Here is a 57,543-nt window from a genome sequence, read left to right on the forward strand (position 1 = left end):
AGCGGCACCGGTTCGGCGACCGCCACGGCCGCGGGCAGTGCGACGGCGACGCTGCCGCTGGGCACCCCGACGCACTGACGCGCCGGACAGGCAACGAGGAGGCCGCCCCACGTCACCGGACGCGGGGCGGCCTCCGTGCTGTCCGGGACGGCTACGCGCCGCTGTCGGGGGCGAAGCGGATCACGACCGCCTTGGAGGTCGGGGTGTTGCTGATGTCGGCGGTGGAGTCCAGCGGTACCAGCACGTTGGTCTCGGGGTAGTAGGCCGCCGCGCCGCCGCGGGCGACGGGGTAGTGGACGACCCGGAAGTGCGGGGCGCGGCGCTCCACGCCGTCGCTCCACTCGCCGACCAGGTCGACGTACCCGCCGTCGGTCAGCCCCAGCTCCTCGGCGTCCGCGGGGTTGACCAGGACCACCCGGCGGCCGCCCTTGATGCCGCGGTAGCGGTCGTCGAGGCCGTAGATCGTGGTGTTGTACTGGTCGTGCGAGCGCAGGGTCTGGAGCAGCAGCCGGCCCGGCGGGACCTCGGGGGCGGTCAGCGGGTTGACGGAGAAGTTGGCCTTCCCGGTCGCGGTCGGGAAGGTGCGGGTGTCCCGGGGGCCGTGCGGCAGGGTGAAGCCGCCGGGGCGGCGGACCTTCTCGTTGAAGTCCTCGAAGCCCGGGACGACGCGGGCGATCCGGTCCCGCAGGGTGTCGTAGTCGGTGGCGAAGTCCTCCCACGGCACGGTGTCCCGCGGCCCGAGCACGGTGCGGGCCAGCCGGCAGACGATCGCGGTCTCGGAGAGCAGGCCGGGGGCCGGCGGGCGCAGGCCGCCGCGCGAGGCGTGCACCTGGCCCATCGAGTCCTCGACGCTGACGAACTGGGCGCCGCGTGCGCTGACGTCCCGGTCGGTGCGGCCGAGGGTGGGCAGGATCAGGGCGCGGGCGCCGGTGACCACGTGCGAGCGGTTGAGCTTGGTGGAGACGTGGACGGTCAGCCGGCAGTTGCGCATCGCGGCCTCGGTGACCTCGGTGTCCGGGGTGGCCGCGACGAAGTTGCCGCCCATCGCGAAGAAGACCCCGATCCGGCCGTCGCGCATGGCGCGGATGGTGTCCACCGAGTCGAGGCCGTGCTCGCGCGGCGGCTCGAAGCCGAACTCCCGGCCCAGGGCGTCCAGGAAGGCGTCGCCGGGGCGCTCGAAGATGCCCATCGTCCGGTCGCCCTGGACGTTGCTGTGCCCGCGCACCGGGCAGACCCCGGCGCCGGGGCGGCCGACGTTGCCGCGCAGCAGCAGGAAGTTGACCACCTCGCGGATGGTCGGCACGGCGTGCTTGTGCTGGGTGAGGCCCATCGCCCAGCAGACGATGATCTTCTCGGACTTCAGCACCAGCCGGCCGAGCTCCTCGATCTGCTCCCAGGGCAGGCCGGTCGCGGCGAGCACCTCGGCGCGGTCGGTCCGCCGCGCCTGGGCCTCGAACTCCTCGAAGCCGTAGCAGTGTTCGGCGACGAAGTCGCGGTCGACGCCGTCCTGCTCCAGGACGATCCGGTTCAGCGCGCGGAACAGCGCGAGGTCCCCGCCGAGGCGGATCTGCAGGAAGAGGTCGGTCAGCTTGGTGCCGTGGCCGACCAGGCCGCGCGCGTGCTGCGGGTTCTTGAACCGCTCCAGGCCGGCCTCCGGCAGCGGGTTGACGCTGACGATCGTGGCGCCCGCCCGCTTGGCGCGCTCCAGCGCGGAGAGCATCCGGGGGTGGTTGGTGCCCGGGTTCTGGCCGGCCACGATGATCAGGTCGGCCTGGTAGAGGTCCTTCAGGCTGACGCTTCCCTTGCCGACGCCGAGCGTCTCGGTGAGCGCCGAGCCGGAGGACTCGTGGCACATGTTGGAGCAGTCCGGCAGGTTGTTGGTGCCGAGCCGGCGGGCGAACAGCTGGTACGCGAAGGCGGCCTCGTTGCTGGTCCGGCCGGAGGTGTAGAAGGCGGCGCCGTCCGGGGTGTCCAGGGCCTTCAGCTCCTCGGCGACGAGCGCGAAGGCGTCGTCCCAGGAGACCGGCGTGTAGTGGGTGGCGCCCTCGTCCAGCAGCATCGGCTGGGTGAGCCGGCCCTGCTGGCCCAGCCAGTAGCCGGAGCGCTCGGCCAGGTCGGCGACCGGGTGGGCGGCGAAGAACTCGGCGCGGACGCGGCGCTCGGTGGCCTCCTCGGCGACGGCCTTGGCGCCGTTCTCGCAGAACTCGGCGGTGTGCGGCTTGTCCGGCTCCGGCCAGGCGCAGCCGGGGCAGTCGAAGCCGTTCTGCTGGTTGACCTTGAGCAGGGTGGCCAGGGTGCGGCGGGCGCCCATCTGCTCGGCGGCCATCCGCAGGCTGTGGCCGACGGCGGGCAGCCCGGCGGCGGCGTGCTGGGGCGCGGACACCTCGGGGGCGTCCTGCGCCGGGTCGCTCTGCGGGGCCTGCTTGGCCATGGCCGCTCTCCTCGGGCTCTGCTGGTGCGTACCGCCGCCTTCGTGCGGGGGTTCGATTCCATCCTTCCACCTGGCCGGGGGCCGGGGGAGGGGGCGGGCGGGGAGGGGCGACGGCGGGGCGAAGGGCGGCGGCCGGCGTCGGTAGAGTCTGGGCGTCATGGCGGGAGGGGAGCGCGCGTGCGAGTCGGGGACGTCCTGGACGGCCGGTACGAGCTGGTGGAGAAGCTCGGGCAGGGCGGGTTCGGGGTGGTGTGGCGGGCCGAGGACACCCGGATGGGGCGGCCGGTGGCGGTCAAGGTCATCGGGCACCACGGCGGCGACCGGGCGAAGGCCGCGCTGCGGTTCGTCCGGGAGGCCGGCGCGGCCGGCAACCTCTCGCACCCGCACATCGTCACGGTGCACGACCTCGGGCAGTGCGAGCTCGGCGGCGAGGAGGTCACCTACCTGGTGATGGAGCTGCTCACCGGCCGCACCCTCACCGAGGTGCTGGAGGCGGGGGTGCCCGAGCCCGGGCTCAGCCTGCGCTGGGGGCGGCAGATCAGCGGCGCGCTGGCGGCCGCGCACGACGCGGGCATGGTGCACCGGGACATCAAGCCGGACAACGTGATGATCACCGACGCCGGGCACCTGAAGGTGCTGGACTTCGGCATCGCCCAGTTGGACACCGGCGCGGGCGGGCTGACCACCACCGGGACGATCGTCGGCAGCCCGGCGTACATGGCGCCCGAGCGGTGGACCGGCGGCCGGGTGGACGGGCGGGCCGACCTGTACGCGCTGGGCTGCGTCCTGGTCGAACTCTTCACCGGGGCACGGCCGTTCGGCGGGGACTCGACGCCGGTGCTGATGTATCAGCACCTGAACGAGGTGCCCGCGCCGCTGGACCCGGCGCAGTTCGGGCTGCCGCCGCAGGTGGCCGGGCTGGTCGCGGAGCTGCTGGCGAAGGACCCGGCGGACCGGCCGGCCGACGCCCGTACGGTCGAGCGGCGGCTCGCCGAGCTGGCCGGTTGGGCGGGCGGCCGGGCGGGTGCGCCGGCGCCGGTGCCGACGGTGGTGGAGCGGCCGGCGCCGGTGGTGCCGCCTCCGCCGAGCGCCCCGCCGGTCGTCCCCGCGCCCGCCGTTCCCCCGCCCACCGTGCCGCCCGCCGTTCCCGCGCCCGCTGTTCCCGCTCCCGCCGCGCCGCCCGCCGTCCCGTCGGTGCTGCCGCCGCTGACCACGCCGCCGGTGACGGCCGCGCCGCCCTCCGAGGCCGTACGGGCCGGGCTGCGCGAGCGCCGGTCGGCCGCCTACCGGGCGGCGACGGCCGGCGAGTCGGCGATGCTCCTGCAGACCGTCGCCCAGGAGTGCGTGACCGTGCTCGGCGCGAGCGACCGGGACACCCTGTGCACCTGGCGGGACTTCGCCTGGTACCTCAGCCGGACCGGGGACCTGAACGGCGCGATCCGGCTGCTGACCGCCCTGGTGGGCGACATGCGCTCGGCGCTCGGCCCGCTCGACCCGGACACCCTCGGCGCCCGCTACCACCTGGTCTGGTGCGTCGGCGAGAGCGGTGCGCCGATCACCACGATCCGGCTGATGCACGAGCTGCTGCCCGACCTGCACGCCGCCTGGGGCCCGTACGACCCCCGGGTCCTGAAGGCCCGGCACGACCTCGCGCTGCACCAGGCCAACCGGGGCGACCCGCAGGGCGCGGTGATCCAGCTGCACGGGCTGCTGCCGGACCTCGTCCGGGTGCTGGGCGAGCAGCACCCGAGCACCGTGCAGGCCTGGCAGGACCTGGCCGGCTACCAGCGGCAGCTGGCCGAGGCCGGCCGCAAGGGGCCGGGGCCGCGCCGCCGGACGCCGCGGATGAGCCCGATGGAGGCGCTGGTGCTGGTGCGGCGGCTGCGGGTGTGGGACTTCGCCACCGACGAGCAGGCCCGGGCCTGCATGGACGCGCTGGACCGGGGGATCGGCCTGAAGGGCGTCGCGGACGTGGTGTTCGACGCGCCGGACCACGTCTCGGACGAGGACCTGGTGGAGGAGATCTTCGGGGCCTGAGCGCCGCCGCCACGGCGCTCAGGCCACGCCGGTGCCGCGGTGCTCAGGCCGATACCGCCGTCACCGTGCGCACGCCGCCAGCGCCGGGGCGGCCGCCGGGAGCGCGGCCAGGGCCCGGAGCAGGGCGCGGGCGGCGGCGTCGTTCTGCCGGAAGCCGGGGGCGTCGGTGCGGGGGCGGGCGAAGGCGGCGGCCGCGCGCAGGCTGGTGTGCGGGCCGAGGGCGGTGCGGCGCGGGTGCGGGGCGCCGCCGAGGGCCGGGTCCAGCAGCCGGCTGTCGGCGGCGGCGATGGTGACCAGGCCGGAGCGGTGGGTGTAGTCCGGGTCGGTGACCACCTCCTCGACGATCCGTCCGGTGCGGTGCAGTTCGCCGAGCACCGGGTCCAGGGTGCGGGCCAGCGCGTGCTTGGGCAGGTACGCCTCGACCAGGGCCGTCGCGGTGACGTGGTGGCCGGGCACGGTGGCGCCGGAGGCCCGCCAGGTGCCGCTCGCCTCGTCCCGTTCGATCCGTACGTCCGCGCCGAGGAAGCGCACCACCCCGGCCTCGGAGAGGGCGAGCAGCTGGCGCAGCCGGAACCCGGGCGGGCCGGAGGCGAGGAAGCTGAAGTAGCCGAAGAACCACTCGTCCACCTCCTCGGCGAGGGAGCGGGCGGTGAGCCGGCCGCTGGCGACGACCCGGGGGAGCCGGCCGAACAGCGAGAGCAGGGCGAGGAAGGCGCCGAGGTCGGCGCTGTGCGCGGGGTCGGCGCGGCGGTCGGCGTCGGCGGTGACGTACCCGCGCAGGTGCGCCTGGAGCTCCTCGTCGGTGCCGAGTTCGAGCCCGGCCAGCGGGTGGTCGAGCCGTTCGAAGTCGATCCGGTCGGCCGGGTCGGGGACGGCCTCGGCGACCAGGGCGGCGAGTTCGGGGGAGTACCAGGCGTGCCGGTCGTAGCGGGCGAGGAACTCCGGCCAGGGCAGGGCGGTGCGCCCGGGGTGGGCGTGGAACAGCTCGTGGTAGTGCCCGAAGGCGATCTCCTTGGCCATCAACGGCCAGAAGTCGCGCCGCAGTTCGAGCTGTCCGCCGGTGGCGAGCACGGCGTCCACGGCGGCCTCGTCGAAGTACCGGGGGAGCGGGGCGGGCGGCCCCTGGAGCCGGTAGCCGGTCTTGGAGTGGTACGGGACGCCGCGCCGGGAGCCGAGGTGGAGCACCGGCTCGCGGCCGGAGGGGTGGTAGCGCAGCGCGGGCCCGTCCCCGGTGGGCTCGAAGCGGCCGCCGCGGCCCTCGGTGAGCAGGGCGACCAGGTCCACCGAGGCGAGGCCGAGGCCGCGCAGCACCACGTGTTCGCCGGGGGCGAGGGCGGCCAGGTCGTCGGCCGCGTCGGCGGAGTAGGCGGGCGGGAGGTGGAAGCGGCCGTGCCGGGCGGCGAACCGGGCGTCGGCGGCGTAGCGCGGGTGCGGGACGGAGTCGAGGTGGCCGAGGGTGAGCACGACGTGGTCGGCGGCGAGGGTCCGGTCGCCGAGGCGGACGGTCTGCGGGCCGTCGGCCGGGCCCTCGATCCGGTGGACGGTGTCGCGGTGGACGGTGACCGTGACGTGCGCCGGCAGCTCGGCGACGGCGCGGCGGAACACCCAGTCCAGGTAGGCGCTCTGGGCCCGGCGGGTGGGGAAGTCGGTGGGGGCGAGGGTGCGCAGCTCGGCCCGGACGGCCGGGTCGGCGACCTCCCGGTAGGGCGCGAACTCCTCCTGCCGGGGCGCCCATTCGGCGAGCGAGGGGCCGGGGCGGACCGGTCCTTCGAGGGTGGAGCGCTCGTCGGTGAACATGGTGACGTCCTCGGCCATCGAGTTCATCCGCAGCAGCGGGGACTGGTCGTGGCGCCAGATCCGGCCCGCGCCCGGCGGGTACGGGTCGACCAGGTGGATCGCCAACGGCCGCTCGGCGGGCAGGAGTTCGGCGGCGTTGGCGGCGATCCGCTCCAGCAGCCCGGTGCCGCGCGGGCCGGCGCCGACGATGACGAGCTCCGTCATGCCCGCACCACCTTGACGAGGGCCGCGCGGGCCCGCTGCAGCGGCGTGGGCGGCAGGCCGTCGCGGGTGGCGCCCCGGGCGAAGCGGCGCTCCACGTAGTACTGGCCGATGGACAGCAGGGTGGTGACCACCAGGTACCAGATGGTGGCGACCATCAGCATCGGGATGACCTGGTACGACTGGAGGTAGACCAGCTGCACCGAGTAGAGCAGGTCGGAGACGGCCAGCACGCTGACGATGCTGGTGCCCTTGAGCGCGCCGATCAGCATGTTCCCGGCGGTCGGCACGATCGCCCGCATCGCCTGCGGCACCACGATCCGGCGCAGCACCCGCCACCGGCCGAGCCCGAGCGCGGCCGCCGCCTCCAGCTGGCCGCGGTCGACGGAGAGGATGCCGCCGCGGATCACCTCGGCGGCGTACGCGGTCTCCAGCAGGGTGAGGCCGATGACGGCGGTGAGGGTGGGGCCCATCAGGTTGACGGTCTTGACCGTGACGAACTCGGGGCCGAACGGGATGCCCAGGCCGAGGGTCGGGTAGAGCGCGCCGATGTTGAAGAAGAACAGCAGCTGCACCAGTGGCGGGGTGGAGCGGAACACCCAGATGTAGCCCCAACTGAGCGTGCGCAGAACGGGGTTGTCGGACAGCCGCATGGTGGCGAGGAGGGTGCCGAGCACGAAGCCGAGGGCGAGGGTGGCGGCGGTCAGCCAGAGGGTCAGGGCGAGGCCGTCGAGCACGGAGCGGGCGGTGAACCAGTCGGCGACCACGCTCCACTGGAAGGCCTTGTTGCGGACCACCGAGTTGACCGCCATCGCGGCCAGCAGCAGGGCGACGGCGGCCGCGGCCCACTGGCCGGGCTTGCGGCGGGCGACGATCCGGGCCTCGGGGGCGGGCGGCGCGTCGGGGCGGTCGAGGAGGGCGGGGGCGGGCAGGACGTCCTGCGGGGTGGCCATGGCGGCGGCTCCTGGGCGGAGTGCGGGCGGGGAGAGGTACGGCGGTGGTCACGTACGGGGGCGGCGGCCCGTGTCCCTCAACACGGCCGGCGCGTGGCACTGCACTCCGCGTCGATCGTACGCACGCGCGATCGACGGCTGTCAAGGGTGGTCGGGGGTGCCGGAGGGCTTCGTCGAAGCGCGTCGAAAAACCGACAGGAGATCGCAACAGTGCGGCAATGATGGATGGTTGACGTACCGATCGGCCGACTGTTCAACTTGGGGCCATGTACGCCGAGCAGCCCCTGGTCACCCGCGACCACATCGACTTCGGTCGGGTGTGGTCCGCGGCGTGTCGCGGCTGACCCGGCAGCGGGCCGCCCGTCCGGCCTGATCCCCCGGCGGGGAGAGCCCTCCCTCGGACCGCCCCGTCGCGGCCGGATCCGTCGTCGACGACCGGCGACGCGTCAGGCCCCCGCTGCCGCCGATGACCCCGCACTGCGCTCCGGCCCTCCCGCGCTCCGGCCCTCCCGTCGTCCGGTACCTCCGCTCCCGCACCCCTCCCACCGTCACCCGCCCGACGGCCGCCCCGCCGCGGCCGCCTCCGGTGCCGCCCACCCGCGGTCCACCGGACCTCCACCCACCCCGAAAGGTTCCGCCATGCCCGTCGAATTCCTCGGCATCGCCGCCACCGGCGACGGTTCGGAGACCACCGCCCGCACCACCGCCGCCTTCGACCGCGACTACACCCTGCGGCTGGCCCGGGCGCACGAGGACCACGGCTGGGACCGGGTGCTCTTCGCGTACGGGGCCGGCGCCCCCGAGCCGGCGGCCGCGGCGGCCTTCCTCGCCTCGCACCTGGACCGCCTCCAGATCCTGCTGGCGCACCGGCCCAACGTCTCCTACCCGACCTTCGCGGCCAAGACCTTCGCGACGCTCGACCGGATCAGCGACGGCCGGCTGACCGTCCACTTCATCACCGGCGGCAACGACCACGAGCAGCAGCGCGAGGGCGACTTCCTGACCAAGGACCAGCGCTACGAGCGCACCCGCGAGTACATCGGCATCGTCAAGAAGGCCTGGACCAGCCGGGAGCCCTTCGACCACGAGGGACCGCACTACCGCTTCAACGACTTCGTCTCCGACGTCTTCCCCGTGCAGCAGCCGCGCCCCGGGGTCTCCTTCGGCGGTTCCTCGGACGCGGCCTACGCGGCCGGCGGCGCCGAGGCGGACGTCTACTGCCTGTGGGGCGAGCCGCTGGCCCGCACCGCCGAGCAGATCGAGCGGGTGCGGGAGGCGGCCCGGGCCGCCGGGCGCACCGACGTGCCGCGGATCCAGGTGGCGTTCCGGCCGATCATCGCGCCGACCGAGGCGCTGGCCTGGGAGAAGGCACACCGGACGGTGGCCGCGATCCGGGCCCGCCGGGGCGCCGACCGGCCGGGGACCACCCCCGAGGCCGTGACACCCGAGAACACCGGCTCCCGGCGGCTGATCGAGATCGCCGAGGCCGGCGAGCGCTACGACCGCGCGCTGTGGACCCCGACCGCCGCGGCCACCGGCGGGGCGGGCAACTCCAACGCGCTGGTCGGCACCCCGGAGACGGTCGCCCAGGCGCTGCTCGACTACTACGACCTCGGTGTGGACATCCTCTCCGCGCGCGGCTACCACCTGCTGGACGACGCGATCGACTTCGGCCGGTACGTCATCCCGATCGTCCGCGAGGAGGTCGCCAAGCGGGACGCCGCCAAGGCCGGGGCCGCCCGGGCCGAGCGCGCCGAGCGCGACCGCCACCAGCTGATCGCGGCGCAGGCGTGAGCGCGGCCGGCGGGTGGGAGTTCCGCAAGGCGTCCGTCGACGACCCCCTGGTCGAACCGCTGCTGCGCGAGCTCACCCACGAGTACGTCACCCGGTACGGCCCCGAGGCGCACCAGGAGATGACCCGCTACCCGGGCGAGGCCTTCGCCGAGCCGCACGGCGTGCTGCTGCTCCTGCTGGAGGACGGCGAACCGGTGGCCGGCGGCGCGTACAAGCGCTACGACGAGCGCACCGCCGAGGTGAAGCGGATGTGGACGCACTCCGCGCACCGCCGCCGGGGCCTGGCCCGCCGGGTGCTGGCCGAGCTGGAGCGGACGGCCGTCGCGGCCGGCTACAGCCGGTTCTACCTCACCACCGGGCCGCGCCAGCCCGAGGCCAGGAACCTCTACCTGGCGGCCGGCTACACCCCGCTGTTCGACGTCTCGGCCGATCCGCTGACCATCGGCCCGCTCCCCTTCGAGAAGCGGCTGCCGGTCCTCGGACCGCAGTCGCCCGTTCTGGCCCACACTCCCTGAAAGGCCCCCCGTGAGAACCAGCACCGTCCGCCGCCGCCTGCTCGCGACCGCCGCCCTGCTGCCGGTCCTGGCCCTGGCCGCCTGCGGCTCGGACCCGAAGATCGCGGGCGCGGCGGCGGGCGGTCCGTCCGCCGCCGCCACCGAGGACCTCGTCTCCGGCCTCAGGACCTCGCAGGCCGCCGCCGCGCTGCTGCCCGAGGACGTCCGCGCCGCCGGCACGATCAGGTTCGGCTCGTCCTTCGGCACGCCGCCCAGCGCCTTCTACACCGACCAGGCCGACCGGAGGCCCGCCGGGATCGACGTGGACTTCACCGACGCGGTGGCCAAGCTGCTCGGCCTGACCGTGCAGCGCGAGCAGGCCGCCTTCGAGACCATCCTGCCCGCCCTGGACAGCGGGAAGTACGACGTCGGCACCGGCAACTTCGGGGTCACCGCGGCCCGGCTGAAGACCATCGACTTCGTCACCTACATCGACGACGGCCAGGGCTTCGCGGTGAAGAAGGACAACACCGCGATCCAGCCGGTCACCGACCTGGTCCAGCTGTGCGGACTGACCATCGGCACCGGCGCCGGCACCACCTTCGAGACCACCCTCAACAGCCGGAAGAGCGTCTGCACCGACGCCGGGAAGAAGCCGTACGAGGTCAAGGCGTTCAGCGAGAGCGGCGCCCTGCTGACCAGCCTCCAGCAGGGCCGGGTGGACATCGAGATGTCCACCATCAACGGCCTGCGCCACCAGGTCGCGCAGGAGGCCTCCGGGACCCGCTTCCTCAACGAGTTCCACCGCCTCGACGTCGGCTTCGCCCTGAAGAAGGGCTCGAAGCTCGCCCCGGCCCTCCAGGCGGCGGTCAACCAGCTGATCAAGGACGGGACGTACGAGCGGATCCTGCGCAAGTGGGGGGTCGCCGAGTCGGCGATCAAGGAGTCGCAGATCAGCCCGCCCGAGCACGCCTGAGCGCCGGCCCGAGCGAAGGAGACCCCCGATGACCACCGCCACCACCGCCACCACCGGGACCAGCGCGGCCCCGCCCAGCCGGCCGGCCCCGGCCGCCGCCCTGGACCTCGACCGGCTGGCCGGCCTGCGCACCGTCCCCGCCCGGCACCCCTGGCGCTGGGCCGCCGGGATCGCCGCGCTGGTCGTGCTCGCCCAGTTCGCCCACGGCCTGGCCACCAACCCCGGCTGGGACTGGGCCACCTTCCGGCTCTACTTCACCGCCGACACCATCCTCCGGGCGATCGGACGGACCCTCGAACTCACCGCCTACGGCACGGTGCTGGGCTTCCTGCTGGGCACCGTGGTGGCCGCGATGCGGCTGTCCCGCAGCGCGATCCTGCGCTCCATCGCCTGGGCCTACGTGTGGGTGTTCCGCTCGATCCCGCTGATCGTCCAGCTGGTGTTCTGGTTCAACCTCTCCTACCTGTACAAGCGGTTCGGGATCGGCATCCCGTTCGGCCCGACCTTCGGCGAGGTCGAGACGGTCGGCGTGCTCAGCGCGCTCGGCGCGGCGGTGCTCGGCCTCGGGCTGCACCAGGCCGCGTTCGCCGCCGAGATCATCCGCGGCGGCATCATCGCGGTGGACGCCGGCCAGCGCGAGGCCGCCGCCGCGCTCGGCATCCCGCGCTGGCGGCAGGGCCGGCGGATCGTGCTGCCGCAGGCCATGCGCGGCATCCTGCCGGCCGCCGCCAACGAGGTGATCTCGCTGCTCAAGGGCACCTCGGTGGTCTACGTGATGGCCATCGGCGAGCTCTTCTACCAGGCCCAGGTGGTCTACGGCCGCACCGGCCGGGTGGTGCCGCTGCTGATGGTCGCCACCGTCTGGTACGTGCTGCTGACCACCGTGCTCTCGGTCGGCCAGTACTACGTCGAGCGCCACTTCGCCCGCGGCGCCCAGCGCACCCCGCCGCCCACCCCGTGGCAGCGCGTCCGGGCCCTCGCCCGGAGCCTGCCGGACCGCACCCGGCCCGCCGCCGCCCGTACCCCCGGAGGACAGTCGTGACCACCCTGACGAAGCCCGAGCCGAGCCCGGCTGCCCCGACCCCGGCCGCCCCGATGGTGCAGGTCCGCGGCCTGCACAAGACCTTCGGCCGGCTGGAGGTGCTGCGCGGGGTCGACCTGGACGTCCCGGCCGGCTCGGTGACCGTGGTGCTCGGCCCGTCCGGCTCCGGCAAGTCCACCCTGCTGCGCGCGATCAACCACCTGGAGAAGCTGGACCGCGGCCACGTCGCCATCGACGGCGAGCTGATCGGCTACCGCCGCTCCGGCGACCGGCTGTACGAGCTCAAGGAGCGCGAGGTGCTGCGCCAGCGCACCGGCATCGGCTTCGTGTTCCAGAACTTCAACCTGTTCCCGCACCTCACCGTGCTGGAGAACCTGGTCGAGGCGCCGGTCTCCGCGCTGCGCCGCCCCCGGGCCGAGGCCAGGGCGACGGCGCTGGCGCTGCTGGAGCGGGTCGGGCTGGCCGACAAGGCCGCCGCCTACCCCCGGCAGCTGTCCGGCGGCCAGCAGCAGCGGGTGGCGATCGCCCGGGCGCTGGCGCTGGAGCCGAAGGTGCTGCTGTTCGACGAGCCGACCTCGGCGCTCGACCCGGAGCTGGTCGGCGAGGTGCTGGACGTCATCAAGGACCTGGCCCGCAGCGGCACCACGATGATCGTGGTCACCCACGAGATCGGCTTCGCCCGCGAGGTCGCCGACACCGTGGTCTTCATGGACGGCGGCGTGGTGGTCGAGCAGGGCCCGCCCGCCGAGGTCCTGGACCGGCCGCGGCACGAGCGCACCCGGGCCTTTCTGGCCAAGGTCCTCTGACCCCCTCTTTCCCCAACCCCCCTTCACCGAGCAGGAGTTCCGCCATGTCCCTACCCCGTCGCGCCCTCGTGACCGCCGCCGCGCTCACCGCAGCCCTCGTCCTGGCCGGCTGCGGCAGCGGCGCCACGGGCGCGGCGGGCGAGCTCGCCCCGGCCAAGGGCAGCACCGCGCCGGACGGCACGGTGGTGAACCTGTCGCCGAACCAGGAACGGGTCACCACGCCCAAGGTCGACGCGATCGCCGCTCTGGTCCCGGAGGAGATCAGACGGAAGGGGACGCTGAGCGTCGTCGACTCCATCGGCTCCACCCCGCCGCTGGACTTCTACGCCAACGACGACAAGACGATCATCGGCGTCGAACCGGACCTCGCCCTCCTGATCGGCAACGTGCTCGGCCTCAAGGTCGAGTTCAACCCGGTCTCCTGGGAGAACATCTTCGTCGGCCTGGACAGCGGCAAGTACGACGTGGGCCTGTCCAACATCACCGTCACCGAGGCGCGCAAGGAGAAGTACGACTTCGCCACCTACCGGCTGGACGTCCTGGGCTTCGAGGCGAAGAAGGGCGGCGGCCTCAAGGTCACCGGCCCCAGGGACCTCGCGGGCAAGACGGTCGGCGTCGCCACCGGCACCAACCAGGAGAAGCTGCTGGTCTCCTGGAGCGAGGAGAACGTCAGGAACGGCCTCAAGCCGATCGACATCAAGTACTTCCAGGGCACCGAGTACTACCTGGCGCTCTCCTCCGGCCGGATCGAGGTCTACACCGGCCCCAACCCCAGCCTGGCCTTCCACGCCGTGCAGACCGGCGAGACCGAGGTCGTCGGCACCTACTCGGGCGGCGGCGCGGACGTCCTCGGCAAGATCGCGGCGACCACCCGGAAGGACAACGGCCTGGTCAAGGCGTTGAACGGGGCGATCGACGAGGTGATCAGGAACGGCACGTACGGGCAGGTGCTCAAGCGCTGGGGCCTGGACAACGAGGCCGTGAAGAGCTCCGAGATCAACCCGCCCGGACTGCCCAAGCCGTAGCCATGGGAGTTGGGCCCGGCTCGTTCACCCGTTCGTCCCCGCCCGCCGCTATGGTGACCCCTCCGACCCCTCCGGCGGCGAACGCCGAGCGGGCGCGGTCGGGTTGGGGGAGGGAATGGAGAAGGGCGAGGTGCTCGGCGGCCGCTTCCGGCTGGAGCAGGAGCTGGGCCGGGGCGGCTTCGGCGTGGTCTGGCGGGCGACCGACACGACCATCGACCGGCCGGTCGCGGTCAAGGTGCTGCTCGCCGAGCACGCCACCGACCGGGAGGCGGTCAGCCGGTTCGTCCGCGAGGCCCGGACGGCCGGCGGCCTCAACAACCCGCACATCGTCACCGTGTACGACTACGGATGGACGGAGTCCGGCTCCGGGAAGATCCCGTACCTGGTGATGGAGCTGGTCCGCGGCCGGGCGCTGTCCGAGGTGCTCAAGGACGGCCGGCCGGACCACAAGCAGGGGCTGCGCTGGATGCGGCACGTGTGCAAGGCGCTGGACGCCGCGCACCGCTCGGGGATCGTCCACCGGGACATCAAGCCCGAGAACGTGATGATCGTGGAGGACGGGGAGCGGGCCAAGGTCCTGGACTTCGGCATCGCCCGACTGGTCACCCAGACCGTCCGGCTCACCTCCACCGGCAACGTGGTCGGCACCGTCCCGTACCTGGCGCCCGAGTGCTGGTCCGGCGGCCCGGTGGACGGCCGGGCCGACCTCTACGCGCTCGGCATCATGCTGTACGAGGTCTGCACCGGCACCCGCCCTTTCCGCGCCGCCTCGGCCGCCGAGTACATGTACAAGCACCTGGAGGAGGTCCCGCCCCGGGTGCGCGGCAAGGACCCGGCCCTGGCCGGGCTGGTCGCCGAACTGCTCGCCAAACGGCCCGGACAGCGGCCGGCCGGCGCCGCCGAGGTGCTGGAGCGGCTGCGCGCCATCCGGCCCGGGATGCTGCGCCCGGACGACCCCAGCCCGGAGCAGCTGCGCCGGCGGGCCGACCGGGCCTGGCGGCACGGTGAGGCCGGCGAGGCCGCGGAGGCGGTGGAGATCCTCACCGCGCTCGTCCCCGACTTCGCCCGGATCTGCGGCCCGGAGGACCCGCGCACCCTGCGCACCTGCCACGACCTGGCCCTCTGGGTGGCCCGGGACGGCAGCCCGGGCGCGGCCGCCGCCCTGCTGGACGAACTGGCCCAGGTGCCCGGCGCCACCCCGGAGGCCCGGGCGGACGCCCGGCGCGACCTCGCGTACTGGCAGCGGGAGGCCGCCCGGCTCGGCCCGGGCCGGCCGCGGGCCGTCGCCCTGGCGGCGCTGCTCGGCGGCGGCGCGCAGGACGGCTGAGCCGCCGCCGCGCGGCCGGCCCGGCGGGTGTCAACCGTGCGGGCCGCCGAGCCGGGGCGGCGGCCGGAGCGCCAACCGGGAGGATTTCGCCCATCGGGACGGTCTGGCCCGCCGCCCCGGCGCGTTGGTATACCTCGTTGCCGGACTCGGGAGCGGCCTCCGGGCCGCCCCGGTGAGCTGCGACGAAAGGCTGGTGACGGATCGATGAAGCTCCTGCGCGTCGGACCCGCGGGCGCCGAGCGCCCGGTCGTCCTGGGTGAGGACGGCACCGCGTACGACCTCTCGGGGCGGACCCGCGACCTCGACGGGGCCTTCCTGGCCGGGCTGGACCCGGCCGCACTGGCCCGGGACGCGGCCGCCGGCGTCCTGCCGGTGCTGGACCTCGACGGCCTGCGGGTGGGCGCACCGGTGCCCCGGCCGAGCAAGGTGGTCGGCATCGGGCTCAACTACCGCGACCACGCGGCCGAGGCCGGGGCCGCGATCCCGGCCGAGCCGGTCATCTTCCTCAAGCCGGGCTCCACCGTGGTCGGCCCGTACGACGAGGTGCTGGTGCCGCGCGGCGGCGAGAAGACCGACTACGAGGCCGAGCTGGCCGTCGTGATCGGCCGCACCGCCCGCTACCTGGACTCGCACGCCGAGGCGGCCGGGGTGATCGCCGGGTACACGATCGCCAACGACGTCACCGAGCGGGCCTTCCAGTTCGAGCGCGGCGGCCAGTGGGACAAGGGCAAGTCGGCGGAGACCTTCACCCCGCTCGGGCCCTGGCTGGTCACCCCCGACGAGGTGGCCGACCCGCAGGCGCTGACCCTGCGGCTGTGGGTCAACGGCGAGCGGCGGCAGCACGGCAGCACCGCGGAGATGGTCTTCCCGGTGCTCGAACTGGTCCGCTACGCGAGCCGGTTCATGGTGCTGGAGCCCGGCGACGTGGTCATCACCGGCACCCCGGCGGGGGTCACCCTGGGCCGCCCCGGCACGCCGTACCTCGCCCCGGGCGACGTGGTCGAGATCGAGGTCGACGGGCTCGGCCGCCAGCGCCAGGTGCTCGGCAAGGCGTAATCACGCAGGCCGCCCCGACCCTTGGCACGGGGGTCGGGAGGGGCGCCGGGACCGCTCGGGTGCGGCCGCGCCGCCTTAGGAGCCGCCGCCCAGCACCGCCCGCAGCCGCTCCGCCCGCTCCGGCCGCGGCCCCTCCAGCGCCAGCACCCCCGCCAGCACCTCGGCCGTCTGCGGGTCGTGCAGCGCCGTCGCCGCCGCCATCGCCGTGAACTGGTCCACCAGCCAGTCGCGCAGCTCCGCCACCGGCAGCGCGCGCCCCTCGTCCAGCCAGCTCAGCGACGCGCCCTCGACCACCGCGATCCAGGAGCGCACCAGCAGCGTCAGCCGCGGCCCGGCCTCCCGCACGCCCAGGTGGCGCAGCGTCCGGCGCAGCGCCTCCCGCCGGACGTCGTCCACGATCGCCGAGGTGCGGGCCGTCTCCACCACCGAACCGCCGCGCAGCAGCGCCGAGTAGCCCGCGTCGTGCTCGGCCACGAAGGCGAAGTAGCCGTCCAGCACCGCCGACAGCTGCTCGGACGGCGTCCCGCTCAGCCGCAGCGCGAAGCGGCTGCTCAGCTCGTCCGCCGCGGTGCGCAGCGCGGCCTCGTACAACTGCTGCTTGCCGCCCGCGAAGTAGCGGTACACCAGCGGGCGGGAGGCCCCGGCGGCCTCGGCGACGTCGTCCAGGCCCACCTCCTCGGGCGGCCGGGAGGCGAACAGCTCCAGGGCGACCGCGATCAGCTGCTCGCGCCGCTGCTGGACCGGCAGCCGCCGGTAGCCGGTGCGGCGCGGGCGCGGCTCGGGTGCGGCCGGGGCGGGGCTGGCTTCCATGGCGGCCAAGCGTAATGGGCGCCGGACGGATCGGATCCGGTCGCGCCGAACGGATTTTCGCAGGCGAACCCGGCTCGCAAAGGGGTTGCAAAGCTGCCGCGCCACGAAATGATGTCCGAATGCGTGAAGAACTGATCACCGCCGACGGCGCCACCCCTCGCCGCATCGCCGACGACCACGTCCGCGAACTGGCCGAGCTCGACCCGCTGACCGCGGTGTACCTCGGTCTCAACCTTGACGACGACCGGCTTCCCGACCTCTCCCCGGCCGGTCCCGAGGCCGTCGCCGACCTCGCCCGCCGCACCCTGGCGAAGCTCGACGAGGCCGAGCGGGCCGGTGCCGCCGACGACGAGGCGGAGCGCCGCTGCGCCCGGCTGCTGCGCGAGCGGCTGACCGCCGAACTCGCCGTCCACGAGGCGGGGGAGAACTTCCGCTCGCTGCGCAACCTGGGCTCCCCGGTGCACGACGTGCGGGAGTCCTTCACCCTGATGGGCACCGACACCGAGGCCGAGTGGCAGGTGATCGGCCGCCGGATGGCGCGGCTCCCGGAGGCGTTCGCGCAGTACCGGCGCACGTTGACGGAGGGCGTCGAGCGCGGCCTGCTGTCCGGCCCGCGCCAGGTGGCCACGGTGCTCGGGCAGTTCGCCGAGTGGCTGGGCGAGGACGCGCCCGCCGCCGAGCGGGTGCCCGGCGCCTGGTTCGGCACCTTCGTCCAGGGCGCGCCGGAGGGTCTGCACCCCGAGCTGTCGAAGCACGCGGTGGCCGCCGCCGAGGCGCTGGCGGAGCTGCGGGACTGGCTGCGCGACGTGTACGGCCCGGCCGCGGCCGGCGCCCCGGACACCGCGGGCCGGGAGCGCTACGTCCGCTGGGTGCGCTACTGGACCGGTGCCGACCTGGACCTCGACGAGGCCTACGCCTGGGCCTGGAGCGAGTTCCACGACCTGCTGGCGCAGATGGAGACCGAGGCCGAGAAGGTCCTGCCGGGCGCGGGTCCGCTCGCGGCGATGCGCTGGCTGGAGTCGGACGGCCCGGCGATCGAGGGCGCCGAGGCCGCCCGGGAGTACCTCCAGGGCCTGATGGACCAGGCCGTCCGGGACCTCCAGGGCACCCACTTCGACCTGGCCGAGCCGGTCACCCGGGTCGAGTCGAGGATCGCCCCGGCGGGCAGCGCCGCCGCGCCGTACTACACCGCGCCCTCGCTGGACTTCAGCCGTCCCGGGCGGACCTGGCTGCCGCTGGTCGGCCGGGACCGCTTCCCGGTCTGGGACCTGGTCTCCACCTGGTACCACGAGGGCGTCCCGGGCCACCACCTCCAGCTCGCGCAGTGGAACTACGTCGCCGACCGGCTCTCCACCTACCAGGTGAGCCTCGGCGGGGTGAGCGCCAACCTGGAGGGCTGGGCGCTGTACGCCGAGCGCCTGATGGACGAGCTCGGCTACCTCACCGACCCGGGCCACCGCCTGGGCTACCTCAACGCGCAGATGATGCGCGCGCTGCGGGTCATCGTCGACATCGGCATGCACGTGGGCCTGGACTTCCCGGCGGACTCCCCGTACCGGCCGGGCGAGCCGGTCGCCCCGGAGCACGCCCGGGAGTTCTTCGGCCTGTACTGCGGCCTGTCCGCCGACTTCCTGGACAGCGAGCTGGTCCGCTACCTGGGCCTGCCCGGCCAGGCGATCGGCTACAAGCTGGGCGAGCGCGCCTGGCTGCGCGGCCGGGCGGCGGCGAAGGCGGCGCACGAGGCGCGCGGCGAGGAGTTCGACCTCAAGGCCTGGCACATGGCGGCGCTCTCGCAGGGCTCGCTGGGGCTGGACGACCTGGTCGAGGAGCTCTCGGCGCTCTGAGCCACCACGCGGCGCGAGCCGTGGAACCAGGCCCCCGGGACTCGGTCCGCAGTCCCGGGGGCCTGGTTCTTTTGTCCCGAAGGTCTGATTTGGTGAGGTTTTTCCTTGCCATCCGTCCGGAGCGGGGTTTGGCTGGAAGGCGACTGCGTGACCTCTCCGCCCCACTCCGGAAGGCTCGACCAGTGACTGCGAGAACCGTCGCCGGTCATGAGGACGCGGACCGCCGCCGCTGGTGGGCGCTGGCCGTCATCGCCACCGCCCAGCTCATGATCGTGCTCGACATCACCATCGTGAACATCGCACTGCCGTCCGCCCAACGGGACCTGGGCATCTCGGACGCCGACCGGCAGTGGGTGATCACCGCCTACACGCTGGCCTTCGGCGGCCTGCTGCTGCTCGGCGGCCGGCTGGGCGACCTCTTCGGCCGCAAGCGCGTCTTCACCGTCGGCCTGCTGGGCTTCGCCCTCGCCTCCGCCCTCGGCGGTGCGGCGGTCGGCCCCGCCATGCTCTTCGGCGCCCGCGCCCTCCAGGGCGCCTTCGGCGCCCTGCTCGCCCCCTCCGCGCTGGGGCTGCTCTCCACCACCTTCTCCGATCCGCGGGAGCGCAGTACGGCCTTCGGCATCTTCGGCGCGATCGCCGGCGGCGGCTCCGCGATCGGCTTCATCGCCGGCGGCCTGCTGACCGAGTACCTGGACTGGCGCTGGTGCCTGTTCGTCAACGTGCCGATCGCCGCCGTCACCGCCTTCGCGGCCTTCAACGTGCTGAAGCGCGACCACGTCGGGAAGGGCCGCCGGCTGCGGCTGGACCTGCCCGGGGCGCTGCTCGGCTGCGGCGGCCTGCTGGCGATCGTCTACGGCACCTCCGAGGCCGTGACCAGGGGCTGGGGCGACGGCCTGGTGATCGGCCCGCTGGTCCTGGGCGTGGCGCTGCTCGCGGCGTTCGTCCTGGTCGAACGGCGCACCGCGCACCCGCTGCTGCCGCTGCACATCGTCGCCGACCGCAACCGCGGCGGCGGCGCGCTCTCGGTGGGCCTGGCGATGGTCGGCATGTTCGGCCTCTTCCTGTTCCTGACCTACTACCTCCAGGCCATCAAGCACTTCTCGCCGATCGTGTCCGGCCTGTCCTTCCTGCCCATGACGGTCGCCATCGTGCTGAGTTCGACGGGCTTCGCGGCCCGGATGATGACCAGGGTGCCGTCCCGGAACCTGATCGGCCCCGGCCTGCTGCTCGCCGCGGGCGGCATGGCCTGGCTGACCCAGATGCGGGTGGACAGCCCGTGGGCCGGCATGGTGCTGCCCGCCGAACTGCTGATCGGCTTCGGCATGGGCCTGGTGTTCATGCCGGCCATGAGCCTGGCCACCCTCGGGGTCGCCCCGAACGAGGCCGGCGCGGCCTCGGCCACCATCAACTCGGCGCAGCAGGTGGGCGGTTCGGTCGGCACCGCGCTGCTGAACACGGTCGCCGCGAGCGCCACCGCGAGCTTCCTGGCCACCCGGATCGCCGCCGACCCGGCGGTGCGCGCCCAGGGCGCGGTACACGGCTACGTCGTCGCGACCTGGGTGGCGATGGGCGTGCTGCTGGCGGCCGCGCTGGTCGCGGTGCTGATGATCGACCACCGGCCGACGCCGGTCGCGGCCACCGCCGTCGAGGCCACCGTCGTCGAGGGCGGGGCGGCATCGGCGTCCGCCGTACGGGCGGTGGACGGGCGGCCGAGCCCGCGGGCCGTGGCCCGGGCCGACGTCCGGGCGAACGTCGAGAGCGGGGCCGAGGTCCGGGCCGAGGCGGGTCCGGAGCGGCCACCCGCCGATTGAAATTTGCAGCAAGTCCTTGCAGTCAACCTCCGGCGCCTGCTTGACTCCTGGGCACTGCCCAGGGACCAAGGAGGCGCCGCCGTGCTGCCCGAGACCGTGCCGTCCAGTGCCACAGCGCCCGAGTTCGACCTGCTCGTCGTCGGCGGCAGCGGCGTGGACACCATCGTCCGGGTCGAGCGGCTGGAACTCCCGCCCGGCGACTCGCGGTTCGTCGAGCCGGTGCGGGACTACGTCGGCCACACCGGCAACGGCGTCGCCCTCGGCGCCCACCACCTCGGCCTGCGCACCGCGTTCATCGACTTCCTCGGCGACGACCCCCAGGGCGACCTGGTCCGCGCCCACTACGCGCGCCACGGACTGCACTTCGCGCACCTGGTGAGCCCGTACGGCACCCCGCGCGGGGTCAACCTGGTGGACCCGGCCGGCCGCCGGTTCTCCTTCTTCGACGGCCGCCACCCCGCCGACCTGCGGCTGCCGCGCGACTTCTGTCTGCCGTACGCCGAGCGCAGCCGGCACGTCCACCTGTCCATCACCGGCGTCAACCGGGACATGTACGGCGACCTGCACCGCCTCGGCCGCACCACCTCCACCGACCTGCACGACTGGGACGGCGCCGACCCGCACCACCGCGACTACGCGCTCGGCTCCGACCTGGTCTTCCTCTCGGTGGCCGGCTGCCGCGGCCGGCACGAGGAGGTGATGCGCGCGATCCTCGCCGAGGGGCGCGCGCGGGTGGTCGTCGCCACCGCCGGCGCCGAGGGCTGCCACCTGCTCACCCGGGACGACCCGGCGCCGCGCCGGCTGCCGGCGGTCGACCCGGGCCGTCCGGTGGTGGACACCAACGGCGCCGGGGACGCCTTCGTGTCCGGCTTCCTGTACGCCTGGTTCCAGGGCCGCCCGCCGCTGGACTGCGCCCGGGCCGGTACGGTGGCCGGGGCCTTCGCCTGCACCGCCGCCGGGACGCACACCGCTTTCGTCGGAGCCGCAGAACTGGACGCGGTGCTGACGCGCTGACGGTATTTCTCATCGAGCTCCAAGGAGCCGGTCACGCCCTTTCCAGGCTGAGGCGCCATAGTCGTTCACCGAACGACGCCACCGACCGCCCCGGCAGGAGAGACAGGCATGGGCAAGCACCGCCGCGAGGGCTCGCGCCGCCGCAGACTCCTGGCCCCGTCCCTGTTCACCGCGCTGTCCGCGGTGGCGGTCGCCGCGGTGCTGACCGGGACGCACGGGCTGGACCTGTCCGACACGACGGCCGCCGGGAAGGCGGCCCGCAGCACCCGTGCCGCCGTGCCCGTCCCGGCCGCCGACCCGGCGGCGGTCGCCCCGCCCGCCCCGGTCGCGGCCCCCACGCCCTCCGCGGCGCCGACCGCCGACCCGACGGCCACCGCGACGGCCACCCCCGCCGCCGCGCCGGCCGCCCCGACCACCACCGCCGCCGACGTCGCGCTCGGCACCACCGCCCCGGCGCCGGCCGGCGACCGTGAGACCGGGACGGTCGGCGCGCTGTTCAGCGGCACGCCGACGGCCGGCGACCACTTCTGCACCGCCAGCGTGCTGCACAGCGCCACCGGCAACCTGCTGCTGACCGCCGCGCACTGCCTCAGCAGCACCGACGGCGTCACCTTCGCCCCCGGCTACCGCGACGGCTCCGCCCCGTACGGCACCTGGCGGGTGACCGCGATCCACACCACCGCCGGCTGGTCCCAGAAGGGCGACGAGGACGAGGACTTCGCGATCCTGGAGACCGCCCCCAGCAACGGCCGCAACGTCGAGGACGTGGTCGGCGGCAACCGGCTGGGCACCGACGAGCCGTTCGGCGCCACCGTCCGGCTCTACGGCTACCCCGCCGACGCCGAGGCGCCCGTCCTGTGCACCAACACCACCGGGCAGCAGAGCGCCTACCAGCGGGTCGTCCACTGCCCGTCCTACCCGGGCGGCACCAGCGGCGGCCCGTGGATCAACACCGCCACCGGCGACGTGATCGGCGCGATCGGCGGCTACCAGCAGGGCGGCGACACCGACGACATCTCGTACAGCGCCCTCTTCGACCACACCATCGCGGACCTGTACACCCAGGCCGAGGCGGCCGCCTCCTGAGGCACCGGGCCCGGACCCGGCTCCACCCGGGCCCGGACCCGGTCGCGCGTCCGCATACGACAAAGGCCCAGATCCGTGGATCAACTCCACTGATCTGGGCCTGACTTGCACTTCCTGCGAAGTGCCCCCGGTAGGATTCGAACCTACGCACCCGCCTCCGGAGGGCGGTGCTCTATCCCCTGAGCTACGGGGGCCTGTTGGCCTGTCGGTCGCTCGCGCTTCCGACGTGAGAACAGTACCAGGCTCCGGCGGTGGTCCGTGCACGGGTTTCCCCGAAGATCGTCCGGCCCGCGAATCGGGCGGCGGATCGACCCGGGGATCGACCCGGGGATCGGGCCGTGTGCCGGGTGGGGGCGGAAGTGCCCAAAGGCCGGACGGGGCGGCGGGGCCGCCGATACCCTCGGTGAGGTGTCGGGAGTGTCCGGGCGGGTCCTCGTGGTGGACGACAGCGAGGTGATCCGCCAGCTGATCAGGGTCAACCTGGAGCTCGAGGGCTTCGAGGTGGTGACCGCCGCCGACGGCGCCGAGTGCCTGGAGGTCGTCCGCCGGGTGCGGCCCGACGTGGTGACGCTGGACGTGGTGATGCCGAGGCTGGACGGCCTGCGGACGGCGGCCCGGCTGCGCGCGACCCCGGACACCAGCCGGCTGCCGATCGCGATCGTGAGCGCCTGCACCCCGGCGGACCTCGACCTGGGGGAGACGGTCGGGGTGGACGGCTACCTCGGCAAGCCCTTCGACCCGGCCGACCTGGTGGCCCTGGTCCGGCGCCTGATGGGGCTCGCGGAACAGTCCGCCGGGCCGTCCGGCGGGCGCCGTGCCGGCCCGTCCGACGCAGTTCGCCCTGAGCGAACAGAGCGGACGGATCGCGGCTGAGACCCGGTAACCACGGCGCACCGGCGTCTCAACCGGTAAACCGGGTGGCGGGCGGGTACCCCGTCTCGCCTACGCTTGGCGTCGTGACCCCCGCAGACCTTTCCCAGGCAATCCAGGCCGCAGTGAGCTCCGCCGTCGAGGCGGGCGAGCTGGCCGTCGCCGTGCCCGAGCACGTGACGGTCGAACGGCCCAAGAACAGGGACCACGGCGACTACGCGACCAACGTGGCCCTCCAGCTCGCCAAGGCGGCCGGCAAGCCGCCGCGAGCCGTTGCCGAGCTGCTGGCCGACCGCCTGCGAGGGATCACCGGCGTCGCCAAGGTCGACATCGCCGGTCCGGGCTTCCTGAACATCACCCTGGACACCGCCACCGCCGGCGCGCTGGCGCGCACCGTCGTCGAGGCGGGCGAGGCCTACGGCCGCAACGAGGCCCTCAAGGGCCTGAGGATCAACCTGGAGTTCGTCTCCGCCAACCCGACCGGCCCGATCCACATCGGCGGCGTCCGCTGGGCCGCCGTCGGCGACTCGATGGCGCGCGTGCTGCGGGCCTCCGGCGCCGACGTCACCACCGAGTACTACCTCAACGACGCCGGCGTGCAGATCGGCAAGTTCGCCGCCTCGCTGCAGGCCGCCGCGAACGGCCGCCCGGCGCCCGAGGACGGCTACGTCGGCGAGTACATCGTCGACATCGCCAAGGCGCTCACCGACGCGATCCCCGGCGTGCTCGACCTCTCCGAGGAGGAGCAGCTCCAGGTCTTCCGCACCGAGGGCCTCAAGCTCATGGTCGCCGAGATCAAGCGCTCGATGGACGAGTTCGGCACCCACTTCGACGTGTGGTTCTCGGAGAAGACGCTGCACGACTCCGGCGCGGTCGAGAAGGCCATCGACCGGCTGCGCGAGCAGGGCCACGTCTTCGAGCAGGACGACGCGGTCTTCCTGCGCACCACCGACTTCGGCGACGACAAGGACCGCGTCCTGGTCAAGGCCGACGGCGACAAGACCTACTTCGCCGCCGACGCCGCGTACTACCTGTCCAAGCGGGACCGCGGCGCCGAGGTCGCGCTCTACATGCTGGGCGCCGACCACCACGGCTACGTCAACCGCCTCAAGGCCATCGCGGCCTGCGCGGGCGACGACATGGACCACAACATCGAGGTGAAGATCGGCCAGTTCGTGAAGATGCTTCGCGACGGCGAAGAGGTCCGCATGTCGAAGCGGGCCGGCAACATCATCACGATCGACGACGTGATCGAGTGGATCGGCGTGGACGCCGCCCGCTACACCCTGGCGCGCTCCTCCACGGACTCGACGATCACGCTGGACATCAACCTGCTGACCAGCCAGACCAACGAGAACCCGGTCTTCTACGTCCAGTACGCGCACACCCGGATGTGCGGCGTGGCCCGCAAGGCCGCCGAGCTGGGCGTGGACAAGGGCACGGTCGAGCAGTTCAAGCCCGAGCTGCTCGCCACCGAGTGGGAGTCCGACGTGCTCGGCCACCTCGCGGAGTTCCCGCGGGTGCTGGCCACGGCCGGCGAGCTGCGCGAGCCGCACCGGGTCGCGCGCTACCTGGAGGACCTCGCGGGCAAGTACCACCGCCTGTACGAGAACTGCATGTTCCTGCCCAAGGGCGACGAGGAGCTCTCCGACACGCACCGCGCCCGCCTCTGGCTGGTCGAGGCGACGCGCACCGTGCTCGCCAACGGACTCACGCTCCTGGGCGTGACGGCGCCCGAGCGGATGTAGGCACCACCCCCAAGCGCACGGCGGGGGCGGCTGACGGTCAACGTGGACCGTCGCCGCCCCTCGCCATAGGTCTCGAAGGATCTCCGAAGATGAGTCGCTCCGCACACCCGGCAGGCCCCCGTCACGGCGACGTCCTGCCCGAGGGCCACTACCAGGCCCCGCCCGCCGACCTGAACGCGCTCGACCCCAAGGTCTGGTCGCGCACCGTCGCCCGGAACGCCGAGGGCGTGGCGACCGTCGGCGGCATCGACGTCAAGCGGCTGGCCGCCGAGTTCGGCACCCCCGCCTACGTGCTGGACGAGGAGGACTTCCGGTCCCGGGCGCGCGCCTGGCGGGACGCCTTCGGCACCGGCGCGGACGTCTACTACGCCGGGAAGGCGTTCCTCTCCAAGGCCGTCGTGCGCTGGCTGCACGAGGAGGGCCTCAACCTCGACGTGTGCAGCCCGGGCGAGCTGGCGGTCGCCCTGGCCGCCGGGATGCCGCCGGAGCGGATCGCGCTGCACGGCAACAACAAGTCGGCGGACGAGCTCGAGCACGCGGTGAAGACCGGCGTCGGGCACATCGTGGTCGACTCCTACGAGGAGATCGGGCGCCTGGCCGCGATCGCCGCCCGCCAGGGCGTGCGCCAGCGGGTGCTGATCCGGATCACCGTCGGCGTCGAGGCGCACACCCACGAGTTCATCGCCACCGCGCACGAGGACCAGAAGTTCGGGCTGTCGCTCACCGGGGGAGCGGCCGCCGAGGCGGTGCGCCGGGTGCTCGGCCACGACAGCCTGGAGCTGCGCGGCATCCACTCGCACATCGGCTCGCAGATCTTCGACATGGCGGGCTTCGAGGTGGCCGCCCGCCGGGTGGTCGGCCTGCTGGCCGGGATCCGTGACGAGCACGGCGTCCAGCTGCCCGAGATCGACCTCGGCGGCGGCCTCGGCATCGCGTACACCAGCGAGGACGACCCGCGCGAGCCGGCCGAGATCGCGGCCGCGCTGGCCGACATCGTCCGCCGCGAGTGCGCCGCCGCGAACCTGGACGCCCCCCGGCTGAGCGTGGAGCCGGGCCGGGCGATCGTCGGCCCGACGGCGTTCACGCTGTACGAGGTCGGCACCGTCAAGCCGCTGGAGGGCCTGCGCACCTACGTCAGCGTGGACGGCGGGATGTCCGACAACATCCGCACCGCGCTGTACGACGCCGAGTACTCGGTGGCCCTGGTGTCGCGCACCAGCGACGCGGAGCCGATGCTGGTGCGGGTGGTCGGCAAGCACTGCGAGTCCGGCGACATCGTCGTCCGGGACGCCTTCCTGCCGGCCGACCTGGCCCCGGGCGACCTGATCGCGGTGCCCGCCACCGGCGCCTACTGCCGGTCGATGGCGAGCAATTACAACCACGCCCTCAAGCCCCCCGTGCTCGCCGTCAGGGACGGTGCGGCGCGGGTGATCGTCCGGCGCGAGACGGAGGAGGATCTCCTGCGTCTGGATATCGGATGACGAAATCCTCGTCTCAGATCATGGAACGACCGTAGATCCGTACGGAAAGTCCCCGAGACTGGTAGAGACCGAAGTTCCCGGCGGTCCAGGAAAACCCGCCGGAAATTACCGAAGCAGAAGAATGCAGAGCGGAGTCGGATGATGCGTACGCGCCCGCTGAAGGTGGCGTTGCTGGGTTGTGGTGTGGTGGGCTCCGAGGTGGCGCGCATCATGACGACGACGGCCGACGACCTCGCCGCTCGCATCGGCGCTCCGGTCGAGTTGGCCGGGATCGCGGTCCGCCGGGCCGGGCGGACCCGCCCGGGCGTCCCCGAGCACCTGATCACCACCGACGCCGAGGCCCTGGTCAACCGGGGCGACATCGACGTGGTGGTCGAGGTGGTGGGCGGCATCGAGCCCTCCAAATCGCTGATCCTGTCCGCCTTCCGGCAGGGCGCCTCGGTGGTCAGCGCCAACAAGGCGCTGCTCGCCAAGGACGGCACCGAGCTGCACGCCGCGGCCGCCGAGGCCGGGGTGGACCTGTACTACGAGGCCGCGGTGGCGGGCGCGATCCCGCTGCTGCGCCCGCTGCGCGAGTCCCTCGCGGGGGACAAGGTCAACCGGGTGCTGGGGATCGTCAACGGCACCACCAACTTCATCCTCGACAAGATGGACACCACCGGCGCCGGCTACTCGGAGGCGCTGGAGGAGGCCACCGCGCTGGGCTACGCCGAGGCCGACCCGACGGCCGACGTCGAGGGCTTCGACGCCGCCGCCAAGGCCGCGATCCTGGCCGGCATCGCCTTCCACACCAAGGTCACCGCGGCGGACGTCTACCGCGAGGGCATCACCGAGGTGACGGCGGCCGACATCGCCTCCGCCAAGGAGATGGGCTGCGTGGTCAAGCTGCTCGCGATCTGCGAGCGGGCCGCGGACGGCGAGTCCGTCACCGCGCGCGTCCACCCGGCGATGATCCCGCTGTCGCACCCGCTGGCCTCCGTCCGCGAGGCGTACAACGCGGTGTTCGTCGAGGCCGAGGCGGCCGGCCGGCTGATGTTCTACGGCCCCGGCGCGGGCGGCTCGCCGACCGCCTCCGCGGTGCTCGGCGACCTGGTCGCGGTCTGCCGCAACAAGCTCGCCGGCGCCACCGGCCCCGGTGACTCGGTGTACACGCGGCTGCCGGCCAAGCCGATGGACGAGGTGGTCACCCGCTACCACGTCAGCCTCGACGTGGACGACCGCGCGGGCGTGCTCGCCCAGGTGGCATCCGTCTTCGCCGAGCACGGCGTCTCCATCGACACCGTGCGCCAGCAGGGCCGCGACGGCGACGCCTCGCTCGTCGTGGTCACCCACCGTGCCACCGACGCCGCGCTGTCGGCGACGGTCGACAAGCTCCGCGCGCTGGACAGCGTGCGGGACGTGGCCAGCATCATGCGGGTCGAAGGGGAATAAGGAACCAGCCATGAACGCCGTTGCCGAGAACGTCGTCCGAGGCGCGCACACCCACCAGTGGCGCGGCCTGATCGAGGAGTACCGGGACCGCCTGCCGGTCACCGCGGCCACCCCGGTGGTCACCCTGTTGGAGGGCGGCACGCCCCTGGTCCCCGCCCAGGTGCTCTCCGAGCGCACGGGCTGCGAGGTCTACCTCAAGGTCGAGGGCGCCAACCCGACCGGCTCCTTCAAGGACCGCGGGATGACGATGGCCATCTCCAAGGCCAAGGAGGAGGGCGCGCAGGCGGTCATCTGCGCCTCCACCGGCAACACCTCGGCCTCCGCCGCCGCGTACGCGGTGCGGGCCGGGATGGTCTCCGCGGTGCTCGTCCCGCAGGGCAAGATCGCCCTCGGCAAGATGGGCCAGGCGCTGGTCCACGGCGCCAGGATCCTCCAGGTCGACGGGAACTTCGACGACTGCCTCACCCTTGCGCGTGAACTGTCCGAGAAGTACCCGGTGGCGCTGGTCAACTCGGTCAACCCGGTGCGGATCGAGGGCCAGAAGACCGCGGCCTTCGAGATCGTCGACATGCTCGGCGACGCCCCGGACATCCACGTCCTGCCGGTCGGCAACGCGGGCAACATCACCGCGTACTGGAAGGGCTACCGCGAGTACGCGGCCGACGGCCTCGCCACCCGCACCCCGCGGATGTGGGGCTTCCAGGCCTCCGGCTCGGCCCCGATCGTGGACGGCGCGCCGGTGCTCAAGCCGCAGACCATCGCCACCGCGATCCGGATCGGCAACCCGGCCTCCTGGGACTTCGCGCTCGCCGCGCGGGACGAGTCCGGCGGCCTCATCGACAAGGTGACGGACCGTCAGATCCTGTCCGCCTACCGGCTGTTGGCCTCGCAGGAGGGCGTCTTCGTGGAGCCCGCCTCGGCCGCCTCGGTGGCCGGTCTGCTGGCCAAGGCGGAGGCCGGCCTGGTCGACCCGGGCCAGCGGATCGTCTGCACCGTGACCGGCAACGGCCTGAAGGACCCGGACTGGGCGGTGGCCGGCGCGCCGCAGCCGCAGATCGTCCCGATCGACCCGGAGGCGGCCGCCCGCAGCCTCGGACTGCTCGACCGGTAAAGGGTCCTGACGCCCCGACGGGCCGACCCTTTCGAGGGTCGGCCCGTCGGAGTTCCCCCCTGACACTTTTGTGTCCATTGGGTTCCGCATTGCGATCCTTTTCCACCCCTCCCGTCGACGGGGAGGGGTGAGCATTTCCGGCCAGAACGGCAACACACCAGATCGAAGGCCCACGGGGTGTACCGCTCGGGAACCTCTCTTCGATACTCTGGCTTCGGCCGTGTGGCACATGCCCCGGGCCCGGCGGGTCCGGGCCGCGCCGACACCGCGACCGCCCGCCCCCCGGAGGGGCCGCGGTCCGTTCCCACCCTCGCACCGACGACGCGCTCCGCGCCGCCCGATTTACCCCAGGAGAGTCCACCGTATGGCCGGTCCCGCGTTCCGTGCCGCCGCCGTCCGGGTCAGGGTTCCCGCGACCAGCGCCAACCTCGGCCCGGGCTTCGACGCCTTCGGGCTCGCGCTGGGTCTGTACGACGACGTGGTCGTCCGGGTCGCCGACTCCGGCCTCTCCGTCGACATCGCCGGTGAGGGCGCCGAGACGCTGCCGCGCGACGAGCGCCACCTGCTGGTCCGCTCGATGCGCGCCGCCTTCGACCGGCTCGGCGGCCAGCCCCGCGGCCTCGAAGTGGTCTGCGCCAACCGGATACCGCACGGCCGCGGCCTCGGCTCCTCCTCGGCCGCCATCTGCGCCGGCATCGTGGCCGCCCGCGCGGTGACCATCGGCGGCCGGTCCGCGCTGGACGACGACGCGCTGCTGGCCCTCGCCTCCGAGCTGGAGGGCCACCCCGACAACGTCGCGGCCTGCCTGCGCGGCAACTTCACCATCGCCTGGACCGACGAGGAGTCGGCCAAGGCGGTCGTGCTGGAGCCGTCCGAGCAGGTCGTCCCGGTGGTGTTCGTGCCGGCCGGCGAGGTGCTCACCGAGACCGCGCGCGGACTGCTGCCGAAGACCGTCCCGCTGGCCGACGCGGCCGTCAACGCGGGCCGTTCCGCACTGCTGGTGGAGGCGCTGACCAGGCGCCCCGAACTGCTCCTCGCCGCCACCGAGGACCGGCTGCACCAGGACTACCGCGCCTCCGCCATGCCGGACAGCGCCGCGCTGGTCGGCGCCCTGCGCGCCGAGGGCTTCCCGGCGGTCGTCTCCGGCGCCGGTCCGACCGTCCTGGCCCTCACCGACGAGGCGGGCGCCGACAAGGTGCTCTCCTTCGCCGGACACCACGGCCACGGCGGCGACCCGGCGTTCGCCGCGCACCGGCTGGACGTCGACCGCACCGGGGCCGTCGTGCTCCCGCTGGACGTCTGAGCAGCCCGAACGGGCCGCTCGGGACCCGGCGCCGGCACCCTGCCGAGCCGGGTCCGACGGACACGATTGGCAAGCGCAAGGCTGGGGAATGTCTGAGGGGGTCGGTAGTGTTAACCTCATTGCTGCACCAGGTGCCCTCCGGGGCTAGGTGCGCCGCGTCCCGATCCCAGCGCTCCACGGCAGTGGAGTCCCGGCGATGCACGGGGCGACGATTCTCCGGGAGCCCACCGCAGCGCGTACGCAGCCTGCCTGCGCGACATGCGGCCGCATCCCGAAGCCGTGACGGCACCTGACTCCCACCCGCAGCCTCCCACCTGAGGCCAGGACGGGCGGAGCACGGGCCACCGTCACGCGACGGGGGCCCGGGATTCGCAGGAAGCGTGGGGGTTACGCCCTCAGGGGAGGTCGACACACGACCGGCCCACGCGCCACTCAGCACCACCGTGCTTCACGCACCGCACCTCGCACGTAACCCTCTCTCGACAGGCTCCCGCCATTCGAGGGATCACCGCCTCGGACCGACGCAGTCGAGCGTTGGTCAGGACAGCACAACCGGTCGCCGAGCCAGACAGGCCGACGTCCGCTCCAGGGAAGGACCCTTAGTGAGCGACTCCACCGATCTGATGGGCGCGCGCCCGGACGCAGAGGCGTCGGACGCAGCCGCCGCCCCCGCTGCTCCGGCGCGGCGCCGCCGCAGTGCCGCCGCGGGCCTGGACGGCATGGTCCTGGCCGAGCTCCAGAAGCTCGCCGCGGACCTTGGCATCACCGGTACCGGACGCATGCGCAAGAGCCAGCTGATCGAGACCATCAAGGAGAAGAGCGGCGGGGACCCGCTGCTCGCCGCCGGCGGCACCGCCCCGGCCGCCAAGCGCACCGCCGCCAAGGCGGACGCCGAGGCCCCGGCCGAGAAGCCGGCCCGCCGCACCAAGGCCGCCGCCGCCAAGGCCGAGGCCCCGGCCGCCGCCGAGCCGCAGGCCCAGATCGAGATCCCGGTCCAGGCCGCCGCGGAGACCGCCGCGCCCGCCCGTACCGAGCGCACCCGCCGCCGGGCCACCTCGGCCGCCGGCGCGCCCGTCGCCCCGGTCGCCGAGGCCGCCGCCGAGCCCGCCACCGTCGCGGTCGCCGAGCCGAAGCAGGCCGAGGCCCGCCCGGCCGAGACCCGCGGCTTCGAGGGCCGCGAGGACGGCCGCGAGTCGCGCCGTGACCGCCGTGAGCGCCGTGACCGCCGCGAGGGCACCGAGCGCACCGAGCGCACCGACCGCCAGGAGGGCGGCGAGGCCCAGGACGGCGACAGCCGCGAGTCGCGCCGCGACCGCCGCAACCGCCGCGAGCGCGCCGACCGCCAGCCCCAGCAGGGCGGCGGCCAGCAGCAGGGCGGCCAGGCCGAGCAGCAGGGCCGTCAGGGCCAGCAGACCCAGCAGCCGCAGGCCCAGCAGCAGGGCGGCTACGAGGACGACGAGTTCGGCGAGGGCCGCCGCGGCCGGCGCGGGCGCTACCGCGACCGCCGCGGCCGTCGTGGCCGTGACGGCTTCGAGGCCGCGGGCGTGGCCGAGCCGCAGGTCGGCGAGGACGACGTCCTGATCCCGGTCGCGGGCATCCTCGACATCCTCGACAACTACGCGTTCGTGCGCACCTCCGGCTACCTGCCGGGCCAGAACGACGTCTACGTCTCGCTCGCCCAGGTCCGCAAGAACGGCCTGCGCAAGGGTGACGCCATCACCGGTGCGGTGCGCCAGCCGCGCGAGGGCGAGCGCCGCGAGAAGTTCAACGCCATGGTGCGCCTGGACTCCGTCAACGGCATGGACCCGGAGAGCGGCCGCGGCCGCCCCGAGTTCAACAAGCTCACCCCGCTCTACCCGCAGGAGCGGCTGCGCCTGGAGACCGACCCGGGCGTGCTGACCACCCGGATCATCGACCTGGTGTCGCCGATCGGCAAGGGCCAGCGCGGTCTGATCGTCGCGCCGCCGAAGACCGGCAAGACCATGGTGCTCCAGGCGGTCGCCAACGCGATCACCCACAACAACCCCGAGTGCCACCTGATGGTCGTCCTGGTCGACGAGCGTCCGGAAGAGGTCACCGACATGCAGCGGTCGGTGAAGGGCGAGGTCATCTCCTCGACCTTCGACCGCCCGGCCGAGGACCACACCACCGTCGCCGAGCTGGCCATCGAGCGCGCCAAGCGCCTGGTGGAGCTGGGCCACGACGTGGTCATCCTGCTGGACTCGATCACCCGCCTCGGCCGCGCCTACAACCTGGCGGCGCCGGCCTCCGGCCGCATCCTGTCCGGTGGTGTCGACTCGACCGCGCTGTACCCGCCGAAGAAGTTCTTCGGCGCCGCGCGCAACATCGAGAACGGCGGCTCGCTGACCATCCTGGCCACCGCGCTGGTCGAGACCGGCTCGCGCATGGACGAGGTGATCTTCGAGGAGTTCAAGGGCACCGGCAACATGGAGCTCAAGCTCGACCGGAAGCTCTCGGACAAGCGCATCTTCCCGGCCGTCGACGTGGACGCCTCCAGCACCCGCAAGGAGGAGATCCTGCTCGGCAGCGAGGAGTTGGCCATCGTCTGGAAGCTCCGCCGGGTGCTGCACGCGCTCGACTCGCAGCAGGCGATCGAGCTGCTCCTGGACAAGATGAAGCAGACCAAGAGCAACGCCGAGTTCCTGATGCAGATCGCCAAGACCACCCCCGGCTCCGGCGACTGACCGTAGCCGGACGGCTGTCGAAGCACGGAACCCCGGATCGCGCGAGCGGTCCGGGGTTCCGTGCGTCCTGGCCGCTTTGTTCCAGAGTCGGGACACCTTGGGGGCGTTTGGATCATGTTGTCCGATTTACTCTGGACCGTATGGCCGAGCACAAGAGGGTCCTGAGTCGCCGCCGCAGAATCCTGCGGACGGCCGCCTGCGCGTTCGCCGCGCTCGTCGTCCTCGGCGCCGGCGCGGGCCTCTTCGCCTACTTCAGGCTCAACGGGAACATCACGAGCGTCGACATCGACGCCCGGCTCGGCGACGCCCGGCCGCCGGCCGCCACCGACGGCTCCTTCAACATCCTGGTGCTCGGCTCCGATTCGCGGTCCGGCGACAACGGCTCGGTCGCCGGCGGGGACACCGGCGGCACCGCCCGCTCGGACACCGCGATGGTGGTGCACGTCAACCAGGCCCACTCCGGCGCCCAGGTCGTCTCGATCCCGCGCGACACCCTGGTCGCCCGCCCCGACTGCGTCGACGCGAACGGCAAGCCGGTGCCCGGCGCCAAGCGCGCGATGTACAACAGCGCCTTCGAGAGCGGCGGCGCGGCCTGCGCGGTCAAGACCACCGAGCAGCTCACCGGGCTGCGGATGGACCACTACCTGCAGGTCGACTTCGCCGGCTTCGCCCGGGTCGTGGACGCGATAGGCGGGGCCACCGTGACCACCACGGTGGCCATCCACGACAAGGACAGCGGACTCGACCTGCCGCCCGGCGAGCACCACCTGGACGGACAGCAGGCGCTGGCCTTCGTGCGCACCCGGCACGGCGTCGGCGACGGCAGCGACCTCGGCCGGATCGAGCTCCAGAAGCAGATGGTGAAGTCGCTGCTGCGGCAGGTCGGGGGGAGCGGGATGCTCACCAACCCGGTCAAGCTGTGGTCGGTCGGCGACACGGTGACCAGGAGCATCACCACCGACTCCGCGCTCGGCTCGGTGAACTCGCTGGTGGGGCTGGCCCAGGAGCTCAAGGGGATAGGCCCGGACCAGCTGAGCATGGTCACCCTGCCGGTGGAGACGGCCCCCAGCGACCCGAACCGGGTGGTCCCGCTGCAGCCGCAGGCGGGGCAGGTCTGGGCGGCGCTCAAGGCCGACCAGCCGTTCCCCTCCGCGATCGTCTCCGAACAGCCGGAGAACCCCGCCCAGGCGGCCCCCACGGCCCCCACGGCCCCCGCGCCGGCCGCGGGGAAGCCGTCCGCGAAGGCCACCGCCACGCGCTGAGGGGGGTCCGGAATATCCCGGAACGCGACCCGGTTTGGGAAGATGCGGCCGGTCCTGGCAGACTGGTCCGTCGGTCCCGGTTCACGTGCGGCGCCCCAGCCGCCGACCCGGTACCCTCCCGAAACCTAGGAGAACCCCTTGAAGCCCAACGTTCACCCCGAGTACGTGGTCACGCGCGTGACCTGCACCTGCGGCGCCGAGTTCACCACCCGCTCGACCGAGACCAGTGGCGAGATCCGCGCCGAGGTCTGCTCGCAGTGCCACCCGTTCTACACCGGCAAGCAGAAGATCCTCGACACCGGTGGCCGCGTGGCCCGCTTCGAGGCCCGCTTCGGCAAGCAGCACAGCGCGAAGGCCTAGCGCTCCCTCGGCGCCGGTTCCCGGTGCCCCCGTACTCGTTGTCGGGGGCGCTGGGGGCCGGCGCCGTTCGCGTCCCCCCGCGAATTCCCCACCCCCCCACACGTTTCCGAGTCACCGGGAAGAAGGCCACCCCATGTTCGAGGCAGTCGAAGAGCTCCTCGTCGAGCACGCCGACCTCGAGACGAGGCTGGCCGACCCGTCCGTCCACGCCGACCAGGCCAACGCCCGCAAGCTGGCCAAGCGGTACGCCGAGCTGACCCCGATCACCCGGGTCTACCGGCAGTGGCGGCAGGCCGGCGAGGACATCGAGGCCGCGCGCGAACTCGCCGCGGAGGACCCGGAGTTCATCGCCGAGGCGAAGGCCTCCGAGGCCCGCAGGGACGAGCTCACCGAGGAGCTGCGGCTGCTGCTGGTGCCGCGCGACCCGAGTGACGACAAGGACGTCATCCTGGAGATCAAGGCGGGCGAGGGCGGCGAGGAGTCCGCGCTGTTCGCCGGCGACCTGCTCCGGATGTACCTGCGCTACGCGGAGCGGATCGGCTGGAAGACCGAGATCATCGACTCCAACGAGTCCGACCTCGGCGGCTACAAGGACGTCTCGGTGGCCGTGAAGACCAAGGGCAACGCCGAGCCCGGCCAGGGCGTCTGGGCCCGGCTGAAGTACGAGGGCGGCGTGCACCGCGTGCAGCGCGTCCCCGCCACCGAGTCCCAGGGCCGCATCCACACCTCCGCGGCGGGCGTGCTGGTCACCCCCGAGGCGGAGGAGGTCGAGGTCGAGATCGTCGCCAACGACCTGCGGATCGACGTCTACCGCTCCTCCGGCCCCGGCGGCCAGTCGGTCAACACCACCGACTCCGCGGTCCGGATCACCCACCTGCCGACCGGTATCGTGGCGTCCTGCCAGAACGAGAAGAGCCAGCTCCAGAACAAGGAGCAGGCGATGCGCATCCTGCGTTCGCGGCTGCTGGCCGCCGCGCAGGAGGAGGCCGAGCGGGAGGCATCGGACGCGCGCCGCAGCCAGGTCCGTACGGTCGACCGCTCGGAGCGGATCCGCACGTACAACTACCCCGAGAACCGCATCTCGGACCACCGCACCGGATTCAAGGCGTACAACCTGGACCAGGTCCTGGACGGCGAACTGAACGCGGTGATCCAGTCCTGCGTCGACAAGGACGCGGAGGCCAAGCTCGCCGCCGCGGCCCAAGAGAACTGAGACCGGCGCGCCCCAGCCCGCGCTTCGCCCGAAGCCGGAGCGCAGAAACAAGAGGTCGTACGGATGAACCTGCTGCTCGCCGAGGTGGCCCAGGCCACCCAGCGGTTGGCCGCGGCCGGCGTGCCGTCGCCGCGCTTCGACGCGGAGGAGCTCGCCGCCTACGTCCACCGCGTCAAGCGCAGCCAGCTGCACACGGTGAAGGACGCCGACTTCGACGCCCGCTACTGGGAGGCGGTCTCCCGCCGCGAGGCGCGCGAGCCGCTCCAGCACATCACCGGGCGGGCGTTCTTCCGCTACCTCGAACTGGAGGTCGGCCCCGGGGTGTTCGTGCCCCGGCCGGAGACCGAGACGGTCGTCGAGTGGGCGATAGACGCGGTGCGCGACATGGACGTGGCCGAGCCGCTGGTGGTGGACCTGTGCTCCGGCTCCGGCGCGATCGCGCTCGCCCTGGCCCAGGAACTGCCGCGCTCCACCGTGCACGCCTTCGAACTGGACGAGGGGGCGCTGGAGTACACCCGGCGCAACATCGAGGCCAGCCCGGACCGCGCCCGGGTCACCCTGCACGCCGGTGACGCCACCAAGGCCTTCGAGGACGACCGCTCCTGGGACGGCCGCTTCGACCTGGTCATCTCCAACCCGCCGTACATCCCGCTCACCGAGTGGGAGTACGTCGCGCCGGAGGCCCGCGACCACGACCCGCAGATGTCGCTGTTCTCCGGCGAGGACGGCCTGGACACCATCCGCGGCATCGAGCGGGTCGCGGCCCGACTGCTGCGCCCGGGCGGTGCGGTGGTGATCGAGCACGCCGACCAGCAGGGCGGCCAGGTGCCGTGGATCTTCAACGAGGAACACGGCTGGACGGACACCGCCGACCACCGCGACCTGAACAACCGGCCCCGTTTCACGACCGCCCGGAGGGTCGGGTCGTGAACAGTCGGGCACAGGACGACCGCCCGGAGGGTCGGGTCGTGAACAGTCGGGCACAGGACGACCGCCCGGAGGGTCGGGTCGTGAACCGTCGGGCACAGGACCACGGCCCGGAGGGTCGGGTCGTGACCACCGAGCACCGTACGACGGCGCGCAAGGCTGCGCTGTAACGCCATGAGCCACTCCGGAAGGGGACCGCACCGATGAGCCGCCGTTACGACTGTGCCGATGCCGGGGACCGCGCCACCGGTCTGCGCGAGGCCGCCTCGGCCATCCGCCGCGGCGAACTCGTCGTGCTGCCCACCGACACCCTGTACGGGGTCGGTGCGGACGCCTTCTCCCCGGAGGCGGTCGGCGAGCTGATGGCCGCCCGCGGCCGCGGCCGCAACACGCCCTCGCCGGTGCTGGTCGGCTCGCCGACCACCCTGCACGGCCTGGTCACCGACTTCTCCGAGCAGGCCTGGGAGCTGGTCGACGCCTTCTGGCCGGGCGGGCTCACCCTGGTCGCCCGGCACCAGCCCTCACTGCGCTGGGACCTCGGCGACACCCGCGGCACCGTCGCGGTCCGGATGCCGCTGCACCCGGTCGCCATCGAGCTGCTGAACAGCACCGGCCCGCTGGCCGTCTCCAGTGCCAACCGGATCGGCGGGGTCTCCCCGCTGACCTGTGACGAGGCACAGGCCCAGCTCGGCGACGCGGTCTCGGTCTACCTGGACGGCGGGGCGGCCGAGGACTCCGCCACCTCGTCGATCGTGGACGTCACCGGCAAGGTCCCGGTCCTGCTGCGGGCCGGTGCGATCAGCGTCGAGCAGCTGAGGGAGGTCGTCCCCGACCTGGAGGCCGGCAGTTGACGCCCACCGCCTCGCTGCACGCCGGGCCGGGCATAGCGCCGTACCTGAGCGTGGGCCCCAGGCCGCTGGACCACTTCCGGATCCTGTTCGTCTGCACGGGGAACATCTGCCGCTCGCCGATCGCCGAGCGGCTGACCCGGCGTGAGCTGGACACCCGGCTGAGCCCCCGGGTGGCCGGCCGGATCCTGGTGGAGAGCGCCGGCACCTGGGGCCACGAGGGCGCGCCGATGGAGGACCACGCCGCGACCGTGCTCGACGAGTACGGCGCCGACAGCGGCGGCTTCACCGGCCGCGAGCTGCTGGACGAGCACGTGGTCGAGGCCGACCTGGTGCTCACGGCGACGCTGGACCACCGCGCCCAGGTGATCTCGATGGGCCACGAGGCGGGGCTGCGCACCTTCACGCTGAAGGAGTTCACCCGCCTGGTGCGGACGATAGACCCGGGCACCCTGCCGGACCCGAGGCGCGGCGCCGACGTCACCGAGCGGGCCCGCGCGCTGGTCCGGGCCGCCGCCGCGCTGCGCGGCTGGCTGCTGGCCGCCACGCCGGAGTCGGACGAGGTGGACGACCCGTACGGGGCGCCGATCGGCATGTTCCGCAACTGCGGCGAGGAGATATTCCACGCGGTCGACCCGGTGGTCACCGCGCTGACCGGCGTCCCCGCGCCGCGCTGACGGGCCGGGCCCGGGCAGGGCGCCGCACGGGGCCGTTCGGCCGCGGCCCGGCGGGCCGGGTGGCGGGAGCGGTCCTACGCTGGGTGACACAGTCCCCGCAGCGCCCGGGAGCCCCGCCATGACCGTCACCGATGCCGCGTCCGGCCCGACCGCCACGACCGGGCGCCCCTGGGCGTCCGAGGCGCTGCACCGGGCCGATCCGCAGCTGGCCGACCTGCTGGCCGCGGAGGCCGAGCGGCGCGCCGAGACGATCCAGCTGCTGGCGGGGGAGAACCTGACCACCCCCGCCGTCCTGGCGGCGCTCACCGGCCCGCTGATCGACAAGTACGCCGAGGGCTACCCGGGCCGACGGCACCACACCGGCTGCGCGCTGGCGGACGCCGCCGAGCTGTTGGCGATCGACCGGGCCCGCGAGCTGTTCGCCGCCCCGCACGCCAACGTCCAGCCGCGGTCGGCGACTTCGGCGATGCTGGCGGCGTACGCGGCGCTGCTGCGGCCCGGCGACGGGGTGCTGGCGATGTCGCTGGAGCACGGCGGCCACCTCAGCTGCGGCTCGCGCGCCAACTTCTCCGGGCGCTGGTTCGACTTCACCGGCTACGGCGTGCGCGAGTCCGACGGGCTGATCGACCTCGACCAGGTCCGCGACCTGGCCCGGCAGCACCGCCCCAAGGCCATCGTGGCGGGCTCGATCTCGCACCCCCGGCACCCGGACTGGGCGGCGTTCCGCGAGATCGCCGACGAGGTGGACGCCTACCTGATCGCCTCCGCCGCGCAGACCACCGGGCTGATCGCGGCCGGGGTGGCGCCCTCCCCGGTGCCGTACGCGGACGTCACGGTGGCGGCCACCCACAAGCTGCTGCGCGGCCCGCGCGGCGGGCTGCTGCTGTGCACCGCGGAGCTGGCCGAGCGGATCGACCGGGCGGTGTTCCCGTTCAGCCAGGGCGGCGCGGCGATGAACGAGGTGGCCGGCAAGGCGGTGGCCCTCGCGGAGGCCTCGAAGCCCGCGTACCGGGCGTACGCGGAGCGGACGGTGTCCGGGGCGCGGGCGCTCGCCGCAGGGCTCGCAGAGGCCGGAATGCGCCCCCTGACGGGCGGTACCGACACCCATCTGGTGACCGCCGACGTGAGCCCGCTCGGCGTGACCGGCGCGGAGGCCGAGCGGCGCTGCGCGGCGGCCGGGCTGCTGCTCGGCAAGTGCGCGCTGCCGTACGACCCGGCGCCGGCCGCCGAGACCTCCGGCATCCGGCTGGGCACGGGCACGGTCACCAGCCAGGGGATGGGGGAGCCGGAGCTGGCGGAGATCGCCGGGCTGATCGCGCGGGTGCTCGCCGGGGACGCGGTCGTCCCGGCCGCGGCGCGGGTCCGGGAGCTGGCGGCGGCCTTCGCCGACCGGGCCTGACGGCGGCCTTCCGCGGGTATCCGGATCTCCTACCCGGGAGGGCGAACCGCGATGCACGGTCCGGGCGTCCGACTCAATAAGGTGTGTGCCGTGGCGACGCACCTCGAACCCCGGGAAGGCAGGGGAGTACCTTCGGTACTTCCCCGTTCGACAGTGATGCAGGAGGCCAGTGGTGCGTGAGTATCTGCTGGTGCTGTTCTGCACCGCCGCCGTCACCTACCTGTTGACGGGCCCGGTCCGGAAGTTCGCCATCGCGGCCGGCGCCATGCCGCCGGTGCGCGCCCGCGACGTGCACCGCGAACCCACGCCGCGGCTCGGCGGCATCGCGATGTTCGGCGGACTGTGCGCGGGCATCCTGGTCGCCTCGCAGCTGGACAACCTGAGCAAGGTGTTCTCGCAGGGCACCGACATCCGCGCGCTGCTGTCCGGGGCCGGGATCATGTTCCTGCTCGGGGTGCTCGACGACAAGTGGGGCGTGGACGCGCTGGTGAAGCTCGGCGGCCAGATGATCGCCGCCGGCGTGATGGTCTGGCAGGGCGTCACGGTGATCACCCTCCCGGTGCCCGGTGTCGGCCCGGTCGCGGTGAGCCCGACCCAGGGCATGGTCATCTCGGTCACCCTGGTCGTCGTCATGGTCAACGCGGTGAACTTCATCGACGGCCTGGACGGCCTGGCCGGCGGCATGGTGTGCATCGCCGCGATGGCCTTCTTCCTGTACAGCTACCGGCTCTGGTACGGCTACACGATCTCCGACGCGGCCCCCGCCGTGCTGTTCAGCGTGCTGCTGATCGGCATGTGCCTGGGCTTCCTGGCGCACAACATGCACCCCGCGCGGATCTTCATGGGCGACTCCGGCTCGATGATGCTGGGCCTGATGCTGGCCGTCGCCGCGATCTCCATCACCGGCCGGGTCGACCCGGACCTGATCAGCAACGAGGCCGGCTCGCAGACCGCCGCCGTGCACGCCCTGGTGCCGATCTACATCCCGCTGCTGCTGCCGCTGACGGTCATCGCGCTGCCGCTGGCCGACCTGCTGCTCGCGGTGGTGCGCCGCACCTGGGCGGGCCAGTCCCCGTTCGCCGCGGACAAGCGCCACCTGCACCACCGGCTGCTCCAGGTGGGGCACTCGCACAGCCGCGCCGTGATGATCATGTACTTCTGGGCCGCGCTGATCGCCTTCGGCTCGGTCGCCTTCTCGGTGACCAACACCGGCCGCACCGTCGTCCTGACGCTCGCCGGGCTCTGCCTGGTCGGCCTGGTGGTGCTGCTCACCCCGCGGTTCCGACCGCGCGCCCCGCGGGCGGTGCAGTCCTTCGTCCCCCCGCGCTACCGCCGGCAGCAGAGCGGTCCGATGGCTGAACTGTCGGCGAAGGACAAGGAACTCCTGGGTGAAGCCGGGCGGGAGTCCGGCGTGGGCTCCACCGCGGTCGGCTCCCACCCCAAGGCCACCGGCCGCCACTGACAAGGGAGTTGATGCCACGACAGGTGGCCGTCACCCGAACGGCGGAATCGTTGCGCCGTTGGTGTGACAGGTGCCACACATTCATGGTAAAGCTCTCATCAAATAGTTTGTGATACCGTTCACGAGTATCGAGAACACGCCGAAAGACCTGACAGGTGGATGACTTCCGTCCCTGTCGGTCTCCCTCACCGGGCCCGTCGCTCACATGGCGGCCCGCGGCGATGCCTCGGTCCGGTGTCACCCGCCACCGCAGTGCCCGTCCCCCGCCACATCGACATGCCGCCGGAGCTGCCGACATGCCGTCCACCGACGCCCGGATCCTCCGAGGCGCCGCGATTCCCACTGCGGTCGCCGGAATCATCGCCATGGTGATCTCCTTTGCCGTTGCCGGTGGGAAGGGGCTGCTCGGCGCCCTCTTCGGCGCGCTCCTCGTGATGGCCTTCTTCAGCTTCGGCCAGGTCGCGCTCGACCGGCTGACCAGGTCGAACCCGCAGATCATGATGGCCGCGGCGCTGCTGGTGTACACCACGCAGATCCTGCTGGTCGGCATCGTGCTCGCGGTCTTCAAGGACACCGAGCTGTTCAACCGGCAGGCCTTCGCGTTCACCCTGCTCGGCTGCGCCCTGATCTGGACGGGCTTCCAGGTGCGCGGTGCGCTCAAGGCCAAAACCTTCTACGTCGACCCCGACGCCTCCGAAAAGAAGGGCGACAAGCCCTCCGACAAGGGGCGTCAACAGTGACGAGGCCCAACTGTCCCCCCAACGAGGGGGGCGGTGTTTATGCCGCACTGACGGGCTGCTATCGTCCGTCGCAACAACGGAGTACGGGAAGAGGCCTGGTCTGTCCGGAGAGCGGACGGATCGCCCCCCTGATCCGCGCAGTCTTCGATGATCCCGCTGTGGTGCCGTGCACCGGCGCGCGGGGTCGGCGAGAAACCCATCAAGTTCCAGTGCCGCTCCGTGGTCGCAGGCCACGCCGACACACCGAGGTTGCCGTAACCATGCGTCACGACGAAGGAGTCCGCGGTGAGTGCTGAACTCACGTCCCTCGCCTCAGGCAGTTGCCACTTCGGGGACGCTGGCTGTGGCTTCCCGGCCCCGGGTCTGAACGAGTTCCAGTTCAAGCCGATCTTCTCGATCGGCAGCATCGAGTTCAACAAGCCGATGCTGCTGTCGATCATCGTCGCGCTCCTGGTCGTCGTGTTCTTCTGGGCCGCCTTCGCCAAGCCGCGCCTCGTCCCCGGCAAGCTGCAGCTGGTCGGTGAGATCGGCTACGACTTCGTCAAGCGCTCCATCGTGCTGGAGACGATCGGCAAGAAGGGCGAGAAGTACGTCCCGATGCTGGTCTCGATGTTCTTCTTCATCTGGTTGATGAACATCATGTCGATCATCCCGTTCGCACAGTTCCCGGTGTCGGCGGCGATCGCGTTCCCGGCCGGCCTCGCTGCGGTCGTGTGGATCACCTACATGACGCTGACCTTCAAGAAGCACGGCTTCGTCGGCGGTCTCAAGAACCTCTGCTGGCCGTCGGGCATCCCCGGCTGGGTCATGTTCATCCTGGTGCCGATCGAGTTCTTCTCGAACATCTTCGTGCGCCCCTTCACGCTCGCGGTCCGAGCCTTCGCGAACATGTTCGCCGGCCACCTGCTGATCGTGATGTTCTCCATCGCCTCCTGGTACCTGCTCAGCCCGTCCCTGGGCGCGCTGTACGGCTCGGCCTCGTTCATCGTGGCCGTCGGCCTGACCGCCTTCGAGCTGCTGGTCCAGTTCCTGCAGGCCTACATCTTCGTGATGCTGGCCAGCAGCTACATCGCCGGTGCCCTGGAAGAGGCGCACTGAGCCCCGGGGCCCCGGCCCCGCCGAGAACCACTTCCCGTCCCGGATCGCCCGGTGGCCAATCACCACCGGTTCACCACCCTGCAAAGGACAACGTCAATGAGCATCCTCGCTGAGGGCACTGTCTACGGTTCCGTCGCCTCCCTGGGCTACGGCCTCGCCGCCATCGGCCCCGGCATCGGCGTCGGTCTGATCTTCGGTAACGGTGTCCAGGCCATGGCCCGCCAGCCCGAGGCTGCCGGTCTCATCCGTTCCAACATGTTCATCGGCTTCGCGCTGACCGAGGCGCTCGCCCTCATCGGCATCGTCATGCCGTTCGTCTTCGGCAACAAGTAATCCCGCCGTAGACCCTTTCTGAGGAAGGTCCAGATATGAGCATGGCGATCGTCCAGCTCGCGGCCGAGGAGAAGATGAACCCTCTCCTCCCCGCGTGGCCCGAGATCATCATCGGCCTGCTCTGCTTCTTCATCGTCTTCGGTCTGCTCGGCAAGAAGCTCCTCCCCAGCATCGAGAAGGTGCTGTCGGAGCGCCGGGACGCGATCGAGGGCGGGATGGAGCGCGCCGAGGCCGCCCAGGTGGAGGCCCAGGCCCTGCTTGAGCAGTACCGCGCCGAGCTCGCCGAGGCGCGCCACGAGGCTGCCCGCATCGTCGAGCAGGCTCGCGAGCAGGGTGCCGCCCAGCTCGCCGAGATGCGCGAGGAGGGCCAGCGCCAGCGCGAGGCCATCGTCGCCGCCGGTCACGCCCAGATCGAGGCGGACAAGAAGCAGGCCACTGCCGCCCTGCGTCAGGACGTGGGCTCGCTGGCCACCCAGCTGGCGTCCCGCATCGTGGGTGAGTCCCTCGAGGACCACACCCGGCAGAGCGGCGTCATCGACCGCTTCCTGGACGAGCTGGAGGCCAAGGCCGCCGTTGCTCAGGGTGCGGCCAAGTGATCGGCGCCAGCCGTGAGGCCCTCGTCGCCGGCCGGCAGAACCTGGAGAGCCTGACCGACTCCACCTCGGTGGACGCGGCCAAGCTCGCCGAGGAGCTCACCGCCGTCACGGCCGTGCTGGACCGCGAGGTGTCGCTGCGCCGCGTCCTGACCGACCCCTCGCGGTCGGGCCAGGACAAGGCCCAGCTGGTCACCTCGCTGCTGACCGGCCAGGTCTCCGGCGAGGCCGTCGACCTGGTCTCCGGCCTGGTCCGCTCCCGCTGGTCGGGCTCGCGCGACCTGGTGGACGCGACCGAGGAGCTCGCCGCCTACGCGGAGATCATCGCCGCGGACAAGGCCGGCGCCCTGGACGACGTCGAGGACGAGCTCTTCCGCTTCGGCCGGGTGGTGAGCGGCTCGCACGAGCTGCGCGCCGCGCTGACCGAGCCGAAGGCCGGTGCCGTCGCGAAGGCCGGGCTGATCGGCAAGCTGCTCGGCGGCCGCGCCAACGCCGGTACCGTCCGGCTGGTCACCGCCCTCGTCAACGTGCCGCGTGGCCGTAGCCTGGAGCAGGGCCTGGAGTCCTACTCGAAGCTCGCCGCCGCGCGCCGCGGCCGCGTGGTGGCCCTGGTCACCACCGCGGTGCCGCTGTCGGACACCCAGAAGGAGCGCCTGTCCGGTGCTCTGGCCCGGATGTACGGCCGCCAGGTCCACCTGAACATCGACGTCGACCCCGAGGTCGTCGGCGGCGTCCGGGTGCAGATCGGCGACGAGATCATCAACGGCACCGTGTCGAGCCGCCTCGAGGGCGCTCGCCAGTCGCTCGAAGGCTGAGCACCCAAGCAGCACATCCGACCCTCGGTCGGGAAACCGGCTCCCCAAGGAGCCGGCACATCGTACGGCCGGTTCGGAAGACCCGGCCGAGAGTCGAATACTTGCGGCCCTCAATGGCGGGCCGAGGATCGCAAACTAGGAGAGCAGGGAAGCCTGATGGCGGAGCTTACGATCCGTCCGGAGGAGATCCGGGACGCGCTGGCCGACTTTGTCCAGTCGTACCAGCCGGACGCCGCTTCTGTGGAAGAGGTCGGCAAGGTCACTGACGCGGCGGACGGCATCGCGCATGTCGAGGGCCTGCCCTCGGTCATGGCGAACGAGCTGCTGAAGTTCGAGGACGGCACGCTCGGCCTCGCGCTGAACCTCGACACCCGCGAGATCGGTGTCGTCGTCCTCGGTGAGTTCGGCGGCATCGAAGAGGGCCAGACCGTGCGCCGCACCGGCGAGGTCCTCTCGGTTCCGGTCGGCGACGGCTACCTCGGCCGCGTCGTGGACCCGCTGGGCAACCCGATCGACGGCCTGGGCGACATCGCCGCCACCGGTCGCCGTGCCCTGGAGCTGCAGGCCCCCGGCGTCATGGCCCGCAAGTCGGTCAAGCAGCCGCTGCAGACCGGTATCAAGGCCATCGACGCGATGACCCCGATCGGCCGCGGCCAGCGCCAGCTGATCATCGGCGACCGCCAGACCGGCAAGACCGCGGTGGCCGTCGACACGATCATCAACCAGCGTGACAACTGGCGCTCGGGCGACCCGGAGAAGCAGGTCCGCTGCATCTACGTCGCCGTGGGCCAGAAGGGCTCCACCATCGCGTCCGTCCGCGGCGCCCTGGAGGAGGCCGGCGCGCTGGAGTACACCACCATCGTGGCCGCTCCCGCCTCCGACCCGGCCGGCTTCAAGTACCTCGCCCCGTACACCGGTTCGGCCATCGGCCAGGAGTGGATGTACGACGGCAAGCACGTCCTGATCATCTTCGACGACCTGTCGAAGCAGGCCGAGGCCTACCGTTCCGTCTCCCTGCTGCTGCGCCGCCCGCCGGGCCGCGAGGCCTACCCGGGTGACGTCTTCTACCTGCACTCCCGCCTGCTGGAGCGCTGCGCGAAGCTGAACGACGCCCTGGGCGGCGGCTCGATGACCGGTCTGCCGATCATCGAGACCAAGGCCAACGACGTCTCGGCGTACATCCCGACCAACGTCATCTCCATCACCGACGGCCAGTGCTTCCTGGAGTCCGACCTGTTCAACGCCGGCATCCGCCCGGCCGTGAACGTCGGTATCTCGGTCTCCCGCGTCGGTGGCTCCGCCCAGATCAAGGCCATGCGCTCGGTCGCCGGCCGCCTGCGTCTGGACCTCGCCCAGTACCGTGAGCTGGAGGCCTTCGCCGCCTTCGGTTCCGACCTGGACGCGGCCTCCAAGGCCCAGCTGGAGCGCGGTGCGCGCATGGTCGAGCTGCTGAAGCAGGGCCAGTACCAGCCGTTCCCGGTCGAGGAGCAGGTCGTCTCCATCTGGGCCGGCACCACCGGCAAGCTGGACGACGTCCCGGTCGCCGAGATCCGCCGCTTCGAGCGCGAGTTCCTGGACCACGTCCGCCTCCAGCACAAGGACCTGCTGGCCGGCATCGTGGAGACCGGCCTGCTGGCCGACGGCACCGTCGACGCGCTGACCAGCGCCGTCGAGGCCTTCAAGCAGGGGTACCAGACCGCTGACGGCAAGCTGCTCTCCGAGCAGGCCTGAGTCCGGTAGCGAGGGAAAGGACGTAACGACCCATGGGAGCACAGCTTCGGGTCTACAAGCGCCGGATCCGCTCTGTCACCGCGACGAAGAAGATCACCAAGGCGATGGAGATGATCTCCGCGTCGCGCATCGTCAAGGCGCAGCGCGCGGTGGCCGCCTCCACTCCGTACGCCGATGAGCTCACCCGGGCGGTGACGGCGGTGGCCACCCGGTCCAACGCCAAGCACCCGCTCACCACCGAGAACCCGGCCGCCAAGCGCGCCGCAGTCCTGCTGATCACGGCGGACCGCGGCCTGGCGGGCGGCTACTCGACCAACGCCATCAAGGCCGCCCAGGTGCTCAGCGAGCGCCTGCGGTCCGAGGGCAAGGACGTGGTGACGTACATCATCGGCCGCAAGGGCGTCTCGTACTACACGTTCCGCGGCCTGACGGTCGCGGACTCGTGGACGGGGTTCTCGGACAAGCCGACCTACGGTGACGCGAAGACCGTGGCGGCCGACCTGATCGAGGCCTTCACGGCCGAGACCGGCGGCGTGGACGAGCTGCACCTGGTCTCCACCGAGTTCGTGTCGATGCTGACGCAGAACGCGGTCGAGGCGCGGCTGCTGCCGCTGAAGCTGGACGAGGTCCAGCTCAGCGACCAGTCGCCGGCCAAGTCGGAGATCTTCCCGCTGTACGACTTCGAGCCGTCGGCGGAGGGCGTCCTGGACGCGCTCCTGCCGCGGTACGTCGAGAGCCGGATCTACAACGCGCTGCTGCAGTCGGCCGCTTCCGAGCACGCCGCCCGCCGCCGCGCGATGAAGAGCGCGACGGACAACGCCGGCGAGCTCATCAAGTCGCTCACGCGGCTTGCCAACTCGGCCCGTCAGGCCGAGATCACCCAGGAAATCAGCGAGATCGTCGGCGGCGCCAACGCCCTCGCCGACGCTAGCCGCGGGAGCGAATGAGTATGACCACCACTGTTGAGCCGACCACGGCGACGGGCCGCGTCGCGCGGGTCATCGGCCCGGTCGTCGACGTGGAGTTCCCCGTCGACGCGATTCCGGACATGTACAACGCCCTGCACGTCGAGGTGGACAACCCCGACGGCACGGGCAAGAAGATCCTGACCCTCGAGGTCGCCCAGCACCTCGGCGACGGCATGGTCCGCGGCATCTCGATGCAGCCGACCGACGGCCTGGTCCGCGGTTCGCAGGTCTCCGACACCGGTGCGGCGATCTCCGTCCCGGTCGGCCAGATCACCAAGGGCAAGGTGTTCAACGCCCTCGGTGACGTGCTGAACGTCGACAAGGCGGAGTTCGACAAGCAGGTCGAGGTCCGCTGGCCGATCCACCGCAAGGCTCCCGAGTTCAAGGACCTCGAGTCCAAGACCGAGATGTTCGAGACCGGTATCAAGGTCATCGACCTGCTCACCCCGTACGTCACGGGTGGCAAGATCGGTCTGTTCGGTGGTGCCGGTGTCGGCAAGACCGTTCTGATCCAGGAGATGATCTACCGCGTCGCCGAGAACTTCGGTGGTGTGTCGGTGTTCGCCGGTGTCGGCGAGCGCACCCGTGAGGGCAACGACCTCATCGACGAGATGGTCGACTCGGGCGTTCTGGACAAGACCGCGCTGGTCTTCGGCCAGATGGACGAGCCGCCGGGCACCCGTCTGCGGGTCGCGCTGTCCGCGCTGACCATGGCGGAGTACTTCCGTGACGTCGAGAAGCAGGACGTGCTCCTCTTCATCGACAACATCTTCCGGTTCACCCAGGCCGGTTCCGAGGTGTCGACCCTGCTCGGCCGCATGCCCTCCGCGGTGGGCTACCAGCCGAACCTGGCCGACGAGATGGGCCTCCTCCAGGAGCGCATCACCTCGACCCGCGGTCACTCGATCACCTCGATGCAGGCGATCTACGTCCCCGCGGACGACCTGACCGACCCGGCGCCGGCCACCACCTTCGCCCACCTGGACGCGACGACCGTTCTGTCGCGCCCGATCTCGGAGAAGGGCATCTACCCGGCCGTCGACCCGCTGGACTCCACGTCCCGCATCCTCGACCCGCGGTACATCGCGCAGACCCACTACGACACGGCCATCCGTATCAAGGGGATCCTGCAGAAGTACAAGGACCTCCAGGACATCATCGCGATCCTCGGTATCGACGAGCTGTCCGAAGAGGACAAGATCACGGTGCACCGTGCCCGTCGCATCGAGCGCTTCCTCTCGCAGAACACCTACGTGGCGAAGCAGTTCACCGGTGTCGAGGGTTCGACCGTGCCGCTGTCGGAGACCATCGAGGCCTTCAACGCGATCGCGGACGGCAAGTACGACTCCGTCCCGGAGCAGGCCTTCTTCATGTGCGGTGGCATCGAGGACCTCGAGAAGAACGCCGCCGAGCTGGCGAAGAAGTAATCGCGGCCGGTAGCAGCTGAGCGTGACCGTGAGGGGTGGGCCCCAGCCCTGGGACCCACCCCTCGCGTCGCATCGGCTGTGATTCCGGTCAAATCCGTGCCGCCGGTTTCATGCCGGAGGCGCGGGGCCGTTATTCTTACCGAAACTCCCGAGTAATCGGGCGTTGCATGAGCCTAGGAGCCCACGTTGGCTGAGCTGCACGTCGAGCTGGTCGCAGCCGACCGCAAGGTGTGGTCCGGTGCGGCCACCATCGTCGTCGCCCGTACGGCCTCCGGTGACACCGGCATCATGCCGGGCCACACCCCGGTGCTGAGCGTGCTGGAGACCGGTCCCGTCACCATCCGCACGGTGGACGGCGGCACCGTGATCGCCGCGGTGCACGGCGGCTTCATCTCCTTCGCCGACAACAAGCTGTCTCTGCTCGCGGAGATCGCCGAGCTGGCGGACGAGATCGACGTCGCGCGTGCCGAGCGCGCACTGGAGAAGGCCAAGTCGGGCCTGGACGAGCACGCCGAGCGGCGCGCCGAGGTCCGTCTGTTCGCGGCGCGCGGCCTCAAGGCCCACGCCTGAGTGCGCCGGACCCCGGTTTAGCGGGGTCGACCGACGGTCCCGGGGACGCGCGAGCGTGACCCCGGGACTGTCGTCGTAGTTGGTAGGTCAGCGCGGTCGCTTGATACGACCGTTACGGGGAACGCGGGTAGCGAGGAGGTAGGTGAGCATGGTCCTCGCGCTTGTGGTGTGTGCGGCGGTCGTGGCCCTGGGAGTGATCGGGCTGATGGCCTTCGCCGTCCGACGCCGCCTGATCCAGCGGGTCGGCGGCACCTTCGACTGCAGTTACCGGCTCAAAATGCCCGCCGACGCCTCGACGCAGCCCGACCTCGACGAGAACGGCAAACCCACCTCAGCCCCGGTCCCCCCGACCGACGGCAAGGGGTGGGTTTTTGGTATCGGCCGCTACAGCGGTGACTCGATCGAGTGGTTCCGGGTCTTCTCGTACGCCCCGCGCCCGCGCAAGATGCTTCCGCGCCGGGAGATCGAGGTGCTCGGCCGGCGCTACCCGGAGGGCCAGGAGGAGCTGGCGCTGCTGTCCGGCTCGGTGGTGCTGCGCTGCCTGCACAACGGGGCGCCGCTGGAACTGGCGATGAGCGAGGACGCGCTGACCGGCTTCCTGGCCTGGCTGGAGGCGGCCCCGCCCGGGCAGAGGGTGAATGTCGCGTAGCGGCCTCTCCAGGCGGGGTTAACGCCGCCTAACCCGGCGGCTACGCTGGCCGCATGGTCAATCTGACGCGCATCTACACCCGTACCGGCGATGACGGCACCACCGCGCTCGGCGACATGAGCCGGACCAGCAAGACCGATCCGAGACTGATCGCGTACGCGGACGCCAACGAGGCGAACGCGGCGATCGGGGTGGCCCTCGCCGTGGGGGAGCTGCCGGAGGACATGACGGCGGTGCTCGTCCGGGTCCAGAACGACCTGTTCGACGTCGGCGCCGACCTGTCCACCCCGGTGGTGGAGGACCCGAAGTACCCGCCGCTGCGGGTGCTGCAGTCCTACATCGACCGGCTGGAGGCGGACTGCGACGACTACCTGGCGCGGGTGGAGAAGCTGCGCAGCTTCATCCTGCCCGGCGGCACGGCCGGGGCGGCCCACCTGCACCTGGCCTGCACGGTGGTCCGGCGGGCCGAGCGCTCCACCTGGTCGGCGATCGCGGAGCACGGCGACAGCGTCAACCCGCTGACCGCGAAGTACCTCAACCGGCTGTCCGACCTGCTGTTCATCCTGGCCCGGGTGGCCAACAAGGAGCGCGGCGACGTGCTCTGGGTCCCGGGCGAGAACCGCTAGAACGCGTCGAGGGCCCGTCCCCGGACTCCTCCCCCGTGGGGGTCCGGGGACGGGCCCTCGACGGTTCAGGGCCGGTCGGCGGGGGTGCCGCCGGGGGTGGTCCCGGCGAGGGTCTTCCCGGTGACCACCCGGCCGTCCTCGACCAGCACGCCGGCCGGCGGCTGCTTGGGCCAGAGCGAGTAGCAGCCGGCCACGATCACGTTGACCACGGCGGCGATGCCCAGCTTGAGGTACCACTGGAGGAAGGTGCCGAAGTGGGCGGAGCCCGCGGAGAGCGGGACGAGCAGGGTGATCAGGCTCAGCGTGACGGCGGCGGACACGACGGTCCGGCCGGCGATCTGCCACTCGTACCTGGTCCGCTCGGGCCCGTACTTGGGCGAGGGCAGCGGCTTGGGGCCGCCGGCGAAGCGGTGCAGGAAGTGCCGGTCGGCCCAGCGGACCAGCGAGGGGCCGTAGCCGATCGAGAAGCCCGCGTAGCTCGCGGCGAGGGCGTGCGTCCAGCTCGCGGTGGAGCCGCCGCGCAGGTCGAGGACGGTGAGGGCGTAGAGGGTGAGGTCCACCAGTGGCAGACCGACCAGCAGCGCGGTGCTGGTGCGGCGCCACCGGAGCAGGTAGCGGGTGGCGAGGCCGAGGCCGAGCAGGATCCAGAAGGAGATCTCGGCCGCGACGATGAGGGTGACGATCACGTTCTGCTCCCGGGTGTTTCGGCGGTGCTTCCAGCCTGGTGCGCGGGCGCGCCGCTGTCGTCGTCGCGCGGTGCCGTAGCGGCCTGCACCTTTCGATGTAGCGGGCTCCTCCGTGGACCGGAGCCGGGCCGGCCGCCGGGGGTGGTGAGATGGGAACGTGCCCCTCCCGTTCCCCGCCCTCTCCCCGCGCCGGCAGGACCAGCTGATCGCCCTCTGCGGGCTGCTCGGCGGTACGGTGCTGATCGTCTTCAAGGTGTACGACCGGGCCGACCGGGTGCCGCTGTGGGCGGTGGTGCTGCCGCTGGTGGTGCTGGCGGGGCTGGAGCTGGTGCGCCGGACCAGGCCGGTGCTCGCGGTGTCGCTGGGCGGGCTGGCCTTCGCGGGCAGCCTGTTCGCCGGCAGCCTGCTGGCGACGCTGATCATGTACACCGACCTGCTGTACGCGGCGGTGATCTACGGGACCCCGCGGATGTCCCGGGTGCTGCACCTGAGTGGCGGGGCCACCGTGCTGGCGCTCTCCACCCTCGCGGCGATCTACGGCGGGACGTCCGGCGCGCTGCTGGTGGTGGTGGTCAGTTCGCTGGTCTTCCTGGCCCCGGTGTGGACCGGGGACGTGGTGCGCAAGCACCGGGAGGAGGCGGAGACCGAGCGGCTGCGGGCGGAACAGACCGCGCTGCTCTCGGAGATGGACCGGCGCGAGGCGATCGGCGCCGAACGGGCCCGGATGGCACGGGAGTTGCACGACGTGGTGGCCAACCACCTGTCGGCGATCGCGATCCACGCCACCGGCGCCCAGTCGGTGGCCCGGCGCCGGAGCCTGCCCGAGGACGATCCGCTGGTGGAGGTGCTGGCGGTGATCCGGGAGAACAGCGTCCAGGGATTGGCCGAAATGCGACGCATGATCGGGCTGCTCCGGGACAGCGGCGGGGGAGAGGTGGACGAGTCCTACGCGGCGCCCGACCTGGCCGCGGTGGACGCCCTGCTGGCCAAGGCCCGGGCGGCCGGCCAGGACGTCGGGCTGGACTTCGAGCTGTCCGAGTCCGGCGAGCGCGGCGACCTGCCGGTGCCGGTCGGGCTGGCCGCGTACCGGATCGTCCAGGAGTCGCTGACCAACGCGCTCAAGCACGCCGGGCCCGGACTGGTGAGCCTGCGGCTGGAGTTCGCGCCGGAGGAGCTGCGGATCGCCGTGGACAGCCCGTACCGGGGCGGGCCGGGCCGCGGGCTGCCCGGCGCCCGGGCGGGGCTGGTGGGCATGGCGGAACGGGCCGGGCTGCTCGGCGGCAGCTTCGAGGCCGGGCCGCGGGACGGGTACTGGAGGGTGCGCGCGGTGCTGCCGCGCGCCCAGGGGAACGAGGGGCGGGCATGACGATCCGGGTACTGGTGGCCGAGGACCAGGCGGCGGTGCGGGCGGCGCTGGTGATGATCCTGCGCGCCGAGCCGGGCTTCGAGGTGGTCGGGCAGGCCGCCGACGGCGAGGAGGCCGTCCGGCTGGCGCTGGAGCTGCGGCCGGACGTGGTGCTGATGGACGTGCAGATGCCCCGGCTGGACGGCGTCTCGGCGACCCGCGAGGTGGTCGCCGCCGGGGCCGGGCAGGTGCTCGTGCTGACCACCTTCGACCTGGACGAGTACGTCTACGGCGCGCTGCGGGCCGGCGCGTCCGGCTTCCTGCTCAAGGACCTGGAGGCGGACACCCTGGTCGAGGGCATCCGTACGGTGGCGCGCGGGGACGGCATGCTGGCGCCCTCGGTGACCAAGCGTCTGATCGGGGCCTTCGCCCGCCCCGAGCGGGCGGTCGGACCGGAGGCCCGGGCGGCGGTGGGGGCGCTGACCGGCCGCGAGCGGGAGGTGCTGGCCTGCATCGGCTCCGGGATGTCCAACGGGGAGATCGCGGCCCGGCTGGAGATGGCGGAGGCGACCACCAAGACGCACGTCAGCCGCATCCTGGCGAAGCTGCGGCTGCGCAGCCGGGTGCAGGCGGCGATCCTGGCCCAGGACCTCGGGCTGACCATCTGATCACCCTCTTGTCGCCCTCCGGTCGCCTTCTTGGGCGACCGACCAGGTCGGTTGCAGATCACACTCCCGATTGCTATTGCACGGGGGATTTGGGCATTAGAGTCCGGCCAGAGCGATGCGGCTCCTACGGCGGGTGACCCCTGTCCTGAGCCGCCTTCAGGGCCCGCCCGCAGGGCGGCGACGGCATCGGGAGACCCAGCCATGAGCAATGCGTCCAGCAAGCAGATCGCCGTGATCGGTGCCGGCCTGATGGGCGCCGGCATCGCCCAGGTGTCCGCGCAGGCCGGCCACCCGGTGGTGCTGCGGGACGTCACCGAGGAGGCGCTCCAGCGGGGCCTGGCGGGCATCCGCGCCTCGTACGGGAAGTTCGTCGCCAAGGGCAGGCTGAGCGCCGAGGACGCCGAGGCCGCGCTGGGCCGGATCACCACCACCACCGACCTGGGCGCCGTCGCCGAGGCCGACATCGTGGTCGAGGCCGTGTTCGAGAAGCTGGAGGTCAAGGAGGGCGTCTTCCGCGAGCTCGACAAGCTCGCCAAGGACGGCGCCGTGCTGGCCTCCAACACCTCCGCCATCCCGATCACCCGGATCGCCGCCGCCACGGAGCGCCCGGAGTCGGTCGTCGGCGTCCACTTCTTCTCGCCGGTCCCGATGATGAAGCTGGTCGAGCTGGTCCGCGGCTACAAGACCAGCGACGAGACGCTGGCCACCGCCCGCGCCTACGCCGAGGGCGTCGGCAAGGAGGTCGTGGTGGTCAACCGCGACGTGGCCGGCTTCGTGACCACCCGCCTGATCACCGCGCTGGTCGTCGAGGCCGCCAGCCTGTACGAGTCGGGCGTGGCCACCGCCGAGGACATCGACACCGCCTGCCGGCTCGGTTTCGGCCACGCGATGGGCCCGCTCCAGACCGCCGACCTGACCGGCGTGGACATCCTGCTGCACGCCGCCCGCAACATCTACGACGAGACCCAGGACGAGAAGTTCGCCGCGCCGGAGATCATGGCCCGCATGGTCACCGCCGGTGACCTGGGACGCAAGAGCGGCCGCGGCTTCTACCCGTACGAGGGCAAGTGAGCCGGCGGGGCTGAACGACCGGCGGGCCGTGCGATCGGAGCATCGTACGGCCCGCTCCGCCGGGCCGGGTGAGTTTCCTCACGCAGCGTGCCGCAGACGGGTGATTTGGGCGGTAATCGAGCGTAGGTGTGGGGCCGACCTGCGTATATTCCCTCGGACGGGTGAAGTTGCTTCAGATCTGGCCGGAACCAGCAACCTGCGGAGCCGGTTCACCGTCAGATGAGGGAACCCGGCATTCCGCCCGGGGCCGGGTGAGGGGCTGCGGCCCGCCCGGACGAACCCCCCGCTCCCGTACCCGGCACGGCCGGGGCGGACCCGCCCCGCACCAGGCCGTCCAGGCGAAGGAGGAGAGCATGCGCATCACCGGCGACCACACGGCGCTGGCCATCGAAGGCCGCCTCGACGTGCGCACCGCCGCCGACGCGCGGGTCCGGTTGCACCAGGCCGTGGACGGCGGCCTCGGCGACCTCGTGCTCGACCTCGCCCGGCTGGAGTTCTGGGACGCCACCGGGCTCGGCGTGATCATGGGCACCCACCGGCGGGCCGGCCGGATCGGCCGCCGCCTGGTGCTGCGCTCCGTCCCGGCCCAGCTCCAGCGGCTGCTGGTGGCCACCAAGCTGCACCGCATCCTGGCCGTCGACGGCGCCGCGGGCGTCGCCGAGGCGCACGGGGTCGCGCTCTAAAGACGGTTGCTCCGCGCGCCGGACCGCACGCCCGCGTACGTCCGACCCCGCCCGCGCAACGCCCCTGGTCAGCGCCGCCGACCGGTCGTCAGCCACGGACCGCTCTGCACGGTCGGGGCCGGATGTGCAAGAGTCTGCCCGTCAGAAGACGGCCGCCGGGGCTGCCTCCAGCCCGGCCGCGGCCGCGAGCGGGACGTCAGCCGGGCGGCGCGGGGCGCCGACGGCCGAGCACGATGCGGAGCAGAACGTGTCACAGCCATCCGGTGAGTTCCGGCAGGAGGCCGTCCGCACCCGTGGCGGTGAACTGGTCTCCGGCGGCCTGCTGGTGGGCGTCGGCGCACCGGACGGCTCCGAGGCCAGGACCTGTCCCGAGGAGTGGCGTCCGCGTCCGCGCCGGACCGGACGCAGCGAGCCCGCCCGCGGTCCGGTCGGCGGTGTCGGCCGTGCGGTCGGCCCGCTCGCGCTCGGCGCCGGGCCCGCCGACCTGCCGATGCTGGACCGCGAGGTCGACGTCGTCGAACTGCTCGGCCTGCTCTCCGAGGGCCGCTCGATACGCCTGGTCGGCCAGGCCGGCTCGGGCCGCAGCGCGCTGCTGTCGGCCGTCGCCGAGGCCGCCGCCGACCTCGCCCCCGGTGGAGTGGTGCAGCTCTGCGGCCACCGCCGGACCCTTCCCGACCTGCTCCAGGACCTCTTCGCGGCCACCCACCACGCCCCCGGCTACCGCCCCGACCCCGGGCAGCTGGCCGCCCACCTCGCCGAGGTCGGCGCGATCGTGGTGATCGACTCCGCCGAGCCCGCGGGCGCCGAGCTGGAGCAGCTGCTCGCCGCCGCCCCCGGCTGCGCCTTCCTGATCTCCGCCGCCCCGGACGGCCCGCCGCTGCCGGCCGGCTCCCGGCTCCAGGACCACCTGGTGGCCGGGCTCTCCCGCTCCGCCTGCCTCGCCCTCACCGCCCGGCTGGCCGGGCGGCCGCTGGACGTCGACGAGAAGGCCTGGGCGGTGGACCTCTGGTTCGAGTCCGAGGGCCTGCCGCTGCGCTTCGTCCAGGCCGCCGCCCTGCTGCGCCAGCGGGACGTCGCGGTGGACGCGCTGGTCGCCGCCGAGGACGACCGGATGGACGTCTTCGGCGCCGTCGAGGGGCCCGTCCACGACCCGGACCCGGCGATCCGGGAGGACGCGCTGCGCCGCACCGTCCCGCTGCCCTCGGTGGCGGAGACCGCCTCGCCCGCGGTCCGGCTCGCCGAGGGGCTGAGCGAGCCCGCGCAGGCCGTGCTGCGGCTCGCCGTCGCGCTCGGCGGCGAGTGCCCCACCGCGCCGCACCTGCCGGCGCTGATCGACGTCGGGCAGGGCGAGGCCGCGCTCGCCGAACTCGCCGACGCTGGACTGGCGGTGTCCATCGGCGGGCACCACCGGCTGACGGCCGGCGCGCAGGACCTGCTCGCCCCGCACTGGCCGGCCCGCGGCTGCGTCGACGGCGCCGCCCAGCACTTCGCCTGGTGGGTCGGGCACAGCTCGGTGACGCTGGAGCAGATCGCCGCCGAGGCCGAGGTGATGATCGGGGTGCTGCTCGCCGACCGCACCGCCGGGCGGCACGACGCGGTGGTCCGGCTCGCCCGTGCGGCGGCGCCCGCGCTGGCGCTGTCGCTGCGCTGGGGCGCCTGGGAGCGGGTGCTCCAGCTCGGCCTGGAGGCGGCCCGCCAGACCGGTTCGGCGGTCGACCAGGCCTGGTTCCACCACGAGGCGGGCGTGCACGCGATCTGCCTCCAGCAGCCCTCCCGGGCCATCGCCGAACTGGAGACCGCGCTCACCCTGCGGGCCGCCGCGGGCGACCAGCGCGGGGTGGCCGCCGTCGGCCGGATGCTCGACCTGCTGCGCGCCGAGGGCCGGCAGCTGCCGGCCGCCGCGCCCGCCGTGGCGGGGCCCGGCCGCGCCCCGGTGATCCGCAAGATCGCGGCCCGGGTGCCGGCCCGCCTGAAGTCCAGCAGGCGGCGGCGGGCGGCCGTGGTCTCCACGGCGGTGCTGACCCTGGGGGTGCTCGGCACGGCGGTGGCGATGAGCTTCAGCGGGCCGGACGAGGTCAAGGGGAAGGACCCGTACAGCGGCCGGATGGACGGCGGCGGCGACACCCAGGAGGCGCCGTTCCCGCAGCCCTCCGGCAGCACCGGGACGGGGACGGCCGGCGCCGGGCCGGGCAGCCCGGCGGGGCAGGGGAGCGGCCCGCAGCCGTCCACGAGCGGCAGC

At 72.8% G+C, this 57,543-nt stretch carries 50 protein-coding genes and 1 tRNA gene (2 of these 51 cut by a window edge); 45 read left to right on the plus strand and 6 right to left on the minus strand.

Annotated elements, in window-relative coordinates; all coding sequences use genetic code 11:
* Nucleotides 1-78, plus strand: partial view of an NlpC/P60 family protein gene (locus tag ACFY4B_RS15465; protein ID WP_387968252.1) — the end only. It extends 1,452 nt beyond the left edge of the window; the window shows 78 of its 1,530 coding nt (coding positions 1,453-1,530); its start codon lies off the left edge, out of view; its stop codon occupies nt 76-78.
* Nucleotides 79-151: 73 nt separating this feature from the next.
* On the opposite strand, the gene ACFY4B_RS15470 is transcribed toward ACFY4B_RS15465, so the two are convergent.
* On the minus strand, nt 152-2,431 hold the full coding sequence (locus tag ACFY4B_RS15470; protein WP_387968254.1) for an FdhF/YdeP family oxidoreductase: 2,280 nt from the start codon (nt 2,429-2,431) through the stop codon (nt 152-154).
* A gap of 177 nt (nt 2,432-2,608) precedes the next feature.
* On the opposite strand from ACFY4B_RS15470, the gene ACFY4B_RS15475 reads away from it, so the two are divergent.
* Entirely contained in the window at nt 2,609-4,468 is a 1,860-nt protein-coding gene (locus tag ACFY4B_RS15475) for a protein kinase (protein WP_387968256.1), read from the plus strand.
* Between the two features lie 60 nt (nt 4,469-4,528).
* Here ACFY4B_RS15475 and ACFY4B_RS15480 read toward each other — a convergent pair whose 3' ends face one another.
* Both ACFY4B_RS15480 and ACFY4B_RS15485 read right to left on the minus strand, forming a co-directional pair.
* Complete coding sequence (locus ACFY4B_RS15480) at nt 4,529-6,469, minus strand: FAD/NAD(P)-binding protein (RefSeq protein ID WP_387968258.1); 1,941 nt, start codon at nt 6,467-6,469, stop codon at nt 4,529-4,531.
* Nucleotides 6,466-7,419, minus strand: a complete 954-nt coding sequence (locus ACFY4B_RS15485; RefSeq protein ID WP_387968260.1) for an amino acid ABC transporter permease — start codon at nt 7,417-7,419, stop codon at nt 6,466-6,468. The genes ACFY4B_RS15480 and ACFY4B_RS15485 overlap by 4 nt, the downstream gene beginning before the upstream one ends.
* 639 nt (nt 7,420-8,058) lie before the next feature.
* Between ACFY4B_RS15485 and ACFY4B_RS15490 the strand changes: the two genes are divergently transcribed.
* The 8 genes from ACFY4B_RS15490 (at nt 8,059) to ACFY4B_RS15525 (ending at nt 15,939) form a co-directional block, all read left to right on the plus strand.
* Nucleotides 8,059-9,213 (plus strand): LLM class flavin-dependent oxidoreductase, encoded by a 1,155-nt coding sequence (locus ACFY4B_RS15490; RefSeq protein ID WP_117489518.1) that lies wholly within the window; start codon nt 8,059-8,061, stop codon nt 9,211-9,213.
* Nucleotides 9,210-9,728, plus strand: coding sequence for a GNAT family N-acetyltransferase (locus ACFY4B_RS15495; protein WP_049655459.1), 519 nt, complete (start codon nt 9,210-9,212; stop codon nt 9,726-9,728). Before ACFY4B_RS15490 ends, ACFY4B_RS15495 begins: the two co-directional genes overlap by 4 nt.
* A gap of 10 nt (nt 9,729-9,738) precedes the next feature.
* Nucleotides 9,739-10,683 (plus strand): ABC transporter substrate-binding protein, encoded by a 945-nt coding sequence (locus tag ACFY4B_RS15500; RefSeq protein WP_387968262.1) that lies wholly within the window; start codon nt 9,739-9,741, stop codon nt 10,681-10,683.
* Nucleotides 10,684-10,711: 28 nt separating this feature from the next.
* Nucleotides 10,712-11,725 (plus strand): amino acid ABC transporter permease, encoded by a 1,014-nt coding sequence (locus tag ACFY4B_RS15505; protein WP_079271885.1) that lies wholly within the window; start codon nt 10,712-10,714, stop codon nt 11,723-11,725.
* 53 nt (nt 11,726-11,778) lie between these two features.
* Nucleotides 11,779-12,531 (plus strand): amino acid ABC transporter ATP-binding protein, encoded by a 753-nt coding sequence (locus ACFY4B_RS15510; protein ID WP_387968366.1) that lies wholly within the window; start codon nt 11,779-11,781, stop codon nt 12,529-12,531.
* Nucleotides 12,532-12,575: 44 nt separating this feature from the next.
* Complete coding sequence (locus ACFY4B_RS15515) at nt 12,576-13,556, plus strand: ABC transporter substrate-binding protein (protein ID WP_387821987.1); 981 nt, start codon at nt 12,576-12,578, stop codon at nt 13,554-13,556.
* Nucleotides 13,557-13,671: 115 nt separating this feature from the next.
* Entirely contained in the window at nt 13,672-14,883 is a 1,212-nt protein-coding gene (locus ACFY4B_RS15520; RefSeq protein ID WP_387968264.1) for a serine/threonine-protein kinase, read from the plus strand.
* A gap of 204 nt (nt 14,884-15,087) precedes the next feature.
* Complete coding sequence (locus ACFY4B_RS15525) at nt 15,088-15,939, plus strand: fumarylacetoacetate hydrolase family protein (protein WP_387968266.1); 852 nt, start codon at nt 15,088-15,090, stop codon at nt 15,937-15,939.
* 75 nt (nt 15,940-16,014) lie between these two features.
* Here the strand turns inward: ACFY4B_RS15525 and ACFY4B_RS15530 are convergent, their stop codons facing one another.
* On the minus strand, nt 16,015-16,749 hold the full coding sequence (locus ACFY4B_RS15530; RefSeq protein WP_074001443.1) for a TetR/AcrR family transcriptional regulator: 735 nt from the start codon (nt 16,747-16,749) through the stop codon (nt 16,015-16,017).
* Between the two features lie 119 nt (nt 16,750-16,868).
* On the opposite strand from ACFY4B_RS15530, the gene ACFY4B_RS15535 reads away from it, so the two are divergent.
* From ACFY4B_RS15535 to ACFY4B_RS15550, 4 genes are all read left to right on the plus strand, one after another.
* A complete protein-coding gene (locus tag ACFY4B_RS15535) occupies nt 16,869-18,593 on the plus strand; it encodes a DUF885 domain-containing protein (RefSeq protein WP_049657741.1) in 1,725 nt (574 codons plus the stop codon).
* A gap of 266 nt (nt 18,594-18,859) precedes the next feature.
* Nucleotides 18,860-20,404, plus strand: coding sequence for an MFS transporter (locus ACFY4B_RS15540; protein ID WP_375876500.1), 1,545 nt, complete (start codon nt 18,860-18,862; stop codon nt 20,402-20,404).
* A gap of 81 nt (nt 20,405-20,485) precedes the next feature.
* On the plus strand, nt 20,486-21,418 hold the full coding sequence (locus ACFY4B_RS15545; RefSeq protein WP_387968268.1) for a carbohydrate kinase family protein: 933 nt from the start codon (nt 20,486-20,488) through the stop codon (nt 21,416-21,418).
* Nucleotides 21,419-21,526: 108 nt separating this feature from the next.
* A complete protein-coding gene (locus tag ACFY4B_RS15550) occupies nt 21,527-22,504 on the plus strand; it encodes a trypsin-like serine peptidase (RefSeq protein WP_387968270.1) in 978 nt (325 codons plus the stop codon).
* Between the two features lie 122 nt (nt 22,505-22,626).
* Here the strand turns inward: ACFY4B_RS15550 and ACFY4B_RS15555 are convergent.
* Nucleotides 22,627-22,698: transfer RNA gene (locus tag ACFY4B_RS15555), tRNA-Arg, on the minus strand.
* A gap of 223 nt (nt 22,699-22,921) precedes the next feature.
* Between ACFY4B_RS15555 and ACFY4B_RS15560 the strand changes: the two genes are divergently transcribed.
* From ACFY4B_RS15560 to ACFY4B_RS15685, 26 genes are all read left to right on the plus strand, one after another.
* Complete coding sequence (locus tag ACFY4B_RS15560; RefSeq protein ID WP_049655897.1) at nt 22,922-23,377, plus strand: response regulator; 456 nt, start codon at nt 22,922-22,924, stop codon at nt 23,375-23,377.
* Between the two features lie 83 nt (nt 23,378-23,460).
* Entirely contained in the window at nt 23,461-25,122 is a 1,662-nt protein-coding gene (gene argS / locus ACFY4B_RS15565; RefSeq protein ID WP_049655895.1) for an arginine--tRNA ligase, read from the plus strand.
* 89 nt (nt 25,123-25,211) lie between these two features.
* Nucleotides 25,212-26,603: a diaminopimelate decarboxylase gene (lysA, locus tag ACFY4B_RS15570; RefSeq protein ID WP_387822007.1), complete on the plus strand. Its 1,392-nt coding sequence runs from the start codon at nt 25,212-25,214 to the stop codon at nt 26,601-26,603.
* A gap of 138 nt (nt 26,604-26,741) precedes the next feature.
* Nucleotides 26,742-28,034, plus strand: a complete 1,293-nt coding sequence (locus ACFY4B_RS15575) for a homoserine dehydrogenase (protein ID WP_049655891.1) — start codon at nt 26,742-26,744, stop codon at nt 28,032-28,034.
* 10 nt (nt 28,035-28,044) lie between these two features.
* Nucleotides 28,045-29,145 carry a threonine synthase gene (gene thrC / locus ACFY4B_RS15580; RefSeq protein ID WP_049655889.1) on the plus strand — a complete coding sequence of 367 codons (1,101 nt, stop codon included), beginning with the start codon at nt 28,045-28,047 and terminating at the stop codon, nt 29,143-29,145.
* A 364-nt stretch (nt 29,146-29,509) separates the two neighbouring features.
* Nucleotides 29,510-30,448, plus strand: a complete 939-nt coding sequence (gene thrB / locus ACFY4B_RS15585) for a homoserine kinase (RefSeq protein WP_049655887.1) — start codon at nt 29,510-29,512, stop codon at nt 30,446-30,448.
* Between the two features lie 602 nt (nt 30,449-31,050).
* The gene (rho, locus tag ACFY4B_RS15590) at nt 31,051-33,153 is read left to right on the plus strand and encodes a transcription termination factor Rho (RefSeq protein WP_181970680.1); all 2,103 of its coding nucleotides are present in this window, start codon (nt 31,051-31,053) and stop codon (nt 33,151-33,153) included.
* Nucleotides 33,154-33,293: 140 nt separating this feature from the next.
* On the plus strand, nt 33,294-34,415 hold the full coding sequence (locus ACFY4B_RS15595; RefSeq protein WP_387968272.1) for an LCP family protein: 1,122 nt from the start codon (nt 33,294-33,296) through the stop codon (nt 34,413-34,415).
* Nucleotides 34,416-34,553: 138 nt separating this feature from the next.
* Nucleotides 34,554-34,775: a 50S ribosomal protein L31 gene (gene rpmE / locus ACFY4B_RS15600; protein ID WP_030057539.1), complete on the plus strand. Its 222-nt coding sequence runs from the start codon at nt 34,554-34,556 to the stop codon at nt 34,773-34,775.
* 133 nt (nt 34,776-34,908) lie between these two features.
* The gene (gene prfA, locus ACFY4B_RS15605) at nt 34,909-35,988 is read left to right on the plus strand and encodes a peptide chain release factor 1 (protein WP_049658075.1); all 1,080 of its coding nucleotides are present in this window, start codon (nt 34,909-34,911) and stop codon (nt 35,986-35,988) included.
* 63 nt (nt 35,989-36,051) lie between these two features.
* Complete coding sequence (gene prmC / locus ACFY4B_RS15610; RefSeq protein WP_049658073.1) at nt 36,052-36,918, plus strand: peptide chain release factor N(5)-glutamine methyltransferase; 867 nt, start codon at nt 36,052-36,054, stop codon at nt 36,916-36,918.
* 200 nt (nt 36,919-37,118) lie between these two features.
* Complete coding sequence (locus tag ACFY4B_RS15615) at nt 37,119-37,766, plus strand: L-threonylcarbamoyladenylate synthase (RefSeq protein WP_049658072.1); 648 nt, start codon at nt 37,119-37,121, stop codon at nt 37,764-37,766.
* A 14-nt stretch (nt 37,767-37,780) separates the two neighbouring features.
* The gene (locus ACFY4B_RS15620; protein WP_369808349.1) at nt 37,781-38,440 is read left to right on the plus strand and encodes a protein-tyrosine-phosphatase; all 660 of its coding nucleotides are present in this window, start codon (nt 37,781-37,783) and stop codon (nt 38,438-38,440) included.
* A 118-nt stretch (nt 38,441-38,558) separates the two neighbouring features.
* Nucleotides 38,559-39,839: a serine hydroxymethyltransferase gene (gene glyA, locus ACFY4B_RS15625; protein ID WP_049651808.1), complete on the plus strand. Its 1,281-nt coding sequence runs from the start codon at nt 38,559-38,561 to the stop codon at nt 39,837-39,839.
* A 172-nt stretch (nt 39,840-40,011) separates the two neighbouring features.
* A complete protein-coding gene (locus ACFY4B_RS15630) occupies nt 40,012-41,301 on the plus strand; it encodes an MraY family glycosyltransferase (RefSeq protein ID WP_049651812.1) in 1,290 nt (429 codons plus the stop codon).
* Nucleotides 41,302-41,597: 296 nt separating this feature from the next.
* Nucleotides 41,598-42,041, plus strand: coding sequence for a hypothetical protein (locus ACFY4B_RS15635; RefSeq protein ID WP_049651807.1), 444 nt, complete (start codon nt 41,598-41,600; stop codon nt 42,039-42,041).
* A 285-nt stretch (nt 42,042-42,326) separates the two neighbouring features.
* Nucleotides 42,327-43,139, plus strand: a complete 813-nt coding sequence (gene atpB, locus ACFY4B_RS15640) for a F0F1 ATP synthase subunit A (RefSeq protein WP_049651806.1) — start codon at nt 42,327-42,329, stop codon at nt 43,137-43,139.
* Between the two features lie 96 nt (nt 43,140-43,235).
* Nucleotides 43,236-43,472, plus strand: a complete 237-nt coding sequence (gene atpE / locus ACFY4B_RS15645) for an ATP synthase F0 subunit C (protein ID WP_031074289.1) — start codon at nt 43,236-43,238, stop codon at nt 43,470-43,472.
* Between the two features lie 35 nt (nt 43,473-43,507).
* Nucleotides 43,508-44,068, plus strand: a complete 561-nt coding sequence (locus ACFY4B_RS15650; protein WP_107086439.1) for a F0F1 ATP synthase subunit B — start codon at nt 43,508-43,510, stop codon at nt 44,066-44,068.
* Nucleotides 44,065-44,880 (plus strand): F0F1 ATP synthase subunit delta, encoded by an 816-nt coding sequence (locus ACFY4B_RS15655; RefSeq protein WP_049651805.1) that lies wholly within the window; start codon nt 44,065-44,067, stop codon nt 44,878-44,880. Before ACFY4B_RS15650 ends, ACFY4B_RS15655 begins: the two co-directional genes overlap by 4 nt.
* Before the next feature lie 156 nt (nt 44,881-45,036).
* On the plus strand, nt 45,037-46,611 hold the full coding sequence (gene atpA, locus ACFY4B_RS15660) for a F0F1 ATP synthase subunit alpha (RefSeq protein WP_049651804.1): 1,575 nt from the start codon (nt 45,037-45,039) through the stop codon (nt 46,609-46,611).
* Nucleotides 46,612-46,643: 32 nt separating this feature from the next.
* Nucleotides 46,644-47,558, plus strand: coding sequence for a F0F1 ATP synthase subunit gamma (locus ACFY4B_RS15665; RefSeq protein WP_049651803.1), 915 nt, complete (start codon nt 46,644-46,646; stop codon nt 47,556-47,558).
* A gap of 2 nt (nt 47,559-47,560) precedes the next feature.
* Nucleotides 47,561-49,006 carry a F0F1 ATP synthase subunit beta gene (gene atpD / locus ACFY4B_RS15670; protein ID WP_049651802.1) on the plus strand — a complete coding sequence of 482 codons (1,446 nt, stop codon included), beginning with the start codon at nt 47,561-47,563 and terminating at the stop codon, nt 49,004-49,006.
* Nucleotides 49,007-49,192: 186 nt separating this feature from the next.
* Complete coding sequence (locus ACFY4B_RS15675; protein ID WP_030235805.1) at nt 49,193-49,576, plus strand: F0F1 ATP synthase subunit epsilon; 384 nt, start codon at nt 49,193-49,195, stop codon at nt 49,574-49,576.
* Between the two features lie 148 nt (nt 49,577-49,724).
* The gene (locus ACFY4B_RS15680; RefSeq protein WP_049651801.1) at nt 49,725-50,225 is read left to right on the plus strand and encodes a DUF2550 domain-containing protein; all 501 of its coding nucleotides are present in this window, start codon (nt 49,725-49,727) and stop codon (nt 50,223-50,225) included.
* 53 nt (nt 50,226-50,278) lie between these two features.
* Nucleotides 50,279-50,851 (plus strand): cob(I)yrinic acid a,c-diamide adenosyltransferase, encoded by a 573-nt coding sequence (locus ACFY4B_RS15685; protein WP_049651800.1) that lies wholly within the window; start codon nt 50,279-50,281, stop codon nt 50,849-50,851.
* A gap of 65 nt (nt 50,852-50,916) precedes the next feature.
* On the opposite strand, the gene ACFY4B_RS15690 is transcribed toward ACFY4B_RS15685, so the two are convergent.
* Nucleotides 50,917-51,537, minus strand: a complete 621-nt coding sequence (locus tag ACFY4B_RS15690; protein ID WP_063780161.1) for a hypothetical protein — start codon at nt 51,535-51,537, stop codon at nt 50,917-50,919.
* A gap of 157 nt (nt 51,538-51,694) precedes the next feature.
* On the opposite strand from ACFY4B_RS15690, the gene ACFY4B_RS15695 reads away from it, so the two are divergent.
* From ACFY4B_RS15695 to ACFY4B_RS15715, 5 genes are all read left to right on the plus strand, one after another.
* The gene (locus ACFY4B_RS15695; protein WP_074001452.1) at nt 51,695-52,903 is read left to right on the plus strand and encodes a sensor histidine kinase; all 1,209 of its coding nucleotides are present in this window, start codon (nt 51,695-51,697) and stop codon (nt 52,901-52,903) included.
* Complete coding sequence (locus tag ACFY4B_RS15700; RefSeq protein ID WP_049651798.1) at nt 52,900-53,550, plus strand: response regulator transcription factor; 651 nt, start codon at nt 52,900-52,902, stop codon at nt 53,548-53,550. Before ACFY4B_RS15695 ends, ACFY4B_RS15700 begins: the two co-directional genes overlap by 4 nt.
* Before the next feature lie 201 nt (nt 53,551-53,751).
* A complete protein-coding gene (locus tag ACFY4B_RS15705; RefSeq protein ID WP_049651797.1) occupies nt 53,752-54,621 on the plus strand; it encodes a 3-hydroxyacyl-CoA dehydrogenase family protein in 870 nt (289 codons plus the stop codon).
* Between the two features lie 353 nt (nt 54,622-54,974).
* Nucleotides 54,975-55,304 carry an STAS domain-containing protein gene (locus ACFY4B_RS15710; protein ID WP_049651796.1) on the plus strand — a complete coding sequence of 110 codons (330 nt, stop codon included), beginning with the start codon at nt 54,975-54,977 and terminating at the stop codon, nt 55,302-55,304.
* 247 nt (nt 55,305-55,551) lie between these two features.
* Nucleotides 55,552-57,543, plus strand: the 5' portion of a protein-coding gene (locus ACFY4B_RS15715; protein WP_387968276.1) for an ATP-binding protein. 285 nt of this gene lie beyond the right edge of the window; the window shows 1,992 of its 2,277 coding nt (coding positions 1-1,992); it begins with the start codon at nt 55,552-55,554; its stop codon lies off the right edge, out of view.

It is taken from the genome of Kitasatospora sp. NPDC001261 (assembly GCF_042896795.1).
Classification (GTDB): domain Bacteria; phylum Actinomycetota; class Actinomycetes; order Streptomycetales; family Streptomycetaceae; genus Kitasatospora.

Excerpts from the sequence above, each read along its gene's own strand:
- glyA (WP_049651808.1), top strand. The coding sequence starts at position 38,559 with ATGACCGTCACCGATGCCGCGTCCGGCCCGACCGCCACGACCGGGCGC.
- ACFY4B_RS15505 (WP_079271885.1), top strand. The coding sequence starts at position 10,712 with ATGACCACCGCCACCACCGCCACCACCGGGACCAGCGCGGCCCCGCCC.
- atpD (WP_049651802.1), top strand. The coding sequence starts at position 47,561 with ATGACCACCACTGTTGAGCCGACCACGGCGACGGGCCGCGTCGCGCGG.
- prfA (WP_049658075.1), top strand. The coding sequence starts at position 34,909 with ATGTTCGAGGCAGTCGAAGAGCTCCTCGTCGAGCACGCCGACCTCGAG.
- ACFY4B_RS15480 (WP_387968258.1), bottom strand. The coding sequence starts at position 6,469 with ATGACGGAGCTCGTCATCGTCGGCGCCGGCCCGCGCGGCACCGGGCTG.
- ACFY4B_RS15615 (WP_049658072.1), top strand. The coding sequence starts at position 37,119 with ATGAGCCGCCGTTACGACTGTGCCGATGCCGGGGACCGCGCCACCGGT.
- ACFY4B_RS15575 (WP_049655891.1), top strand. The coding sequence starts at position 26,742 with ATGATGCGTACGCGCCCGCTGAAGGTGGCGTTGCTGGGTTGTGGTGTG.
- ACFY4B_RS15510 (WP_387968366.1), top strand. The coding sequence starts at position 11,779 with ATGGTGCAGGTCCGCGGCCTGCACAAGACCTTCGGCCGGCTGGAGGTG.
- ACFY4B_RS15685 (WP_049651800.1), top strand. The coding sequence starts at position 50,279 with ATGGTCAATCTGACGCGCATCTACACCCGTACCGGCGATGACGGCACC.
- ACFY4B_RS15490 (WP_117489518.1), top strand. The coding sequence starts at position 8,059 with ATGCCCGTCGAATTCCTCGGCATCGCCGCCACCGGCGACGGTTCGGAG.
- thrB (WP_049655887.1), top strand. The coding sequence starts at position 29,510 with ATGGCCGGTCCCGCGTTCCGTGCCGCCGCCGTCCGGGTCAGGGTTCCC.
- ACFY4B_RS15635 (WP_049651807.1), top strand. The coding sequence starts at position 41,598 with ATGCCGTCCACCGACGCCCGGATCCTCCGAGGCGCCGCGATTCCCACT.
- ACFY4B_RS15485 (WP_387968260.1), bottom strand. The coding sequence starts at position 7,419 with ATGGCCACCCCGCAGGACGTCCTGCCCGCCCCCGCCCTCCTCGACCGC.
- ACFY4B_RS15650 (WP_107086439.1), top strand. The coding sequence starts at position 43,508 with ATGAGCATGGCGATCGTCCAGCTCGCGGCCGAGGAGAAGATGAACCCT.
- prmC (WP_049658073.1), top strand. The coding sequence starts at position 36,052 with ATGAACCTGCTGCTCGCCGAGGTGGCCCAGGCCACCCAGCGGTTGGCC.
- ACFY4B_RS15515 (WP_387821987.1), top strand. The coding sequence starts at position 12,576 with ATGTCCCTACCCCGTCGCGCCCTCGTGACCGCCGCCGCGCTCACCGCA.
- ACFY4B_RS15680 (WP_049651801.1), top strand. The coding sequence starts at position 49,725 with ATGGTCCTCGCGCTTGTGGTGTGTGCGGCGGTCGTGGCCCTGGGAGTG.
- ACFY4B_RS15470 (WP_387968254.1), bottom strand. The coding sequence starts at position 2,431 with ATGGCCAAGCAGGCCCCGCAGAGCGACCCGGCGCAGGACGCCCCCGAG.
- atpA (WP_049651804.1), top strand. The coding sequence starts at position 45,037 with ATGGCGGAGCTTACGATCCGTCCGGAGGAGATCCGGGACGCGCTGGCC.
- ACFY4B_RS15530 (WP_074001443.1), bottom strand. The coding sequence starts at position 16,749 with ATGGAAGCCAGCCCCGCCCCGGCCGCACCCGAGCCGCGCCCGCGCCGC.
- ACFY4B_RS15705 (WP_049651797.1), top strand. The coding sequence starts at position 53,752 with ATGAGCAATGCGTCCAGCAAGCAGATCGCCGTGATCGGTGCCGGCCTG.
- ACFY4B_RS15550 (WP_387968270.1), top strand. The coding sequence starts at position 21,527 with ATGGGCAAGCACCGCCGCGAGGGCTCGCGCCGCCGCAGACTCCTGGCC.
- ACFY4B_RS15595 (WP_387968272.1), top strand. The coding sequence starts at position 33,294 with ATGGCCGAGCACAAGAGGGTCCTGAGTCGCCGCCGCAGAATCCTGCGG.
- ACFY4B_RS15710 (WP_049651796.1), top strand. The coding sequence starts at position 54,975 with ATGCGCATCACCGGCGACCACACGGCGCTGGCCATCGAAGGCCGCCTC.
- thrC (WP_049655889.1), top strand. The coding sequence starts at position 28,045 with ATGAACGCCGTTGCCGAGAACGTCGTCCGAGGCGCGCACACCCACCAG.
- ACFY4B_RS15540 (WP_375876500.1), top strand. The coding sequence starts at position 18,860 with ATGATCGTGCTCGACATCACCATCGTGAACATCGCACTGCCGTCCGCC.
- ACFY4B_RS15525 (WP_387968266.1), top strand. The coding sequence starts at position 15,088 with ATGAAGCTCCTGCGCGTCGGACCCGCGGGCGCCGAGCGCCCGGTCGTC.
- ACFY4B_RS15535 (WP_049657741.1), top strand. The coding sequence starts at position 16,869 with ATGCGTGAAGAACTGATCACCGCCGACGGCGCCACCCCTCGCCGCATC.
- ACFY4B_RS15665 (WP_049651803.1), top strand. The coding sequence starts at position 46,644 with ATGGGAGCACAGCTTCGGGTCTACAAGCGCCGGATCCGCTCTGTCACC.
- ACFY4B_RS15700 (WP_049651798.1), top strand. The coding sequence starts at position 52,900 with ATGACGATCCGGGTACTGGTGGCCGAGGACCAGGCGGCGGTGCGGGCG.
- ACFY4B_RS15520 (WP_387968264.1), top strand. The coding sequence starts at position 13,672 with ATGGAGAAGGGCGAGGTGCTCGGCGGCCGCTTCCGGCTGGAGCAGGAG.
- lysA (WP_387822007.1), top strand. The coding sequence starts at position 25,212 with ATGAGTCGCTCCGCACACCCGGCAGGCCCCCGTCACGGCGACGTCCTG.
- atpE (WP_031074289.1), top strand. The coding sequence starts at position 43,236 with ATGAGCATCCTCGCTGAGGGCACTGTCTACGGTTCCGTCGCCTCCCTG.